At 36.3% G+C, this 57,671-nt stretch carries 46 protein-coding genes; 26 read left to right on the top strand and 20 right to left on the bottom strand.

Annotated features, from left to right (window positions below; genetic code table 11):
• The first annotated feature begins 153 nt into the window (after positions 1-153).
• A complete protein-coding gene (locus AC0L3Q_RS16150; protein ID WP_473281000.1) occupies positions 154-342 on the top strand; it encodes a hypothetical protein in 189 nt (62 codons plus the stop codon).
• A 10-nt stretch (positions 343-352) separates the two neighbouring features.
• Here the strand turns inward: AC0L3Q_RS16150 and AC0L3Q_RS16145 are convergent, their stop codons facing one another.
• The 5 genes from AC0L3Q_RS16145 to AC0L3Q_RS16125 form a co-directional block, all read right to left on the bottom strand.
• A complete protein-coding gene (locus AC0L3Q_RS16145) occupies positions 353-1,813 on the bottom strand; it encodes a S41 family peptidase (protein ID WP_473280998.1) in 1,461 nt (486 codons plus the stop codon).
• A gap of 193 nt (positions 1,814-2,006) precedes the next feature.
• Entirely contained in the window at positions 2,007-2,759 is a 753-nt protein-coding gene (locus tag AC0L3Q_RS16140) for a hypothetical protein (protein WP_473280997.1), read from the bottom strand.
• Positions 2,760-2,761: 2 nt separating this feature from the next.
• The gene (locus tag AC0L3Q_RS16135; RefSeq protein WP_473280996.1) at positions 2,762-3,292 is read right to left on the bottom strand and encodes a carboxypeptidase-like regulatory domain-containing protein; all 531 of its coding nucleotides are present in this window, start codon (positions 3,290-3,292) and stop codon (positions 2,762-2,764) included.
• A 127-nt stretch (positions 3,293-3,419) separates the two neighbouring features.
• Positions 3,420-4,820, bottom strand: coding sequence for an ATP-binding protein (locus AC0L3Q_RS16130; RefSeq protein ID WP_473280994.1), 1,401 nt, complete (start codon positions 4,818-4,820; stop codon positions 3,420-3,422).
• Between the two features lie 218 nt (positions 4,821-5,038).
• Positions 5,039-5,572: a hypothetical protein gene (locus AC0L3Q_RS16125; protein ID WP_473280992.1), complete on the bottom strand. Its 534-nt coding sequence runs from the start codon at positions 5,570-5,572 to the stop codon at positions 5,039-5,041.
• Positions 5,573-6,100: 528 nt separating this feature from the next.
• Between AC0L3Q_RS16125 and AC0L3Q_RS16120 the strand changes: the two genes are divergently transcribed.
• On the top strand, positions 6,101-8,158 hold the full coding sequence (locus tag AC0L3Q_RS16120; RefSeq protein WP_473280990.1) for a M13 family metallopeptidase: 2,058 nt from the start codon (positions 6,101-6,103) through the stop codon (positions 8,156-8,158).
• 50 nt (positions 8,159-8,208) lie between these two features.
• On the opposite strand, the gene AC0L3Q_RS16115 is transcribed toward AC0L3Q_RS16120, so the two are convergent.
• Positions 8,209-8,853 carry a hypothetical protein gene (locus AC0L3Q_RS16115; RefSeq protein WP_473280988.1) on the bottom strand — a complete coding sequence of 215 codons (645 nt, stop codon included), beginning with the start codon at positions 8,851-8,853 and terminating at the stop codon, positions 8,209-8,211.
• Positions 8,854-8,966: 113 nt separating this feature from the next.
• On the opposite strand from AC0L3Q_RS16115, the gene AC0L3Q_RS16110 reads away from it, so the two are divergent.
• The 24 genes from AC0L3Q_RS16110 to AC0L3Q_RS15995 all read left to right on the top strand — a co-directional run bounded on the left by AC0L3Q_RS16110 (position 8,967) and on the right by AC0L3Q_RS15995 (position 38,258).
• The gene (locus AC0L3Q_RS16110; protein ID WP_473280986.1) at positions 8,967-10,301 is read left to right on the top strand and encodes an aspartate kinase; all 1,335 of its coding nucleotides are present in this window, start codon (positions 8,967-8,969) and stop codon (positions 10,299-10,301) included.
• A gap of 542 nt (positions 10,302-10,843) precedes the next feature.
• Positions 10,844-11,599, top strand: a complete 756-nt coding sequence (locus AC0L3Q_RS16105; protein ID WP_473280984.1) for a hypothetical protein — start codon at positions 10,844-10,846, stop codon at positions 11,597-11,599.
• A gap of 3 nt (positions 11,600-11,602) precedes the next feature.
• Entirely contained in the window at positions 11,603-14,359 is a 2,757-nt protein-coding gene (locus AC0L3Q_RS16100) for a carboxypeptidase-like regulatory domain-containing protein (RefSeq protein WP_473280982.1), read from the top strand.
• 12 nt (positions 14,360-14,371) lie between these two features.
• On the top strand, positions 14,372-15,556 hold the full coding sequence (locus tag AC0L3Q_RS16095; RefSeq protein WP_473280980.1) for a DUF4249 domain-containing protein: 1,185 nt from the start codon (positions 14,372-14,374) through the stop codon (positions 15,554-15,556).
• Between the two features lie 64 nt (positions 15,557-15,620).
• Positions 15,621-16,592, top strand: a complete 972-nt coding sequence (locus AC0L3Q_RS16090) for a DUF4249 domain-containing protein (protein ID WP_473280978.1) — start codon at positions 15,621-15,623, stop codon at positions 16,590-16,592.
• 142 nt (positions 16,593-16,734) lie between these two features.
• Positions 16,735-17,952 carry a DUF4249 domain-containing protein gene (locus AC0L3Q_RS16085; RefSeq protein ID WP_473280976.1) on the top strand — a complete coding sequence of 406 codons (1,218 nt, stop codon included), beginning with the start codon at positions 16,735-16,737 and terminating at the stop codon, positions 17,950-17,952.
• A gap of 46 nt (positions 17,953-17,998) precedes the next feature.
• Positions 17,999-19,141 (top strand): DUF4249 domain-containing protein, encoded by a 1,143-nt coding sequence (locus AC0L3Q_RS16080; RefSeq protein ID WP_473280974.1) that lies wholly within the window; start codon positions 17,999-18,001, stop codon positions 19,139-19,141.
• 12 nt (positions 19,142-19,153) lie between these two features.
• Positions 19,154-20,899 carry a hypothetical protein gene (locus AC0L3Q_RS16075; protein WP_473280972.1) on the top strand — a complete coding sequence of 582 codons (1,746 nt, stop codon included), beginning with the start codon at positions 19,154-19,156 and terminating at the stop codon, positions 20,897-20,899.
• Positions 20,900-20,973: 74 nt separating this feature from the next.
• Complete coding sequence (locus AC0L3Q_RS16070) at positions 20,974-22,512, top strand: YifB family Mg chelatase-like AAA ATPase (protein ID WP_473280970.1); 1,539 nt, start codon at positions 20,974-20,976, stop codon at positions 22,510-22,512.
• A gap of 85 nt (positions 22,513-22,597) precedes the next feature.
• Positions 22,598-23,749, top strand: coding sequence for a DUF2891 domain-containing protein (locus AC0L3Q_RS16065; RefSeq protein ID WP_473280969.1), 1,152 nt, complete (start codon positions 22,598-22,600; stop codon positions 23,747-23,749).
• Positions 23,750-24,973 (top strand): Nramp family divalent metal transporter, encoded by a 1,224-nt coding sequence (locus AC0L3Q_RS16060; RefSeq protein WP_473280967.1) that lies wholly within the window; start codon positions 23,750-23,752, stop codon positions 24,971-24,973.
• A 23-nt stretch (positions 24,974-24,996) separates the two neighbouring features.
• Positions 24,997-25,728, top strand: coding sequence for a 5-oxoprolinase subunit PxpA (pxpA, locus tag AC0L3Q_RS16055; protein ID WP_473280965.1), 732 nt, complete (start codon positions 24,997-24,999; stop codon positions 25,726-25,728).
• Between the two features lie 5 nt (positions 25,729-25,733).
• Positions 25,734-26,459 carry a 5-oxoprolinase subunit PxpB gene (gene pxpB / locus AC0L3Q_RS16050; protein WP_473280963.1) on the top strand — a complete coding sequence of 242 codons (726 nt, stop codon included), beginning with the start codon at positions 25,734-25,736 and terminating at the stop codon, positions 26,457-26,459.
• On the top strand, positions 26,456-27,313 hold the full coding sequence (locus tag AC0L3Q_RS16045) for a 5-oxoprolinase subunit C family protein (RefSeq protein ID WP_473280961.1): 858 nt from the start codon (positions 26,456-26,458) through the stop codon (positions 27,311-27,313). The genes pxpB and AC0L3Q_RS16045 overlap by 4 nt, the downstream gene beginning before the upstream one ends.
• Positions 27,314-27,531: 218 nt before the next feature.
• On the top strand, positions 27,532-27,921 hold the full coding sequence (locus AC0L3Q_RS16040) for a hypothetical protein (protein ID WP_473280959.1): 390 nt from the start codon (positions 27,532-27,534) through the stop codon (positions 27,919-27,921).
• Positions 27,922-28,583: 662 nt separating this feature from the next.
• Positions 28,584-29,150: a sensor histidine kinase gene (locus AC0L3Q_RS16035; protein WP_473280957.1), complete on the top strand. Its 567-nt coding sequence runs from the start codon at positions 28,584-28,586 to the stop codon at positions 29,148-29,150.
• Positions 29,151-29,170: 20 nt separating this feature from the next.
• Complete coding sequence (locus tag AC0L3Q_RS16030) at positions 29,171-29,383, top strand: hypothetical protein (RefSeq protein ID WP_473280955.1); 213 nt, start codon at positions 29,171-29,173, stop codon at positions 29,381-29,383.
• 17 nt (positions 29,384-29,400) lie between these two features.
• Positions 29,401-30,048 carry a response regulator gene (locus AC0L3Q_RS16025; RefSeq protein ID WP_073316372.1) on the top strand — a complete coding sequence of 216 codons (648 nt, stop codon included), beginning with the start codon at positions 29,401-29,403 and terminating at the stop codon, positions 30,046-30,048.
• 551 nt (positions 30,049-30,599) lie between these two features.
• Positions 30,600-32,276, top strand: a complete 1,677-nt coding sequence (gene ilvD / locus AC0L3Q_RS16020) for a dihydroxy-acid dehydratase (protein WP_473280953.1) — start codon at positions 30,600-30,602, stop codon at positions 32,274-32,276.
• A 13-nt stretch (positions 32,277-32,289) separates the two neighbouring features.
• Positions 32,290-34,023: a biosynthetic-type acetolactate synthase large subunit gene (ilvB, locus tag AC0L3Q_RS16015; RefSeq protein ID WP_473280951.1), complete on the top strand. Its 1,734-nt coding sequence runs from the start codon at positions 32,290-32,292 to the stop codon at positions 34,021-34,023.
• 2 nt (positions 34,024-34,025) lie between these two features.
• Positions 34,026-34,568, top strand: coding sequence for an acetolactate synthase small subunit (gene ilvN / locus AC0L3Q_RS16010; protein ID WP_473280949.1), 543 nt, complete (start codon positions 34,026-34,028; stop codon positions 34,566-34,568).
• Between the two features lie 65 nt (positions 34,569-34,633).
• Positions 34,634-36,118 (top strand): ketol-acid reductoisomerase, encoded by a 1,485-nt coding sequence (gene ilvC, locus AC0L3Q_RS16005; RefSeq protein ID WP_473280947.1) that lies wholly within the window; start codon positions 34,634-34,636, stop codon positions 36,116-36,118.
• Positions 36,119-36,236: 118 nt separating this feature from the next.
• Positions 36,237-37,502: a threonine ammonia-lyase gene (gene ilvA / locus AC0L3Q_RS16000; RefSeq protein WP_073316377.1), complete on the top strand. Its 1,266-nt coding sequence runs from the start codon at positions 36,237-36,239 to the stop codon at positions 37,500-37,502.
• 198 nt (positions 37,503-37,700) lie between these two features.
• Positions 37,701-38,258, top strand: coding sequence for a hypothetical protein (locus AC0L3Q_RS15995; protein ID WP_473280945.1), 558 nt, complete (start codon positions 37,701-37,703; stop codon positions 38,256-38,258).
• Between the two features lie 186 nt (positions 38,259-38,444).
• Here the strand turns inward: AC0L3Q_RS15995 and AC0L3Q_RS15990 are convergent, their stop codons facing one another.
• From AC0L3Q_RS15990 to AC0L3Q_RS15925, 14 genes are all read right to left on the bottom strand, one after another.
• Positions 38,445-39,131: a bifunctional 4-hydroxy-2-oxoglutarate aldolase/2-dehydro-3-deoxy-phosphogluconate aldolase gene (locus AC0L3Q_RS15990; RefSeq protein WP_473280943.1), complete on the bottom strand. Its 687-nt coding sequence runs from the start codon at positions 39,129-39,131 to the stop codon at positions 38,445-38,447.
• Positions 39,132-40,136, bottom strand: coding sequence for a sugar kinase (locus tag AC0L3Q_RS15985; protein ID WP_473280941.1), 1,005 nt, complete (start codon positions 40,134-40,136; stop codon positions 39,132-39,134).
• A gap of 36 nt (positions 40,137-40,172) precedes the next feature.
• Positions 40,173-40,934, bottom strand: a complete 762-nt coding sequence (locus AC0L3Q_RS15980) for an SDR family NAD(P)-dependent oxidoreductase (RefSeq protein WP_073316381.1) — start codon at positions 40,932-40,934, stop codon at positions 40,173-40,175.
• Positions 40,935-40,958: 24 nt separating this feature from the next.
• Positions 40,959-42,227, bottom strand: a complete 1,269-nt coding sequence (locus tag AC0L3Q_RS15975; protein WP_473280939.1) for an MFS transporter — start codon at positions 42,225-42,227, stop codon at positions 40,959-40,961.
• A 166-nt stretch (positions 42,228-42,393) separates the two neighbouring features.
• Positions 42,394-43,092 (bottom strand): FadR/GntR family transcriptional regulator, encoded by a 699-nt coding sequence (locus AC0L3Q_RS15970; protein ID WP_473280937.1) that lies wholly within the window; start codon positions 43,090-43,092, stop codon positions 42,394-42,396.
• Positions 43,093-43,311: 219 nt separating this feature from the next.
• Entirely contained in the window at positions 43,312-44,211 is a 900-nt protein-coding gene (locus tag AC0L3Q_RS15965) for a polysaccharide lyase family 7 protein (protein ID WP_473280936.1), read from the bottom strand.
• An 8-nt stretch (positions 44,212-44,219) separates the two neighbouring features.
• Entirely contained in the window at positions 44,220-45,227 is a 1,008-nt protein-coding gene (locus tag AC0L3Q_RS15960; protein WP_473280934.1) for a PKD domain-containing protein, read from the bottom strand.
• Between the two features lie 17 nt (positions 45,228-45,244).
• The gene (locus tag AC0L3Q_RS15955) at positions 45,245-46,678 is read right to left on the bottom strand and encodes a RagB/SusD family nutrient uptake outer membrane protein (RefSeq protein ID WP_473280932.1); all 1,434 of its coding nucleotides are present in this window, start codon (positions 46,676-46,678) and stop codon (positions 45,245-45,247) included.
• A 19-nt stretch (positions 46,679-46,697) separates the two neighbouring features.
• Positions 46,698-49,814 carry a SusC/RagA family TonB-linked outer membrane protein gene (locus tag AC0L3Q_RS15950; protein ID WP_473280930.1) on the bottom strand — a complete coding sequence of 1,039 codons (3,117 nt, stop codon included), beginning with the start codon at positions 49,812-49,814 and terminating at the stop codon, positions 46,698-46,700.
• A 492-nt stretch (positions 49,815-50,306) separates the two neighbouring features.
• Positions 50,307-50,654: a cupin domain-containing protein gene (locus tag AC0L3Q_RS15945; RefSeq protein WP_473280928.1), complete on the bottom strand. Its 348-nt coding sequence runs from the start codon at positions 50,652-50,654 to the stop codon at positions 50,307-50,309.
• Positions 50,655-50,671: 17 nt separating this feature from the next.
• Positions 50,672-52,939 carry a heparinase II/III domain-containing protein gene (locus AC0L3Q_RS15940; protein WP_473280926.1) on the bottom strand — a complete coding sequence of 756 codons (2,268 nt, stop codon included), beginning with the start codon at positions 52,937-52,939 and terminating at the stop codon, positions 50,672-50,674.
• An 18-nt stretch (positions 52,940-52,957) separates the two neighbouring features.
• On the bottom strand, positions 52,958-55,291 hold the full coding sequence (locus tag AC0L3Q_RS15935) for a polysaccharide lyase 6 family protein (protein WP_473280924.1): 2,334 nt from the start codon (positions 55,289-55,291) through the stop codon (positions 52,958-52,960).
• A gap of 172 nt (positions 55,292-55,463) precedes the next feature.
• Positions 55,464-56,177 (bottom strand): FadR/GntR family transcriptional regulator, encoded by a 714-nt coding sequence (locus tag AC0L3Q_RS15930; RefSeq protein WP_473280922.1) that lies wholly within the window; start codon positions 56,175-56,177, stop codon positions 55,464-55,466.
• Positions 56,178-56,352: 175 nt separating this feature from the next.
• Entirely contained in the window at positions 56,353-57,639 is a 1,287-nt protein-coding gene (locus tag AC0L3Q_RS15925) for a polysaccharide lyase family 7 protein (RefSeq protein ID WP_473280920.1), read from the bottom strand.
• Positions 57,640-57,671 lie beyond the last annotated feature (32 nt).

Here is a 57,671-nt window from a genome sequence, read left to right as displayed (position 1 = left end):
TTTTTTTCATAAAGGACAACTAGATTACGTTATGTAATGATCAGATAGGTGTTTTGATATACGAATTGTTAATACTTCTGTGTAAAAGTATTCTTCATTTACCAAAAATCAAATCGGTAATACTTTATTTTAGCAATGAAAAAATGATCTCATATGACAGAATATGTGCTTTTGACCGAGGATCAAAATTATTTTGTAGAATATTTAATCGGAGAATTAGTACTATCTAGCAGTATTAGTGAAGCTATGAAATTTGACGATGAACATCTAGCCTTACGCTTTAAGCAAATGTTACATTCGTCTTGTGAATTGGTAACCAGTGTAAATACCTATATTGGGTAAATCATCCTTTTCAATATCCTCTTACCAAGCGACAGATATAGTCCAAAATACGATCTTTGCCTTCTATAAGGTCTTCCAAAGTAACACCGACATATTTATCCGGTGGTGTGCCAGAACCTTTAGGAACGGTTTTATCGATTACATAATTATCGATTTTTTCCATAAAGAGCATAAAACTGATTTTAGAATTAGGAAGCTCATAGTATACCGGAAATTCTCCGTTATGTGAATAGTAACCACCTCCCATTTCTTCTCCTATTACGGTAATATCTGGGTCGTTTTTTGCATTTAGCGCAAATGCGGCTGCACTAGAAAAGGTGCTCCCGCTGGTGGTTACATATACTTTTCCTTTAAAGCGATTTTCGCTAGGAACCATAATGGTTTCTAAATCGTCAAAATCAATTTTCCAGCCGTCATAAATAGGATGATTTTTGAATTTGTAGGTTAGAAACGGCTTTTCATCCAAAAACCTTCTACTTACGTATTCCTTCTCTGGAATAGTGATCGAAGTAACATATTCACTAGTAATTTGTTTGAAAGGCTTATCCGTAATAAAAGAAAATAGATGAATCGCATTCGGCCTGAAACCTCCTTCATTTTGACGGATATCGATCACTAAATGTTTAATTTTTTTCTTGTTGATTTCTTTAAATATTGCAGTAAGATCTGATTTGAATTTTTGAATTTCTCTTCCAAAGGAATTAACTACCAATACAGCCAATTGTAGGTCATCTTTGTAATACACAAAAGGAGCTTTGCTGCCAATGTATTGATCAAAAAAGTCAAACCCGTTTTCTCTATTATGGTAGTTGGCAAAATACGATTGACGTTTAGTATTCCTTAATTTTACTTTTACAAAAGACTCTGCATCTACCGTTTTTGTATGATGAGCCCCATTGGGTTCGATATATTCAATTTCAAATTTTCGGGTAATTCCATATTCATAGATATAATACAACCCAAATTTTAATTCGATATCTCTGTATTTTTTGGTGAGATTAAATCCATCTGTAGCAGGGTACTTTTTAAAATCTTCGAGAATTCTGGTGATGTTTTGATTGTTTATTGCAATGATTTTTGATCCAACCGGAATATCAAAATCATCAGTATCGATATAGAACTCGGTGTTTATAATTTTAAGAATTAAGGGGAAGTAGTATTGGTCACTCTTCAATGTATTAGGAGGGAAAAGAAAGAGGTGTCCATCTTTAATTCTATCGGTTATCCCCAACATGTTCTTGAACAAGTCAATATCTGTAATCGAGTCCCCAAGATGCTCCTTAGTATCCTCAAACACAACTTGTAAAGAATCTTCAGAAACGTAATCATAAAGGCTAGGGTGTCCTTTTTTCAAAATTCTTTCAAAGATATTGAGATCTTCTTTTACATGAGCAGGGTCCAGTTGTTTCTGAGCAAATAAGGTATGCGCAGAGATCCAAAAAAATACAATAAACCATGTCTTTGGCATCATTAAATTCTGAAATCGAAAATGTATTCTCGTACTAATGACTAATTCTAAATAAATATTGTTGCAATACCTTTGTTTTCCCTAAAGTAAAAGTAGCAAAATTACAACGTTCATCAGTAAATGAATATTATAAATTATCGCATAAAAAAAGAATGCACATCGTGCATTCTTTTTCATTATTCTATAAAAAGATGTATTAGTTTAGTTTTCTAAGTTGTTTCTGAATTTTCTTGATCGCCGATTCTATTGATTTTTCGGGTTCTATTACATTGTATTCTCCCCAAAACCTTGGGTCAGAAAATCCAGAAGCCTCATCATTAATTACCACTGATGATTTTAATCGATCTTTCACTCGTATAGTTTCATTATTGTTGTTCTTCTTCCAGTCTGTAATGGCCATCTCAACATTCAATTTATAAACTGAGTTAAACAGTTTCTTTTTCCAGTTGATTTTGATAGCAAGATCAATTCGACCGTATCCATAGTACCACTTTCCATCTTTTTCTCGATAGTCTATGTTATACGAAGCCTCTGTAGGTTGTACCCTAGCATTTCTTGGCTTCTTTCGTACAAACATTCTACGTACTTCTTCTTTATTATCCATATTAAGACTGAAAACAGCTTTGGTCATCGCTAGAGTCTCGGCATCGATATATAATTTTCCACGATAAAGCGGCTCCACAATGTGAGGTCGTTGCTTGAATTTTAGGACATAAATATATTTGTCATTAATCTTGGTCGATTTGTCGAAACTAAACTCATAAGTTTCGATCATATTATCTGTAAAAAGAATTTCAGGATTCTTCATGACATCGATATACAATGTACTGGTTGGGCCTCCTTGCAGTTTTACAGTAAGTGTATCCAGTTTCTTATAGTCTGCACTTTTTCTCGCTTTATACAATTTTATAGCATCTGTTCTGGCAGATTTATAAGGGTTTTTGTACACATCTACAACAGCTTCAGAAAGAGAGACATAAGTTCTTCTTTTTTGATGGTTTCCCGATAAAAGGCAGTCATTATGGTGTTGTCACTTAGGTAATTGGTGCCTTTCTTTTTCATCACGGCCCGTATCAAAGCCTCTGGATCTCTGGGATCAATGTTAACTTCAGATAACTCGGTAATGGTTGGGTCCAATTCGATGGTTAGCAATTGACCATTAAAGGCTGATAATTGAACACTTTGGTCATTATATCCCAAATGAGAAATGGTGATTTTACCATCAGCTTTGTCTTTAGGTACTTTTAAAAGAAAATCTCCTTCGTCATTGGTAATTGTCGAAATGTTGGTGCCTTGCAAAGATATCGTTGCAGAAGAAATGGGTTTGTTGGTATTTTTGTCAACAACCAATCCTTCGTACTCATTGTAATTTGCTTGATCAACTTGATAGGCTTGTATATTTGTTGAATATCCAATAATCAAAAATATAAACAAGGAAAAGGTCAGGTAATTTTTACGTATAAGCATACTTTTTTTGTTCATAGCTCCAGTTTTTAGGTTCTACATACTCGATCATGATTGAGATGACTCTCCAAGATACGCATTTTTGAGGACCTAAAGTTTTATAAAATAGTTAAAAAATACCTTAAAAGGAATGCTATTACTGGGATTAATGGATGTTATGGTGATTGCCAAACCAGTTTTTTAGCTTGATATTCAGAATTTCGGTGGTAAAAGGCTTGGTAATATAATCATCCAACCCTTTTGCTATAAACCGCTCGGCATCACCAGGAAGTGCATTGGAGGTAAGTGCAATGATCGGAGGGACTTTTTTGTAATTTTTTCGAAGCTGCTCGCAAGTTTGTACCCCATCCAAATCGGGTAGGTTGATATCCATCAGAATTAAGTCGTATTCATCCTCTTCAAACATTTCTACTGCCTTTTTTCCACTTTTGGCAACATCTGCGGTACACCCTAAATACTTCAATATCTGGTTGGAGACCAAAATACTGGTTTCAGAATCTTCTACTAATAATACATGAAGATCATATTTTTGATCCTCGTTATTTATGGAGGTCTTGTTAAGCTTCTCGGGGTCAACATCAGAAATTTTGGTTTTGAAAGTGAACCAAAAATTACTTCCTTTGCCGAGCTCACTTTTTACGCCTAACTTGCCATCCATAAGGCTCACCAATTTTTTGCTAATAGTAAGACCAAGACCGCTTCCTTCACCTGCCAAAATAGCCTCATCATGAAATTGACTAAATCGATTAAACAAAGCTTCCTGATCTTTTTTACTAATTCCAATACCAGAGTCAATGACCTCTATCTTAACATGAATTTCTTTTCCCTTTTTTGCGTGTAAAGAGGAAACTATTTGGATAGTGCCTTCGTCGGTAAATTTAATAGCATTGCCTATTAGGTTAGATATAATTTGAGTCAATCGGTTACCGTCGGCAATAATGTGTTGTGGTAACTTTTCAGAATAATCCTGAACGATTTGAATCCCTTTTGCTCTGGATGTGGCAAGAAACAGATCAGAGTTTTGTTGGATAAGTTGTTGTAGGTCGATATCCTTTGGAAGTAATTTAAGTTTACCTTCTTCTATTTTGGATAAATCTAAAATTTGGTTAAGAATTTCAAGTAGATTTAAAGAAGATTGGTGTATGGTATTTACGTATTCCTTTTGCAAATTATCCAATTGGGTGTTTTTAAATAGAAGATCGATCATTCCAACAACGCCAACCATAGGAGTTCTGATTTCATGACTCATATTGGCTAGAAAATCCTGTTTGAATTTTGAAGCTTTTAAAATTTGATTATTCTTTTCTTTTAGTCTATCAAGATTTCTCCCTCCAAACATGGCAAACAAACCGAGGAAAAAGGGAGCAGTATCAATGATGTAATGAATTGGGTAATTTTTTTGAACAAAGACTGCAGATTCCCAAGAAAATTCTAAGCCTAATTTCACAATATCAAGACAAGTGGCTAGTACCGGGAATAGACATCCAAAGAATATCCCGTATAATGTATATTTAGTGGTTTCAGTTTTCAACCAAGAGGTTTGCATAGTACAACTTTTTGGTTTAGTTCTTTACTTTAATGACTCTAAAAGTAATACAGGTGTCAGGGGGTATCAATAGAGGATTATGGGCTAAATATAAGTTTTTTTTTGAAACCTGATCGTTTGTCTCATTTTGAGAACCTTTTGAGCGAGAGGAAAGAACAAGAAAAATCCGTGGTAACGCATTACCACGGACTTGTATTACCTTACTTTTAATGATTGTGTTATCCTTTGAAAACGTATTTTTTAAGTTTGTATCCCTCCACTTTGATTAAATAAGTTTTAGGATCTACCAAGTAGTGAATGTAATCATCTACCTGACCCTTATCAAGAAGTCTTCCATCCAAAGTATATAGAGAATATTTCAAACCCTGAGGTACCTCTATAATGTGTCTGAACGTTTTTTGATCTGTACTTTGTTGACAAGTATTGTCAGCCAAAAATCTGTTGATAAAAGTTATTCTTCCTTCTTCGTTTCCTTCGAGGGTAACTGTAGCAGAACTGTCTACATCAATAACTCCATTACCGGTTAGGTCTCCAAGAATTATCAAACAAGCATTTCTAATTTTAATTCGTGCTCCATCTTCAATATGTAGACTCTCTGTGATGAAAATTACACCTTCGTCAGTGTTTTCATCCAAACCATCAATTACAGTGTTTTCTGTAACAGACATCAACTTGTAGGAGATGTCAATTTTTGTATTCGCGAATACAACGCTTGTTAAGAACAAGGCAATTAGGGGTAAAAGTGTTTTCATAAAGTTTTGTTTTAGGGTTAAACCACTTTTTTAAGTAAGTAAAAACTTACAAATAATGATTTTTTTTCGTTGTAAAACACAAAATCAACGACAATATACAACATTTTGTGTTAAAAACATACTTTTGGGCATATTAAAATTGAGTTTTTTAAAGGTGCTTGAGATGTGACTACGGGAAAACCGCATTGCTACTAGGGTTCTCGAAGGTGTAATTTTTTTATTTTTTTTAACTTTTTTTTAATGTTTAAACCTTATTTGGTTGATTTATAAGTGCTAAAGTGCGTTGGAAGACTTTTTCTGGAAAAATGTAAAAAAGTGCATTTTTTTTGCACATTTTTTTTAAAATACTGGTTATGAGAACCAAGACAACATGAGTCAAATCTTATTTTTTCGTTAAAACTTTGAGTGATTCCGTGTACGGTATGGCATTTTGTATAAATTACGCGCCGTAAAAACGTAACGAATTCGCAATTGTTACGTCATATTTTAGATAACTAATCTTAATTTACTAATAGAATGAGTGTAAAAATGAAAAATGTTTATGTTTTGGTAGCTCTTGCCCTTGCTTTTGCGAGTTGTAAAAATGATGCAAAGCAAGAAGAAGAAGTTGCCAAAGTAGAAAAAATCCCAGGTATCGTACTTGAAAATATGGATACCGCCGTAAACCCCAAAGATGATTTCTACAACTATGTAAACGGAAACTGGATGAAAAATACCGAAATCCCTGAAGACAGAACTCGTTGGGGAGGTTTTGGTGTACTTCGTAAAAAGACAGATGATGATGTTTTAGGTATCATTAAAGAAGCTAAAGAAAGTGGAAAATATGCAGCCGGAACAGATCAAAACAAAGCGATCCTGATTTTTGAAGCCATAATGGATACAGTAGCTAGAGATAAAGCGGGTGTAGAACCGTTAAAGCCTGTTTTAGCAAAAATTGATGCAATCAAGAATGTAGCAGAGCTGATTGATGTGCTAACAAGTGAACCAGCAGCTTCTTCTCCTTATGTAGGATTTACTTCTTTTCCTGATTTAAATAATAGTGAGATCAATGCACCTTATGTAGCTACAGGTGGGTTAGGGTTGCCAGACCGTGATTACTATTTGGATCAGGACGATAAGTCCAAAGAAATAAGAGGACAATACGTAGATCATATCACACGTATGTTGCAATATTTAGGGGATTCTGAGGAAGATGCTCGTAAAGCTGCAGAAACTGTACTAGCTATTGAAACTAAGTTGGCAGAACCAAGATTGGACAAGGTACAGAGTCGTGACGCAAGAAACTTTAACAACCCAAGAAGTATTGCTCAACTTACCGAAATGACTCCTGCCGTAGATTGGAACAAATTTATAAAGGATCTAGGGGTTACTAAACAGTTAGATACCGTTATGGTATTACAGCCTAAGTATATGACAGCATTGCAAGAAGTGCTTACCGGAACTGATATTGAAGACCTAAAAACAGTAATGAGATGGTCTACTCTTAACAGTGCTGCAGGAGCGCTTTCTACAGAATTGGAAAAGGCAAATTGGGATTTCTACAGTAAAACCCTGAGAGGAGCTTTGAAGCAAAGACCACTTAACGAACGTGCCTTGGCTAGAGTAAATGGTTCTGTTGGAGAAGCAATAGGACAGCTTTATGTAGATGCTAAATTTCCGCCAGAAGCAAAAGCTAAAGCTGAAAAAATGATTGCAAACGTAATCAAAGCATACCAGAAGAGAATTGAAAAATTAGACTGGATGAGCGATAGCACCAAATTGAAAGCTATCGAGAAACTAGATAAATTTACGGTTAAGATTGGATACCCTGATGAGTGGGAAGACTATTCAAAATTAGATATCAAAGAAGGAAATTCGAATTTTGATAATATGATCGCCGTAAACAACTGGAATTTCAAAAAGAGCATGGAAGAGATCGGAGAGCCAGTTGATAAAACAGAGTGGGGAATGTCTCCACAAACGGTAAATGCATATTTCAACCCATTATTTAACGAAATTGTATTCCCTGCAGCAATTCTTCAACCTCCATTCTATAATTATACTGCCGACGAAGCTGTGAACTACGGTGGTATTGGAGCAGTAATTGGTCATGAAATTTCTCACGCTTTTGATGATTCTGGAGCTCGTTTTGATGCAGAAGGAAATCTTAAGAACTGGTGGTCTGATGAAGATTTAAAAGCTTTTACCGAAAGAGGAAATGCACTTGCAGAACAATATGATAATATTGAAGTATTAGATAGTGTATTCATCAACGGAAAATTCACTTTAGGAGAAAACATAGGTGATCTAGGTGGAGTTCTGGGAGCATATGATGGACTTCAGTTGCATTTTGCAGAAAATGGAAAGCCAGAGCCAATAGATGGATTTACTGCAGAACAACGTTTCTTCATGTCGTGGACAACAGTATGGAGAACTAAGATACGTGAAGATGCATTAAGAACGCAGATTAAAACAGATCCACATTCTCCAGGAGATGTAAGAGCGATCCAACCTTTATTAAATGTACAGGCATTTTACGATGCATTTGAGATTAAAGAAGGAGATCAAATGTATCTTGCGCCAGAGAAAAGAGTTAGTATCTGGTAATAAAGAACAGCAGAAATATATACAAAACCCCGTCATTTTGACGGGGTTTTTTAGTTTTCTTTAATTTCATTCATGAGTAAGAAGGCCTTGTTTACATAATCCTTCTCCAGGAAAAGTGTAAAGTAATTTGAAGTCGAGATGACTTCGAATACAGGAATGCCTTCATAAGCCAATAGTTTGAATAAGTAAAAATAGAGTCCTATCACTTTGGAGTTGTCCTCGGGTAGCGCAATTGACATCGAAGACAAATTATCGGCAATAGAAATACAGGTTTCTTTTTTAAAATGTTTTTCTACAGTCTCTTTCAAAGAAGAGGAAACTAGAATATTGCTTTCTTGAAAATTACTTGAATAGGTAAAATATGCTTTGGTTTCATCTTTTACACTATTTAGTAGATTAGATTGACTGGTTAAAATGGTATTCGAATTTAGAAAAGTATATTCGGTAATTCCGGATCTTACGACAATATCTCCTAGATTCCTCAAGTTGTCAATATGTTTGATACGCCTTGGGTGATAACGGCGTAAAGCCATTACTATCGATCCCGGTTTTACAGGTTTTCTCATTATTTTTTCTACTTGAGGAAGAAGATCAACCGCAAGAGAACTGAAGTTGATGATATCCCTTGATAACGCATCCTCCAAAAAAGGTTGATGTCGTAGTATGTTATGAACGCAATCTGTAATAGTCTTCATTGTTATATATTTAACATAATGTACAAATTTATGTTTTTTCTTTTAAATTATTTACACTCTGTGCGGAATTAACTAACTATGCACTGTTAAATAATTCGCAAAAAGAATAGTCGATGAAAATTTTAAAGTTTGGCGGAACTTCTGTAGGATCTGTTGAAAATTTACATAAGATCAAAAACATCCTTACTTCAGATGAAGATGAAAAAATTGTGGTATGCTCTGCAATGTCTGGTGTAACCGATCATTTGGTACGCCTGGTAGAAAGCGTGAAGTTGAAGGATACTGAAGCGATCACCAGAAGTTTGCACCGACTTGAAAGTAAACATAGCGATGTTATTGATGAGTTGATCCAAAACCAAGAGGTTAAAGATCAATTAAAAGAAGGTTTATCTTCTATGATCACTGAACTTTTTGAAATCGCTAATCAGGATTATTCTGAAATTGTGAACTCTCAGATCATTACCTACGGAGAAACAATACTTACGTTTATATTTTCTGGTTTTTTAAACGAAATTGGAGTTTCCAACGTGCTGTTAGATGCAAAGCAATTTATGCAAGTAGGTGCCGTAGAGAATCCTGATATAGCTGTAGTAAGCAAGAAAATTAACAAAGTGCTGGCAGATAATCTTCAGTCCACGATTTATATTACCCAAGGATTCGTTTGTATCAACGAAGAAGGTAACCTAAGTCACCTGAAAAGAGGAGGTAGTGACTATACGGCGACTATTATAGGAGCTGCCATAAATGCTTCAGAAGTTCAGATCTGGACGGATATTGATGGATTACACAACAATGATCCTAGGTATGTTGACGAAACACATCCGATATCTCATCTTACGTATAACGAAGCTGCAGAGCTGGCTTATTTTGGGGCTAAAATTTTGCATCCACAAACGGTTTCTCCTGTCGTGAATAAGGATATTCCGGTTTTACTAAAAAATACTTTTGATCCTGAAGCTCCTGGAACTATTATTTCTAATAAAACATATAGAAAAGGACTGAAAGCCATATCTGCAAAAGATGGTATTACTGCCATCAAAATTAAATCTAACAGAATGCTAATGGCTCATGGGTATTTAAGAAGGATTTTTGAGGTTTTTGATAACTATAAGACTTCTATAGATATGATTACTACCTCTGAAATTGCAATTTCTTTAACGATCGATGATACCACTAATCTAGATAAAATTGTAAAGGAAATTGAGAGTTATGCAGAAATAACGGTAGAACAAAATCATAGTATTATATGTATTGTTGGAGAGTCGGTAATTAATGATAAGAATTCCTATAAACTATTCGAAATATTAAACTATATACCTGTTCGTATGGTTTCTTATGGAGGTAGTAATAACAATATTTCAATTTTGGTAGATACCAAGGACAAAATACCAACCTTAAGATTTTTGAACGAAAAACTATTTCAGGTTCAACATGAAATAGTTGTATAATTGTTTGTTATGTAATTTGTATAAAAGCAAGGCAAAGGTTTTGATATCCATACGTAATATAAAACTCAAAACTTGACCCTTGCTTTTTTATGCTTTCCTTTTTTATTGTACGATTACCATATTTTATAGCTTGACAACAAAGGTGAATATTTATAAATCTGTACTACCTTTTGTTGTATCTTCTCCCAAACAGCACTTCCTTTGTTATCGAATGTAGTACTCTATTGTTTACCCAAAAGTATTTAGTGTATTGAAAAGACAAAGCGCTTTTTTTGATTTTCTTAAGAAAATTGTAGGCAACCTTTTTCATTTATAGGGTCTTAAGGGTAATAAAAGCGTTAAAACCAACTCTAGATTACAAATTTTACTTGTTAAGGTTATGTTATTTTAATGTAGGGGAGGTTTTAATAAAACTTTATTAAACTATATTTAAAATTCAAATAGTCAGGGAACAACCATAGTCATAACATTTCATTCTTCTTACATCCATGCAAAGAGGATGCTTAGTGATGAATCATGTTTGACTACACCAAATCAATTATATGTGCGTGAATAATACTTACTCTTTTCTTATCGGGCTACTTTTTTTCATTTTTAACTCCTGGGCTTACCACTTTGCAAGCACAGACAGATTCAGAAAAAAGTCTTATTACAAATGGTTTGATAATTCTGTCGGAAATCAAAACACAGATCTGTACAACGGTACTGTTTTTATTAATAGATATCGTACCAATGGAGAGAAACATAGATTTTTTGAAGTTGAGGACTTTTTAGAAGGAAGTGTTACTTATGATGGAAACAATTACTACGATTTACAGATGCAGTATGACGTGTATCAAGACCAACTTATCGTAAAGTTAAAACAAGGATACGCAGATATTGCCTTACAATTAATAAAGGATAAAGTAGATGCTTTTGAAATCGGTAAAACTCCGTTTGTTCGAGTTGCTAACGATAGTATGAAACAGATTGGATCAGATGGGTTTTACGAAGTGTTATTGCAAGATCCTAAAATTGCCTTATTAAAAAAACATAGTAAAGGTCGACAAAAGCGGGTAAGAAATGGACAATCTTATTACGATTTTGTAAGTAAAGTAAATTATGTGGTTTACTACAAAGAGAAGTACTATCCTGCAAAAAGCAAAAGTGATGTTTTGGATGTTTTTCCTGAACTCAAGGAAGATATAAATGATTATTATTCTTCTTCAAGAAAACTTCTTAAAACAAATCCAGATGCCTTTAGATCGGCATTATTCAAAAAATTGATAAGTCTAATTTCCAACACAAATAATTCTTAATTTATGAGAAAGTTACTATACACTTTAATTCTTCTTTCATTTCAAGTAACCTTCTCACAAAATCAAACTACAATTTCGGTAAACTTTACCGATGCTAGTATAGGAGAGGTGATTCAACAGATTGAAGCCAATAGCGATTATCATTTTTACTTCGTAGATGAATGGCTTGGAGATAAAAGAGTAACCGGAAACTATAATAACGTATCTGTACAGGAAGTGTTAGATGCCGTTTTCAAGGATACTGTACTCAATTATTATCTTCTGGAAAACAATGAGATTGTACTGATTAGAAACAATGTCATTTATGATGAATTGCCGGAAAACTTTTTTGGCAGAGAAAGAGTAGTAGAGAATACAGTTACCACAAGAAAAAAGAATATCAATCCATCGTTTTATGTAGAGCAAAAATCTTCAACCAGAACAGAGACTTTTAGAATAGGTAAGGAAGATATCAATAGCACAAGAGAACGATATTCATTAAGTGGATATGTTACCAATTTTAGAACAGGTAGACCTATTGGTAATTTGGCAATAGTTGTTTCTGGTACAAGTATCGGTACACAAACAGATAAGAATGGTTTTTACCAGATTGATTTGCCTCCGGGACAAAGTATTTTAGAAACGAGTTCTGTGGGTATACAAGACTCCAGAAAACGTGTCATTATCTATAATGATGGGGAACTGGATTTCGAACTGGATGAAAGCTTAGAACAATTGGATGAGGTTATTCTTGAAGGAAAGGTAAGCAAGAATGTTACCGAAACTATTACAGGAGCAGAAAAAATAGACGTCGAGGAGTCCAAAAATATCCCTTTAGTTTTGGGAGAGCGAGATGTATTCAAGGTTGCTACAGCATTACCTGGAATTACGACAGCAGGAGAAGGCTCTGCTGGATTTAATGTACGAGGAGGTAAGTCTGATCAAAACTTGATTTTGGTAGATGATGCTGTAATTTATAGTCCACAACACTTTTTTGGGATTTTCTCTGCACTTAATCCTTTTTCTATTGAGGATGTAACGGTGTATAAAGGAAGTATTCCAGCTGAGTATGGAGGGCGATTGTCTTCGGTTTTTGATATTAAATTAAAAGATGGAGATACCAAAAAGTTTGGGGGAGAAGCATCTGTAGGACCTGTTACGGGAAATGTGGTTCTTGATATTCCTGTGATTAAAGATAAGTCTGCGTTACAAATCGGAGGTAGAGGAGCATATGCAAATTATATTCTGAGATCCCTGGATGATGAATCGTTAAAAGATAGTGAAGCGTCTTTCTACGATGCAAACGTTAAATATACCCATCGATTTAATGATAATAATAAAGTAAGTGCTACAGGATACATCAGTAGAGATGATTTCAGTATTACTTCAGATTCATTGTATATCTATAATAATAGATTACTATCATTGAAATGGGATCATACTTTTAATGATAATAATAAAGGAAGCCTAATTCTGTACAATAGCCAATACAAGTTCAATATAGAATTTGATGGAGGCGCGAATAACAATTTCGATTTAGGGTTCTCTGTAGAAGAAACAGAAGCCAAACTCAAAATGAATCACGCCTTTAATGACAAGTATAGCTTGGATTACGGTGTTTCTAGTAAATTATATGCTATCGAACCAGGAAGAATAGATCCTTTTGATGAACAATCGATTGTTACTCCATTGGCCATTCCCGAAGAACGCGCGCTAGAATCTGCAGCATTTATTTCTGGTAAGTTAGATTTCTCTGAAAAGTTTTCAGTAGATGCTGGATTCCGATTCTCTGTCTTTAACGCGCTGGGAGAAGGAGTGCAACGTATATATGAAGATGGCAGGCCTAGAAGTGAAGCCACTTTGTTAGAAACGCAGGAGTTTGATAAAAATGAAGTTATTGAGACCTATACCGGACCCGAAGCCAGATTGTCTTTGCGGTATTTGTTACGACCAGACTTGTCAATAAAAGCTAGTTTTAACAATACGTATCAATACATACACCGTTTGTCCAACAACACAACTGTATCTCCTATAGACACCTGGAAGCTTTCAGATCTCAATATAGAACCGCAACAAGCAAATCAGTATTCTTTAGGACTCTACAAGAATTTTAAAGACGATCTATACGAGTTAAGTGTCGAAGGGTTTTATAAAGAGTCAGAAAACATTCTGGACTTCAAAACAGGAGCACAAATCTTGCTTAACGAGACCATAGAAGCAGAAGTATTGCAAGGAGAAGGAGAAGCATATGGGGTAGAGTTCCTGTTGAAAAAAACTAAAGGAAAATTAAATGGTTGGTTAGGGTACACCTATTCTCGTTCGTTTATCAAGTTGGATAGCCCATTCCCAGAAGAAAGGGTGAATAATGGAGAATTTTTTCCTTCTAATTTTGATAAGCCTCATGACTTTAGTATGGTGGCCAATTATAAGTTTACCAAACGATTTAGTCTTTCTGCCAATTTTGTATATCAAACGGGAAGACCGGTTACATTTCCAGTAGGAAATTTCTTTTTTAATGGATCAGAAACCGTAGTGTTTAGTGATCGTAACCGATTCAGAATACCGGATTTTTATCGTTTGGATTTAGGATTTAATATTGAAGGAAATCATAAAAAGAAAAAATTAGCGCATAGTTTCTGGACCATATCGATTTATAATGTGCTAGGGCGTAACAATCCATTCTCGGTATTTTTTGTAACCGAAGATGGAGAAGTAAAATCCCTACAAAGTTCAATATTCTCGATACCGGTACCATCGATAACCTACAACTTCAAATTCTGATATTTTTTTGATATGATGGTTAAAAAAATATATCGATTGCTATTGCTGTCCGGGCTTGCCTTGGTATGCAATAACTGTGTCGAAGAATTTGATTTTGGAACACAAAACTTTGAGGATATCTTGGTGGTTGATGCCAGGATAACTGATGAGTTGAAGTTCCAGGAGGTTACTCTCTCCAGAACTTTTCGATTGGAGAATGAGGGGCCTGCACCCGAGATCGGCGCTTCGGTTAGTGTTACCGATGATCAGCAAAACGTGTTTCAATTCTCCGAAACAACAGAGGGGCAATATGTTTCAAATGTAGCTTTTGCGGCCGAACCAGGAGTGAGTTATCAACTTCAAATTACGACGCAAGGCGGTAAATCGTATGCGTCTCGATCTGTTATTTTGCCTCAGGCTACACCGATCGATGATTTGTATGCAGAGCGTATCATCAATGATGATGGAGAAGAAGGTATAGGTTTTTTTGTAGATAGCTTTGATCCTACGGGGAATGCATTCTTTTATCGATACGAATATGAAGAAACCTATCAAACTATTCCACCGCATTGGTTTGACCTGGATATAAAGGTGATTTCTAGAAATCCTCCTCAAATAGAGTTGGTAGCTAGAGAAAGAGAAGAAAGAGTTTGTTACAAAGCTGAACGTTCTAATCAGTTTATACTTAATACAACAAGTGATTTGATGGAGAACAGAGTTGAACGTTTTATGGTACATTTTTTAACACCGTCAGATGTCAAAGTAAGAGATCGGTATAGTATTCTGGTACGGCAGTTTGTTCAAACACCAGAGGCGCATGAGTTTTTTGATACATTAAGTAATTTTTCGGATTTAGAAAGCTTGTTTTCTCAACTGCAACCGGGTTTTGTAACCGGTAATATTCTGGCAGTGGAAGATCCTAATGAGAACGTTTTAGGTTTTTTTGAAGCCACTCCAATTTCAGAAAAAAGAATATTTGTCAATAGGTTGGATTTGTTTCCAGAATCATTACGTCCAGAGTTTCCGGCTACGTGTTCCTTTTTTCAGGAGTCAGACAGGGATGTAGCAAGAGTCATTGATGCTGTTGAGCGGAGGGGACTAAAGCTAATCGCAGTTATGGGATCGTTTAGTTCTGATTCATATGAATTTACTAACAAAATATGCAGTGATTGTAATGTTTTAGGAAGTAATATTAGACCAGATTTTTGGGTGGATTAATGTTTTATGTTTTAAAGTGATATCGAAACAATTTACATATCGTTTATTAATTCTTACTGTAATTATGCAAGTGAGCTATAGTTGCGTAGAAGAATTTGAATTCGGTACCCAGAATTTTGAAGATATTTTGGTGGTGGATTCCAGAATCACAGACGAGCTAAAACCTCAAGAAGTAGGTCTTTCTCGTACCTTCCGATTAGAAAATGAAGGTCCTAAACCCGAGATAGGAGCTACAGTAAGTATTTTGGATGATCAACAAAATGTCTATTCCTTTTCAGAAACAGAAGCAGGAAACTATGTGTCTGATGTTGCGTTTAGAGCAATGTCTGGTATAAATTATCAGCTTCAAATCACTACAGAAGGAGGAGAGTCTTATACTTCTAAAGAAGTTAGTCTCCCACAAGTAGCACAAATTGATGATTTGTATGCCGAGCGCATTATTAATGATGATGGAGAAGAAGGAATAGGAATTTTTGTAGATAGCTTTGATGATTCAGGTAATGCGGATTTTTATCGGTACGAATATGAAGAAACTTTTCAAATCATAGCTCCATTTTGGAATGACCAAGACATTAGAGTGATTTCCAGAACCCCTCCGGTATTCGAAGTTGTGCAACGGGAGAGAGAAGAACGAGTATGCTATAAAACAGAATTTTCGAAAAGAATTGTTTTAAACGAAACTACAGGATTAAATGAAAATAGTGTAGAGCGTTTTATGGTGAATTTTGTAGCGCCATCCGATTTTAAAGTTAGAGAAAGGTATAGTATTTTAGTGAAGCAGTTTGTACAGTCTCAGGAAGCATATGAATTCTTTGAATTATTAAGTGATTTTTCAGATTTAGAAAGTTTGCTATCGCAAATTCAGCCTGGTTTCGTGACGGGAAATGTAACTTCAGTAAACAACCCAGATGATAAAGTATTAGGCTTTTTTGAAGTGACCTCTGTTTCAGAAAAAGAATCTTTATCAATCGAAGAGATTTGTTTCCAAGAACGGATCGTCCTGCGTTTCCGGCAAATTGTACGCTTACACGAATAGATAATGATAATGTTCAACGCATTGTAGATGCTGTGGCCCTTAGGGGATTGAAATTGGTTCAGATAGGAACAAGTGGTGTTGTATTGGTTTTTAAAAGCTGTAGTGATTGTACCGCTTTGGGGAGTAATATAAGACCCGATTTTTGGGAAGATTAAATGTTTTGTCTTTAAAAGTGATATTAAAAAAATATACATATCGATTATTGGTTCTTACTGGGATTGCTCAAGTGAGCAATGGCTGTGTGGAGGAGTTTGAGTTCGGTACACAAAATTTTGAAGACATTTTGGTGGTAGAATCCACGATTACAAACGAATTGAAATTACAAGAAGTGTCAATTTCCAGAACCTTTCGTTTAGAAAATGAAGGTCCAGCACCAGAACAAAACGCCACTGTACTTATCCTGGACGATCAGGGGACCACATTTTCATTTGTAGAGGAGAGTCCAGGGTTGTATTTGTCTTCGAGCACTTTTGCGGCAGAACCGGGGAGATCCTACCAATTGCAAATTACTACCCAAGACGGGAAATCCTATGCATCAAGTTCTGTTATTCTGCCACAAGTAACACAAATAGATGATATCAAGGCAGAGCGTATTATCAATGATCAGGGAATTGCAGGAGTAGGAATCCTGGTAGATAGTTTTGATCCAACAGGCAATGCAAATTTCTATCGTTATGAGTTTGAGGAAACGTATCAAATTATACCTCCTTTCTTTTCCTGTATACAATTGGCAATTATATCAAACGATCCTCCAGTGATTGATGTAGCACCTCGAACAAGACAGGAGCGTGTTTGCTACAGGACTGATATTTCCAATTCCATTATTTTGAATACAACAGGTGCTCTAGCAGAGAGTAATGTGAAGGATTTTGTGGTTCGTTTTATACCTCCAGATGATGCAGTGCTTCGTAACCGATATAGTATTTTGGTAAAACAGTTCGTACAATCTGCAGAGGCGTATGAGTTTTATGAAACTTTGAGCAATTTTTCGGATTCTGAAAGTTTATTTACTCAAATTCAACCCGGTTTTATCGAAGGTAATTTGCAATCCGTGGATAATCCAGATGATAGTGTGTTAGGTTTTTTTGAAGCCGCTTCGGTATCTACAGCAAGAGTTTTTGTGAATCTCAAAGATGTATTACCGGGAGTGTTTCGTCCGGATTTTCAGGTAAGATGTACTTTATTAAATCAACGAGGGGTAACAGATAACGAAATAAGAGAAATAATTAGATTGGTCGAAGGAGGATTTAGGTTGTTCACTTTTGATGCTACGACAAACGTATATTCTTTAACGACACCTATATGTACAGATTGTAATGTATTAGGTACAAATATTCGTCCCGATTTTTGGGAGGATTAATTTTATGTAGACGATAATGATATTAAAAAGAAAAATAACTTGGTTTTTGATCGTCATAAGTTTTGGTCTTATGATTGGTAGTTGTGTTGAAGAGTTTGAATTTGGGACTCAGAATTTTGAAGATATCTTGGTGATCGAGTCGACGATCACTAACGAACTCAAAGCTCAAGAAGTGTTCTTGTCCAGAACTTTTCGCTTAGAAAATAATGAACCAGTTCCAGAACAAAATGCTACGGTAACCGTGACCGATGATCAACAGACTACCTATTCTTTTGTAGAGACCAGTCCAGGAAGATATGTGTCTTCTACAACATTTGCAGCAACGGCAGGTCGTAGCTACCAACTGCAAATCACCACAGCAGACGGAAGATCCTATGCTTCTCGTTCTGCTACTTTGCCACAAACCTCGCAAATTGATAATTTGTTTGCAGAACGTGTGGTTAATGACCAAGGAGTAGAAGGGATAGGGATTCTTGTAGATAGTTTTGATCCTACCGGGAATGCCAATTTTTATCGTTATGAATTCGAAGAGACGTATCAGACAGTACCTCCATTCTGGTCAGAGATAGAGTTAGATATTATTTCTTCAAATCCTCCAGAAGCAGAACTGGTGCCTAGATCAAGAGAAGAACGTGTTTGTTATCGCACACAATTTTCTAATAATATTATTTTAACCACAACAAGTACATTGGCCGAAAATAGAGTAAGCGGTTTTAGAGTACATTTTATAGAGCCCGATAATACAGTATTAAGAGATCGATACAGTATTTTGGTGAGGCAATTTGTGCAGTCTGCAGAGGCGAATCAATTTTTTAATACGCTTAAGGAGTTTTCGGATTCCGAAAGTTTGTTTTCTCAGGTGCAGCCTGGCTTTGTTAGTGGTAATATACTTTCAGTAAACGATCCCGATGAGAATGTACTTGGCTTTTTTGATGTAGCATCGGTGTCATCGGCAAGGATATTTGTCGAGTTGAAAGATTTTTTTCCGGATGCATTTCGCCCGGATTTTCCAATAGAGTGTATTTCAAATACTGAAACTGATTTAGGAGAGGTTATTCGTAGAGTAGAAGGCGGGTTTAGAGTTTTTGCTTTTGATCCTAATTCAGGTGAATACTTTTTGACTACACAGATTTGTACAGATTGTAATGTTTTAGGAACCAACGTTCGTCCAGATTTTTGGGTGGATTAAAAATTATATTAAATGACTAGAGTTATTGTTTTATTAATTTTCATGGCGTCTTTGTTTGTTCAGCAAACAATGTATAGCCAATCTTCGGATAATGCTTATCAATCGATCCCAGAAGAACGAGTGTTTGTCCATCATAATACAGCATTTCTTTTTACTGGAGAGTATTTGTATTACAAGGTGTATTGCCTGGATTCGAAATCCAAAAAACTGAGTAGCCTAAGTAAGATGGGATATGTTGAATTGGTAAATGAAAAGAAAGAGGTCATTTTTAGACATAAAATCAAACTAGAAAAAGGACAAGGGCAAGGAGATTTCTTTATTCCAGTTTCTTTGCCATCTGGTAACTATAAGTTGATTGGATATACACAATGGATGAAAAACTTTGGAGTGAGTGTATTCTATCAAGGGGATATAGCTATCGTTAATCCGTATCAAGGGGATCAAAAGGCAGTTTTGGCAGATTCTATTTCTGGTTCTGGAATGTCATTAAACAAAGAAGCTTTGGTGTCCAAAAATACTTCGGGTTTAGACCTTATCACCAATAAAGAAGAGTTTGATAAAAGGGAGCAAGTAAGTTTACTGATAAAAAGAAAAAATGGAATGTTATCTAGTGGTAGCTACTCACTTTCTGTTAGAAAACTGGATACGATTGCCATTCCAAAAAAGAATACGGCTTTGGATACTTATCAAGGGTTGTCCAAGAGTGTACCCTTTAAGGAAAACGCAGATGCAGTTGTTCTTCCTGAGCTAAGAGGGGAATTAATATGTGGTAATATTACATCAAAAGAAGCGAATCACACTGTAGAAAATCAAAAAATAGGGTTTTCTGTTCCTGGACAGGATTATGATGTCAAGGTAACTACAACAGATAAAGATGGAAATTTTTGTTTCAATTTGGATAAACAATATGCAGAGGATAACGGGTACATCCAGGTGTTGGGGAACGAAAATCAGTATGATATTACACTGCAACCTGCTACTTCTTTGGATTATAAGGATTTGAAGTTTGATCGTTTTCAAATCACCAAAGCGATGAAAGATATGATTGTAAAACGTAGCGTTTATAATCAAATCCGAAATAGATATTTCAGTGTGAAACCTGATACATTATACCCTGCCAAAGAAATTGCTCCATTTTATGGTAGTGATGTAGATATTTATGATCTTGACGCCTACACCCGTTTCCCAACGATCAGAGAAACATTTGTTGAAGTTGTAGAAAATGTATGGATAAAGAAGGTTAATGATGAGAAGTATGTATTTCAGGTGAGATACAAACACCCTCCATATAACGAACCAGAACACTTGCCTTTGGTAATTATGGATGGAATGTTAATACAGGATCATACAGATTTAGTAGAGTTAGATGCTAGAAGAGTGAAAAGAATTTCTGTTTCAAGGGATAAGCACTATCTAGGATCATTACTTTTTCAAGGAATTGTAGATATAGAAACCGAGAAGGGGGATTATTATCAATCCATGGCCAAAAGTTATATACAAGAGGTACCTCTTTTTAAACCGTTACAAAAGAAAAAATACTTTCAGCAAGCCTATAAAAATGGTGTTCAGGATAGTCGTACTCGTATTCCGGATTTTAGGAATCAACTCTTATGGCATCCAGAAATAGCACTCCAGGAAGAAGAAACTAAGATTGATTTCTTTACTTCCAACAATACCGGGACTTTCGAAATTGTTTTAGAAGGGTATTCTGATCAGGGGACGCCAGTTTCTGTTAGAGAACGATTTACGGTTAAATAACGGTAACGGATTTCTCAGTTCCATTTTTTGAAACTGTTGCATACTAGCTTTGCTGAAAAGCAAACTGGGTATATATGTTGATTAAAGTTTTTGGAAGCGCCGTTTTTGGGGTAGAAGCTACTACGGTTACCGTTGAGGTAAATATTGATAAAGGTATTGGCTATCATTTGGTGGGGTTACCGGATAATGCCATTCGAGAAAGTAGTTATCGTATTGCTGCAGCACTTCAGAATACAGGTTTTAAACTTCCAGGTAAAAAAATCACCATCAATATGGCTCCGGCAGACCTTAGAAAAGAAGGATCTGCTTATGATTTAACTTTAGCCATAGGGATTTTAGCTGCAAGTGATCAGATCAAAGGTAGTCGTGTTGCGGATTACATGATTATGGGGGAGCTCTCGTTAGATGGAAATTTGCAACCCATCAAAGGCGCTTTGCCCATCGCTATCAAAGCTAGAGAAGAAGGTTTTAAAGGCTTTATTTTACCTAAACAAAACGCAAAGGAAGCGGCCGTAGTAGATAATTTAATGGTCTACGGTGTAAAAAACATAAAGGATGTTATCCGTTTTTTTAATGAAGAAGAAGAATTAGAGCCAACTCAACTCGATACAAGAGATGAGTTTTATGCTGCTTTAGACAATCCAGAATACGATTTTGCCGATGTAAAAGGCCAGGAGAGTATCAAACGATGTATGGAAATTGCTGCGGCAGGGGGGCATAATATTATTTTGGTAGGTCCTCCGGGAAGTGGAAAAACTATGCTGAGTAAACGATTGCCCAGTATTTTACCTCCAATGTCATTACAAGAAGCACTCGAAACTACCAAAATCCATAGTGTAGCGGGCCGTATAAAAGATAATATCGGATTAATGGCGCAACGACCATTTAGGAGTCCTCATCACACTATTTCTGACGTTGCACTGGTAGGGGGTGGAGCTTACCCGCAACCTGGTGAAATTTCGCTGTCTCATAATGGTGTTCTTTTTCTCGACGAACTCCCTGAGTTTAAAAGAAGCGTGTTAGAGGTCATGCGCCAACCTTTAGAAGATCGTGAAGTAACTATATCCAGAGCAAAATTTACGGTTACTTATCCGTCCAGTTTTATGTTGGTCGCTAGTATGAATCCGAGTCCAGGAGGGTATTTTAATGACCCTGATTCTCCAGTGACTTCTTCTCCTGCAGAAATGCAACGTTATCTTAGTAAGATTTCTGGTCCGTTATTGGATCGAATAGATATACATATAGAAGTAACTCCTGTTCCTTTTGATAAATTAAGCGAAGATAGAAGGGGAGAGCGCAGTATAGAGATACGGAAAAGAGTTATTGTTGCTCGAGAAATGCAAAGTCAGCGATTTTCCGAGATGAAAGGAATCCATTACAATGCGCAAATGGGAGTACAACAAATTAGAGCGTTTTGCAAGTTAAATGCTTCTTCGAAAGACTTGCTGAAAACTGCTATGGAGAAACTAAATCTTTCAGCCAGAGCCTATGATCGAATCTTAAAAGTATCCAGAACCATTGCAGATTTAGAAACTGCCAAGGACATCCAGGAGCATCATATTTCTGAAGCTATCCAATATAGGAGCCTGGACCGCGATGGTTGGTTAGGATAGATTTTATGAACTATTTAGGGTTGTTATTAACAATCTGATTCGTAACCTTTTCAAAAATGATATTTTTAGAAATAAATGTTCTCCTATGTTACGAATTTCAAAATGGTATCCAATGCTTTTTGTCATTTTAATACTTGCGTCTACGAGTTGCAAAAATGAAAACACACCAAACAATGAATCATCCGATAAAACAGAAGCTATTCCAAAAGAAGATGTAAATCCAATTCAAGCACCATTAGAGCTTACCTTGGATCAAGCAAATACCCTGGCCAATTTGCCACTGGATTGCATACAGGTAGAGTATCCAAATAAACTAAATCAAACCCTGGGTGGTAAAGAAAATTTAGGCGAGCCTAAAGCATTACATCCAGCTTTCTATGGTTGTTTCGATTGGCATTCTTCGGTTCATGGACATTGGTCTTTGGTGAAATTACTGAAAAAATTTCCTGACCTGGAAAAAAGAGAAGAAGCCATTGCAAAATTGCAACACAATATTTCGAAAGAAAATATTGCTGCGGAAATAACTTATTTCATGGATAAGCATAGCAAATCCTATGAGCGAACATATGGTTGGGCCTGGTTGCTCAAACTAGCAGAAGAATTACACAATTGGGACGATCCTATTGCCAGAGAACTGGAAGCGAATTTACAACCGTTGTCTGATCTTATCGTTCAAAAATATATCGATTTTTTACCAAAGTTAAGATACCCAATACGAGTAGGGGAACACACGAACACTGCATTTGGATTGTCTTTTGCCTGGGATTATGCAAATACTATTAATCACCAAGCACTTAAAAATAGTATAGAAAAGAAAGCTCGTGAGTTTTATTCAAACGATCAGGAATGTCCGATTACCTGGGAACCCAGTGGATATGATTTTTTGTCTCCGTGTTTTGAGGAGATTGATATCATGAGGAGAGTGCTTGGAGTTGAAGAATTTGAACAGTGGATTTCAAGCTTTATGCCTCAGTTAAAGGAAAAAAACTTCAATATTGAAGTGGGACAGGTTTCGGATCGGACAGATGGAAAACTAGTCCATTTGGACGGCCTTAACTTCAGCCGAGCATGGGTGTTGTATGGTTTGGCAAAACAGTATAAAGAATATGAGCATTTGTACTATGTAGCAAACACACACATCAACTATTCGTTACCTAACTTGGTTGGAGATTCGTATGAAGGAGGGCATTGGTTAGGGTCATTTGCTATTTATGCGCTCGATATTAATTCGAACTAAATGAAGAAGTTATTTTCTTTTATTGGACCAGGGACTCTGGTTACGGCTGCTTTTATTGGACCAGGAACCGTTACCGTCTGTACACTGGCAGGAGTACAATTTGGATTTACCTTATTATGGGCACTTGCCCTTTCTGTAATTGCATGTGTGATACTTCAGGAAATGGCGGCTCGACTTGGGGTGGTAACACAGCAAGGATTGAGCGAAGTGGTAAAAAATCAGTTTGAAGGTGCTCCCATCATTAAATGGGTTTTTATCTCTATTATTATTGCCGCTATTTTTGTTGGAAATGCAGCTTACGAAGCTGGGAACATCAGTGGAGGAGTGCTGGGGTTGTCTACCATAATAGAAGAGCCTACGATACAACTGGGAGGCTATGCTTTTAATTACCTCAGTCTTGTGATAGGATTGCTGGCTTTTGTATTGCTGTTTTTAGGGAATTATAAAGTGCTCGAACGTAGTCTAATCGTTTTGGTGTTGTTCATGAGTTTGGCATTTATTATTACTGCTATTGCTACCAAACCTAGCCTATCTTCTATTTTTAAAGGGTTTGTTCCTGATTTTTCTTCAGAAAAATTATTGATGATTATTGGTTTAATCGGTACTACAGTAGTGCCCTATAACCTGTTTTTGCATGCTTCTTTGGTAAAAGAAAAGTGGAAAAGTGCAGATCAGCTTCCAATAGCTAGAAAAGATACCATTACGGCAATCGTTTTGGGAGGGGTTATGTCTATGGCTATAGTGATCTCTGGGGCAGCAATACAAAACACAGAAGTGCAAAGTGCAGCAGACCTTGCCAGAGGATTGGAACCAGTTTTTGGATCGGCTGCAAAATATATTTTATCTCTTGGGCTGTTTGCAGCTGGAATTACTTCGGCTATCACTGCACCATTAGCAGCGGCTTACGTAGTAAAAGGGTGTTTAGGGTGGAAAGATGGAGTGAAAAGTACACGGTTTAGATTGGTATGGATGTTTATCTTGTTTCTGGGAGTGTTGTTTTCGTCTTTAGGGATCAAATCCATCGAAGTTATTCGTTTTGCACAAGTAACAAATGGATTGTTGTTACCTGTGATCGCTATCTTCTTATTATGGGTAATGAACAAAAAGAATATACTGGGTAAATATGTAAATACCACTACCCAAAATTTGATAGGAATAGTTATTGTTATAGTAACCCTCTTTTTGGGAGTACGAAGTATCTGGAAAGTTTTTGAAAACTTGTAGGAAAAATTTATCATTTTGTAAGAATGAAACAAATTGTTTTTAATGCAGACGTTGGAGAAGGAGTGGGTAATGATCATCAAATCATGCCCTATATTTCCTGGTGTAATATTGCCTGTGGGGCACATGCGGGTGATGAGGATGAGATTGTGAAAACAATCCAATTAGCATTACGACATGATGTAAAAATAGGAGCACATCCTTCATATCCGGATCGTGAAAATTTTGGTAGAAAGAGTATGCAAATGGATTTTGAAGATTTGGTAGAATCGATAACCCAACAAATCCAGTTAGTAAAAAATTATGTGGAAGAATTAGGAGGGGAGCTTCATCATGTCAAACCACATGGCGCACTTTATAATGATGCTTTTGTAAAAAAGGAGGTGGGTGAAGCTATTTTAAAATCTGTAAAAAATGTCGATAAAGGTTTAAGTCTTATTACGTTAAAAGATTCTGTTTTGTCTTATCTTTGTAAAGATGATTTTAGAGTTTGTTTTGAAGCATTTGCAGATAGAAATTATAATGATGATATGACATTGGTTTCTCGTGCAGAAAAGAATGCGGTTTTAGAAGATAAATCAGATGTTTTTGAACACGTAAAACGAATGGTGATTAATAACAAAATAAAAACAAAATCTGGGAAGGAGCAGGCTGTTTTTTTTGATACAATTTGTGTGCATGGAGATCATCAAAATGCTGTGGAAATTATTCAGCATTTACACTCCGGTTTTGTAGCGTTGGGATACGATTTGAAGTAAAGTTTATGGAGTATAATTTGAGATACAGGCAATACTCAGAACGAGCAATTTTGATCGAATGGCCTCAAAAAATCGATCAAAATATGCTGCAAAACATACTTTTTTGCAAAAAATCCATAGAAGAACATAGGAATGAAGTAATTGTTGAGGTAATCTCATCATATAACTCGTTATTAATTTTTTATCTATCCACTATAGAAAATGTCTATGATGAGGTTTTGATGCTAAAGTCACTTTGTAGTGTCAATTTTGAATCATCAGAACAGAAACAACGCTTATGGAAAATACCGGTTTGTTACGATCCTGCTCTTGTTCCAGATTTGTTGTCTTTTTCAAAGAAAAAGAAACTGAGTATTGACGATGTAATTGACCTCCATACTACCCCATTATATCAAGTGTATTTTTTAGGGTTTTTGCCTGGCTTTTTTTACTTGGGTGGTTTGAATAAAAAATTGTGTTTGCCAAGAAAAGTAACTCCTTCTAGAAATGTTAAAAAGGGGTCTGTGGCTATTGGTGGAGAACAAACAGGAATCTATCCAAAAGATAGTCCAGGAGGGTGGCATGTGATAGGAGCTTGTCCTGTTGATTTTTTTGATGTAAACGAGATGGAACCGTCAAAGATTTTACCTGGTGATTTGATTCAGTTTATATCGGTATCGGTTTTACAGTATAACGAGATAAGTGCCAATGTGGTTTCTTCCAATTTTGAACTTAAACCTACTTTTTTATGAAAGGGTATGTTACAGTTTTGAAACCAGGATTGTATACAACAATTCAAGATCACGGTAGATTTGGTTTTGCTGAATATGGAGTTCCGCAAAGCGGGGCGATGGATCAGTTTTCTTTTGAGTTTGCAAATTTGTTATTGGGCAATGATAAGAATGATGCTTGTATAGAATGGGTGATTCAACCTCCAACTTTACAATTCAATTCTAATACAAGAATTTGTTTAACAGGTGCGGAAGTGGATGCATTCTTAAATGATCAGAAGGTAGAAATGTATCAACAAATTACGGTTAGTGAAAATGATTTATTGATCTTAAAAAATTGTAGGAATAAGCAATATGGTTATGTAGGAATTGGGAATGGTTTTTTAACTGATGTGATGATAGAAAGCCGATCCTTTTATGATGGAATTACCTCTAAGCAGAAGTTGATAAAGGGTGATAAATTAGAATACAATTCAAACATAAACTCTGTTATTTCTTATGCTCATTTGAGTATACCCAAGAATGAGAATTCAGATTCAAAAATAGAGGTGTTTAAGGGACCAGAATTTGATCAACTTTCAAATAGAGAAAAAGATCTTTTATTTAAGAGTTGGTTTACAATAACTGGGGCATCCAACCGTATGGCAATTCAATTTAAGGAATCTATCTCAAATTCACTTCCTCAAATGTTAACATCTCCTGTATTACCGGGCACAGTTCAACTAACTCCTTCTGGTAAATTAATGGTGTTGATGCGAGATTGCCAAACTACTGGAGGATATCCTAGAGTTTTACAACTTACGGAAACAGCGATCAATACACTAGCACAAACTAGGATTAATGAACAAATTCAATTTCAATTGGTTGATTTTTAGTGATATGCCTGGCAGGGGGTAACACCCCTTAGGTGGTAGGGGGAAAATCCCCTGGTCTATCTTTTTTTAAGATTTTTTAGTATATCTAATGTGCTTATTATCAGCTATGTGATGTTACGGTTTTCCCGTACTTACTTGTACGTTATGGTGCCGTGTACTTGCTTTGCATCTTGATTTTTGGATATATTAGCGATTATAACCTAAAATAATCTATTGTTATGGGAAAACCTAAAAAATGTATTAGTGTCGAAGAGGCCAGAGAATTACAAAAAGTCTGGTGTGATACCCGAACTCCAGAAATTGATAAGTGTCTTGGATTTGAAGACGCGAGAGAATTTTGGTGGAGTGTGGAAGATTTGATGGAGTATCTCAAATATGTAAAGAAAAAATCAAGAAAAATGGGTATTAATGATCCTGGAATTCGAATGTATTTTGGTGCTTATCCAGAAACCAAGTGTAAAATGCACAAAGGGTATGCGACTTTATTTTTAGCACCTACCGGCTCACCTGTAGGGGGGTTAGGTAAAGACGGTGATTCAGCACTTAATAATTATGAAATAGAGCCAATGAATTTTGGTCAAACAGGACGTCCTCCTTCTAATTATTAAATGAGATTCATAGATTACTTATTCCATTTTATGGAGCTTTTAGCTGCTATTTTCGGAACAATATATGTGTTAAAATACCGAGAGGATTATCCTACTCGGTATTTTGTTATGTTTTTATGGATAACAGTATTTGTTGAGGTCTTTGGGGCAATAACTGGTTATATAGATAGGTGGGAAAGCCTTTCTTTTCTCAGAGGTACATTTTTGGAAAAGAACGCATGGTTATATAATATATATTCAATTGTTAACTATTGTGTTTATTTTTTGTTTTTTAGATATAATATCTCTGGTCGTCGAAATCATCTTATGATCAATTTTATTATTGCTGTTTTTATTATTTCTAGTGTTTTCAATCTTATTTATTCCGAAATCTTTTTTGAAGTTCATTCATCTTTTACAATGATTTTGGGAACTCTATTGTTGTTTATAACAATAGTTATGTACTTTTATCAGCTATTACAAAGCGATAAAATTTTAAATATTGGTCATTCCATTGTATTTTACGTTGCGACTGGAGCTCTGATTATGCATTTGTGCATAACTCCGCTTATCATATTCATTCAATTTATGAACAAAAGCCCCGAGTTTGTTGAAGTTTTTACAATCATCATTCCATGTACTATCATTTTTACATATACGTGTTACTCTATTGGTTTTTTAATATGCTTATCACACAAGAAGTTATATCAAAAGAGCAGATCTTACTAATAATATACTTTATTGCTATTATTCTCTTCTTTGCTGCCTTTGGTATAATCTTTATGATTGCTTTCCAAAGACGAAAAAACAAACTGCTTTTAGAAAAGTTAAAAGCCGAACAACGTTTCGAGGATGAGATTTTTAAATCTCGAATAGAAATCCAAGAGCAAGCGCTTAAAAATGTAAGTTGGGAGCTACACGATAATATCGGTCAATTACTTTCCACAGCGGTTATGCAAATTAATATCTTGGGATCTTCACTTAATGAGAAAACTACCGAGTCTTTACAAGATGTTCGTAAATTAGTAGGGGATAGTTTGCAAGAGATCCGAAATCTTTCCAAAACCTTAAATCACGAAGTCATCCAAAATATTGGATTGATAAAATCCATCGAAGCCGAACTAAAAAGATTCGAAAAATTAAATTTCCTGGATACGCATTTTGATATCCAGGGAGAAGAGGTACACATCAACCCAAAAGACGAAATTATTTTATATCGGATCATTCAGGAATTTTTTCAAACACCATAAAACACGCCGAAGCATCCAATATGTACGTTACCCTAATTTATGCTCCTGAACTGCTCAAAATTACGATCAAAGATGATGGGGTAGGGTTTGATATGAATTCGGTAGAAGCCAACTCGGGATTGTTAAATATGAAAAGCCGAGCTGGATTGGTTAATGCAACATTTGAGTACGATTCTGCTCCAAATAAAGGAGTTTTGCTTACCTTGGCGTATCTAATCAAGCCAATGGATTGATTTAATGCACAGATCATATGAAAAAGAAGACTATAGTAATTGTTGATGACCATCTGTTATTTGCACAGTCTCTGGAGAGCTTAGTTTCTCAATTAGAAGATTACGAAGTATTAGCTATACTTAAAAACGGTAAAGAGCTTACTCAGTATTACCTACACAAAAGAAAAACACCAGATCTCATTTTATTAGATGTAAAGATGCCCGTTATGGATGGGATACAAACCATGCAATGGCTCAAAGAAAATAAACCGGATCAAAAAGTACTGGCCTTAACCATGGAAGATGATGAAGAAACCATTATCAAAATGTTGAGAGCTGGAGCCAAGGGTTATTTATTAAAAGACATTCACCCAGAGAATTTTGAATTTGCCATGAAAATGGTAATCGAACAAGGGTTTTATTATTCTGGTAAAATTGAAAGTGCTTTACGACACTCTGGGAATTATGAGGATAAGAACTTTCATGAGAAGCTTACCGAAAGAGAATGGGAGTTTTTGAAGTTAGCATGTTCTGAATTAACTTATAGGGATATCGCTAAGGAAATGAATCTGAGTCCAAAAACTATAGAAAATTACAGAGAAACGGTTTTCAAGAAATTGCAAGTAAAAACAAGAGTTGGACTGGTAATTTACTGTATGAAAAATAAACTTTTTAAAGTAGAGTAGTAAAACTGAAATTATTTTCTATATATTTGATCCTAGAAATGAACATAGTAACAAAAAATATCATTGTGGTCTCTATTATTGAAGGTATTATTACACTTCGATAAGGGATCTAATGTATATAACCATATAAATTCAAATCTCTTTTCTCAAGAAAAGGGATTTTTTTGTTTGTAACATGAAAAGATTAAACAATAGTATTATTAACGTCATTAGTATCGTTGTGGTGATTTACTCACCATAGGGGAGCACTATTGATGTATTTTGATAAAAAAACTCCCTTCTGGTACCGAAGGGAGTTTTTTTTGGATAATGAGTAATAAAAATAAAAAATTAACAAATAGTGGTTGTAAATGAAAAGTATTTAAAGTATTGAAAATCAAGGCATAAAGATGTTAAAACAACAATTGGATGTTGTAAGGATATTGAATAATGTGTAACAATTTTAGCGTAACGAAATAATTTTATACTAGACACTTTTTATTTGTTGAGAATCTGATAAATAAAAGGTTAAGTTTTTAAATAATTCGCAATAAAATAAGAACTCGGATATAATGAGTATTAATAAATATAGCAAACAAGTCACTCAAGATGACACTCAACCAGCAGCACAAGCGATGTTGCATGCCATTGGTTTAACAGATGAAGATTTTAGTAAACCTTTGGTGGGTATTGCCAGTACAGGTTACGAAGGAAACCCTTGTAATATGCACCTTAATGATCTTGCCAAATTGGTAAAGCAAGGTACGCGTGAAGAAGATGTAGTAGGATTGATATTTAATACGATCGGTGTAAGTGATGGGATTTCTATGGGAACCCCAGGGATGCGTTTTTCACTACCATCCAGAGATGTGATTGCAGATTCGATGGAAACGGTAGTGCAGGCCATGTCGTATGATGGTATGGTAACTGTAGTTGGGTGTGATAAAAATATGCCGGGTGCACTTATGGCGATGCTACGATTAAATCGTCCCGCAATACTGGTGTACGGTGGTACTATTGCTTCTGGATGTCATGAAGGAAAGAAATTGGATGTGGTGTCGGCATTTGAGGCTTGGGGAGAGAAAGTAGCCGGTACGATTACCCAAACCGAATACAAAAATGTTATTGAAAAAGCTTGCCCTGGCGCGGGAGCCTGTGGAGGGATGTATACCGCAAATACCATGGCATCTGCCATAGAAGCTCTTGGGATGTCCTTACCTTATAATTCTTCTAACCCAGCCATAAGTGATGAGAAGAAACAAGAAAGTATTGCCGCAGGACAAGCGATGCGATTGCTTCTGGAAAAAGATATCAAACCAAAAGATATTGTAAACAAGAAAGCATTAGAAAATGCAATTCGTCTCGTTACTGTTCTCGGTGGATCTACCAATGCTGTACTGCACTTTTTGGCCATTGCTCGAGCTGCGGATGTAGAGTTTACACTGGCTGATTTTCAAAGGATCAGTGATGAAACGCCATTCCTGGCGGATTTAAAACCAAGTGGAAAATATTTGATGGAAGATGTGCATGAAGTAGGAGGTATTCCTGCTGTTCTTAAATATCTTCTGAAAAAAGGATTACTGCATGGAGATTGCATGACAGTAACCGGGAAAACATTAGCAGAAAACTTATTAGATGTACCTGATCTTACCGAAGGACAAGATGTGATAAAGCCATTAGAAAGCCCGATTAAGGCTACGGGACATTTACGAATTATGTTTGGTAATCTTGCCGAAGAAGGTTGTGTTGCCAAAATAACCGGAAAAGAAGGATTAAAGTTTACAGGAAAAGCCAAAGTATTTGACAGTGAGTATGATGCAAATGATGGGATCAAAGCTGGAAAAGTAAAATCTGGCGAAGTCGTCGTTATTCGGTATGAAGGGCCGAAAGGAGGACCAGGTATGCCAGAAATGCTAAAGCCAACAGCAGCGATAATGGGTGCAGGTCTAGGAAAAGAGGTAGCCTTGATTACCGATGGCAGATTCTCAGGAGGGACCCATGGTTTTGTTGTGGGACATATAACGCCTGAGGCCCAGGAAGGAGGAATGATTGCTTTGGTAGAAGATGGAGATATTATCACTATCGATGCCGAAACAAACACTATCGAAGTAGCTATAGATGAAAATGAACTAGAGAAAAGAAAAGCTGCTTGGAAACAACCTCCATTGAAGTTTAAGAGAGGAGTATTATACAAATATGCAAATACGGTTTCGTCTGCATCCAGAGGATGCGTTACAGACGAATTTTAAACAATACAAGCGTATGGAAACACAAACGCAAACCAGAACCAAAAAAACCGAAACGGTTACAAAAAGAATGACAGGTGCCGAAGCTGTAATCCGTTGTCTCTTGGCAGAAGACGTAGATCTAATCTATGGATATCCGGGAGGAGCTATTATGCCGGTTTATGATGAATTATACAAATTTCAAGATCAATTGCATCATGTGCTTACTAGACATGAACAGGGAGCAACACATGCAGCTCAAGGATATGCCAGAACCAGTGGTAAGGTAGGGGTGGCCATAGCTACTTCTGGTCCGGGAGCAACTAATTTTGTAACAGGAATTGCCGATGCTCAAATTGATTCGACACCAATGGTATGTATCACCGGACAAGTGGGATCTCATCTTTTGGGGTCAGATGCTTTTCAAGAGACTGATATTATTGGAATTTCTACACCAATCACCAAATGGAACCATCAAGTTACCAAAGCGGAAGATATCCCTACGGTGTTAGCCAAGGCTTTCTATATCGCAAGATCTGGTCGACCTGGACCGGTACTAATCGATATTACCAAGGATGCACAATTTGGAGAGTTGGATTTTGCTTATGAAAAGTGCAAGGGTATACGTAGTTATATGCCAGTTCCCCAGACAGATCCTAAAAGTCTTGAAGAAGCTGCCAAATTGATTAATGAGGCCAAAAAACCAATGGTGGTTTTTGGACAGGGTGTGATTCTGGGAGAAGCCGAAGAAGAGTTAAAGAATTTCATAGAAAAATCCGGTATACCCTCTGCCTGGACTATTTTAGGGTTGTCGGCATTACCGACTGCTCACCCTTTGAATGTTGGGATGGTAGGAATGCATGGAAATTATGGTCCTAATAGATTAACCAACGAATGCGATCTTTTGATTGCCATCGGAATGCGTTTTGATGATCGAGTTACCGGAAATCTGGAGACTTATGCGAAACAAGCAAAAATTATCCATTTTGAAATTGATCCGGCAGAAGTAAATAAAAATGTATTGGTTGATGTTGCCGTAATGGGTGATGTAAAATATACTTTGGATCAAATAGAATCTTTGATTAACCCTAATACCCATGAATCTTGGTTGCAGGAGTTCAAAGACCACGATGCTGTAGAATTTGAAAAAGTCATTAAAGAAGAATTGTACCCGACCAAAGATGGTTTGTCTATGGGAGAGGTATTACGAAGAATTAATAACGAAACCAAAGGGGATGCGGTGATTGTGTCTGACGTAGGACAACACCAGATGATTGCTTGTAGATATGCAGAATTTGCGAAATCAAAGAGTAATATCACTTCTGGTGGATTAGGAACTATGGGATTTGCGCTTCCGGCAGCAATCGGAGCTAAAATGGGTGCACCAGAAAGAGAAGTAGTAGCAATCATTGGAGATGGAGGGTATCAAATGACGATACAAGAGTTAGGTACCATTTTTCAGACCAGAGTACCCGTTAAGATCGTGGTGCTTAATAATGACTTTTTAGGGATGGTACGTCAATGGCAGCAGCTATTTTTTGATAAGCGTTACGCATCTACAGAAATGGTGAATCCTGATTTTGTAAAAATTGCAGAAGGATATCATATCCAATCCAAAAGAGTTACCAAAAGAGAGGATTTACAAGAAGCAATTGCCGAAATGATTGCGAGTAAAGATCCATACTTCTTAGAAGTGTGTGTAGAAAAAGAAAATAACGTGTTCCCGATGATTCCAACAGGAGCTTCGGTTTCAGATATAAGATTAGAGTAGTTATGGAGAAGGAGAATTTTACAATTTCGGTATATACCGAAAACAATATCGGTTTATTAAATAGGATATCTGCGATTTTTTTAAAGCGTCATATCAATTTGGACAGTATGACGGCTTCACAGTCTGAGATCAAAGATGTGTTTCGCTTTACGATTGCTGTAAAGGTTACCGAAGAGCAGGTAAAAAAGATCGTAGGACAAATCGAAAAGCAGATCGAAGTCATCAAAGCCTTTTATCACAAAGAGGAACAGATTATTTATCAGGAAACTGCACTTTTCAAGGTGTCTTCAAAATTACTCTTTGAAGAACGTTCGATTCAGAACGTCATCAAGAATAGCAATGCAAATATCGTCACGGTAACTCCCGAGTTTTTTGTTATCGAAAAGACAGGAAGAAGAAGAGAGGTAGAAGCATTATATAGAAAACTAGAACCGTATGGGTTAATGCAGTTCACGAGATCTGGCAGAATAGCGGTTACCAAAGAGAAGATGCATATATCGTCTATTTTGGAAAGCTTTGCTACGGAAGAGACGGTGTCGGTATAGTATAAACAAGAATCAAAATCAAATCAAAATTTCCGAAAGGAACATACAACTAATTACGAAGTAAAATGGCAAATTATTTTAATACGCTATCATTAAGAGATCAACTAACACAGTTAGGAAAATGCAGATTTATGGACGCCTCAGAGTTTGAGGATGGAGTAGCTGCATTAGAAGGAAAAAAAGTGGTCATTGTAGGCTGCGGGGCTCAGGGACTGAATCAGGGGCTAAACATGAGAGATTCCGGATTGGATATCTCATATGCTTTAAGAGCGTCTGCGATAGAGCAGCAAAGACAGTCCTATAAAAATGCTACAGAGAATAATTTTGCTGTAGGAACCTATGAGGAGTTGATTCCTCAAGCGGATATGGTAATCAATCTGACTCCAGACAAACAACATACCCAGGTAGTAAATACTGTAATGCCCTTAATGAAAAAAGGAGCAACATTATCGTATTCTCATGGTTTCAATATTGTAGAAGAAGGGATGAAGGTGCGTGATGACTTAACGGTGATCATGGTAGCGCCAAAATGCCCGGGTTCTGAAGTACGAGAAGAATACAAAAGAGGGTTTGGAGTTCCTACTTTGATAGCAGTACATCCAGAAAATGATCCTCAAGCTCATGGTTTTGAGCAGGCAAAGGCTTATGCTGCTGCTACAGGAGGACATAGAGCAGGAGTTTTGGAATCTTCATTTGTAGCCGAAGTAAAGTCCGATTTAATGGGAGAGCAAACCATTCTTTGTGGGTTGTTACAAACAGGGTCCATTCTGTGCTTCGATAAGATGGTAGAAAAAGGAATTGATCCTGGTTATGCTTCAAAATTGATTCAATACGGTTGGGAAACCATTACCGAAGGAATGAAATACGGGGGTATTACTAATATGATGGATCGATTACCAAATATTTCAAAGCTTAAAGCCTTTGATCTTTCAGAAGAATTAAAAACCATCATGCGTCCACTTTTCCGTAAGCATATGGATGACATCATCACAGGGCATTTCTCCAAAACAATGATGGAAGACTGGGCAAATGATGATCACAATCTATTGTCATGGAGAGCCGCTACAGGAGAAACTGCTTTCGAAAAAACACCAGCGGGAGATGTAGAGATTACAGAGCAGGAGTTTTATGATCATGGGGTGTTAATGGTTGCTTTTGTAAGAGCTGGAGTAGAACTAGCTTTCGAAGCGATGACAGAATCTGGAATTATTGAAGAATCTGCATACTATGAGTCTTTACATGAAACACCGCTGATTGCAAACACGATTGCCAGAAAAAAATTATTCGAAATGAACCGTGTGATTTCGGATACAGCAGAATACGGGTGCTATCTTTTTGACCATGCATGTAAACCATTATTAGCTGATTTTATGAAAAACATCGATACCGATGTAATTGGTAAAGCATATCATGCAGGAAAGGTGAATGGAGTACATAACTCCAAATTAGTAGAAGTAAATGCTACACTAAGAAATCACCCCATAGAGATTGTAGGAGCTAGATTAAGAGCCTCTATGACTGCTATGAAACCAATAGTGGAAACCAACTAAAACTATAACCAACCATTTTTTTGTACGGCCGGATCTGTTGAGGTATTTTGAGATGTGTATTGTGTGACCTTTGATAGGTCCTGGCTGACAAAATGTTTAAGAACGTACAAAAGGAATTATGAGTACAATAACCACCACATATTTTCCTGAATTAGAAGATATTCAAAAAGCAGCGACAGTTATTAAAGAAGTGGCTATGGTCACACCTTTAATGAATAGTATACGCTATTCTAAAAGATATGATGCTAATATTCTACTGAAACGAGAAGATCTTCAGCGTGTACGTTCCTATAAAATTAGAGGGGCTTTCAATAAAATCAGCTCACTTTCTAAAGAAGAGTTAGATAGAGGAGTAGTTTGCGCAAGTGCAGGCAATCATGCTCAAGGAGTCGCTTTTGCTTGCAACCATTTGGGAATAAATGGTACTATTTACATGCCTGCGGTTACTCCAAAACAAAAAGTAGAGCAAACACAAATGTTTGGTGGCGAACATGTAAAAATTGTACTGGAAGGAGATACCTTTGATGATTCTTCCAAAGCCGCAAAAGCCATTTGTAAATCCGAGGGTAAAACATTTGTTCACCCCTTTGAGGATCCTAAAACTATCGAAGGACAAGGAACTATAGGACTCGAGATTTTTAAACAAAGTGATGTGCCTATAGATTATATTTTTGTTGCGATAGGAGGGGGAGGGCTCGCATCAGGATTATGTGGTGCCATGAAATCCTTATCTCCAAAAACAAAAATCATAGGAGTAGAACCACAAGGAGCTCCTTCGATGTTAACTTCGATACGGAATAATAAAAATACCGAGATTTTTGATATCGATAAATTTATCGATGGAGCTGCGGTTCAAAAAGTAGGTGATCTTAATTTTAATATTTGCAAAGAATACCTTTCAGATATGTACACCGTGCACGAAGGCCAGGTATGTCAAACAATCTTAGATTTATATAATAGAGATGCTATCGTAGTAGAACCTGCGGGCGCATTAACGTTGGCGGCGCTAGAGGCATACAAAGAACAAATCAAAGGTAAAAATGTGGTTTGTATTGTGAGTGGTAGTAACAACGATATCACAAGAACGGCCGAAATCAAAGAAAGAGCATTGCTATATGCAGATTTGAAGCATTACTTCATTATTCGTTTTCCACAAAGAGCAGGGGCATTAAAACAATTTTTGGGAGAAGTTTTGGGACCAAATGATGATATTACCCATTTTGAATACTCTAAAAAATCGAGTAGAGAGAATGGTCCAGCTGTAGTAGGGATCGAACTAAAGAACAAGGAAGATCTACAACCCTTAATTTCCAGAATGAAACAATATAACTTCTTTGGAGACTATCTAAATGATAAACCCCATTTGTTTCAATTTTTAGTTTGAAAAGTACAATTTAGGCTTCTGCAATAGGAATAGTAGATACAAAATTTCCCTATAATTAGTACATCTAATAGTAACCAAATCAATTGATTTGGGTTCGGTATTTTATCAAATGAAATGAAAAAACTTTCAAAATAATTTGTTAAAATCAACTTTTTATCGATATATTGTGCACTTAAACGATAAAAACCTAAATCTATTATGAAAAAAACTCTATTATTTATTGCAGTAGCATTACTTGGATTTACAGCTACAAACGCACAAGTTAAACTTGGTTTTGGTGTTGGTTACGCAGTACCGTCTGGAGATGTTGCAGATTTTACCGATGGAGGTATAGCCGCTCACTTTGAATTAGGATATGGCATTACAGAGAATATCGACGTTTCTTTCCTATATGCCGGAGACTTCTTAGTTGGAGCGGATATCGTAGCTGTAGCGGGACAAACAGCGGCAGAAATTGGAAATGTAGCCGTTGGAAGTTACTTGCTTAATGGTCGTTACTATTTTACCGACACTGCTTTCAAACCTTATGGAGGTCTTGGTATAGGTCTAGCTACTATTGGTGCTATCGAAGTTGATGGAACCTCGGCAGAATTAGCAGCTAGTACTTCTAACTTTGCGATTCGTCCAGCTTTGGGATTCAAGTATGGAGTACTTAATGTGCACGCTGCTTATTTGAGTGCAGGTAAAACAGGAGATGCTTCAGTAGGAGATATTTCTTTTAACCTAGGACTGTTATTTACTTTCGGAGGAAACTAAAATTCCATATATAAAAAATAAGTTTACAAAGTACGATCTTCTGGGTCGTACTTTTTTTATGTTTTCAGGTTTTCTAAAAAGAAAAACCCTTGCACTAACTGTACAAGGGTATTGACAAGCGAAAATTAAGATGTCAATCATAATCTAATTCATGCTTTAAACTTACATAACTACACAACATTAGATTTATCTTTGATTTATGGATGCTTTTGTTTTCTGAATAATAGAAATAGATGTTTTGGTGAGTTCTGTTATTTTTTGATAGTCAAAAGAAGCATCTTTATTTTTTACAATCAATTTGGATCCCATTCCTACACAAAATACACCTGATTGAAACCATTCACTTAGGTTTTTTTCGTCAGGAGCAACTCCACCACTGGCCATAATGCTGGTCCATGGGCATGGAGCTTTCACGCTTTTTACAAACCCAGGTCCACCAACTTGACTAGCTGGAAATATTTTTACAATTTCTGCTCCAAGTTCTTCGGCATAATTGATTTCAGATAAAGTAGCACAACCAGGTAACCAGGATACCTTTTGTCGGTTACATGTTTTTGCAATTTCTGGGTTTAAAATAGGGGAAACGATAAAGTTCGCACCTTTTAAAATATACAGAGATGCTGTGGCCGGATCTACAATAGAACCAATTCCTAATATCATCTCTGGTAATTCTTTTTTTATCCAGGAGGATATCTCAGAAAAAACTTCATAGGCTGCTTCTCCTCTGTTGGTAAATTCGAACACTCTGGCACCGCCATCGTAGCAGGCCTGTATTACCTGTTTTACAGTACCTATGTCCTCATGATAAAATAGAGGAACCAGTCCTGTATTTTCTATGGTTTGTACAACTTCTATTCGGGTATATCTAGCCATTTACCTTAATATTCTTCCGTTTACGTTACCTTTTACTATGTTTTTTATTTCTGTTTCTGAAACTAAATTAGCATCTCCTTCTATAGTATGTTTCAAAGCACAAGCAGCATTTGCAAATTCAAGGGCTTCATAATCATCATAATGAAGCAGTCCATGGATTAGGCCTGCGGCAAAAGCATCTCCTGTACCTATTCGATCCACTACATGGGTGATTTCTAACTCTCTCGTTTCTGCAAATTCTACTCCATTCCATGTTCTGGCTTTTATTTTATGCCAATTCACATTTCGAGAAGATCTTGTTTTGTCAAAAACTTTCTGTAATCCTTTATGACGATCCATTACCGTAGAACTCGCTTCTATAAACTGCTCTATTTCATTAGAATAAGAGGTGTCTAATAGCTCATTAATTTCATTTGGACCTCCGATAAAAATATTGGACAATCCTACTAACTCATTAAGTGTTGCTTTGGCATCTCTACCGTACTTCCATAAATTACTTCGATATGCTGGATCTGCAGATACTGTAATACCTAGTTCATTGGCAACTAGTAGTGCATCCTTTAGTGCTTGATAAGCATTTTCTGATAGGGCAGGAGTGATTCCTGTCCAATGAAACCAATTTGAATTTTCCAGAATAGCGTACCAATCAATAATTTTTGGATCTATATTACAAAAGGCAGAATGTGCGCGATTATAACTTATGGTAGTAGATCTCATTACAGCTCCGGTTTCCATAAAGTATACGCCGAGAGGATGAGAAGAATCCTGAATAGCTGAGGTATTTACTCCATTTTGTTGCAAGTAACCTTTGACAGCTTCTCCCAAAAAATCATTCGATACTGCACCAACGTGTTGTGTACTATTTCCCAATTGCGCAAGAGAAATGGCTACGTTGGCTTCTGTTCCACCAAAGTAATATTCTAATTGGTTAGACTGTTTTAATTTTTTATTTCCCAAAGGAGCAATTCTCATTAAAACTTCTCCAAAGGTTACTATTGTGTTCATTATACTATTATTTCAGCTATAATTTAATCTTTATTTTTAAATTCCTAGTGCTTGCCCTCCACCAATTTGAATAGTTTCTGCAGTGATAAACGCAGAGTCATCACTCGCTAGAAAAGAAACCACTGAAGCAACATCTTCTGGTTGTCCTAGTCTGCCTAATAAAATATTGTTTTTCCATGAGGCAAAAACTTCAGGTTTTGTAGATTTAATTTGTGAGTGAAAAGGAGTGTCAATCGTTCCAGGAGATACTGCATTTACTCGAATTCCGTACTCTGCCAAGTCTTTTGCTAACGCTCTGGTAATAGCATGAACAGCTGCTTTAGAAGTTCCGTAAATTCCCGCGCCAGGTCCACCTGCGGTCCATCCTGCATTAGAAGAATAATTAATAATAGACGCACCTTCAGCTTTCTTTAGGTAAGGAATAGCAGCTCTTGAAGCAAAAAAGGTTGAATCTAGATTCAATGCCATTACGCCTCTATAGAATTCTGTTGTCATTTCTTCAAATCTGGATCTTCCTCCTAATCCACCTGCATTATTTACCAGGACATTAATTTTACCATACTTTTCACCAATGGCTTTAATATTTGTATTTACAGCCTCCTCATCGGTTACATCAAAACCAAAGTATTCTGCAGTGATCCCTTCAGCTTTAAGCTCGGCAACTCTTTCTGCTCCTTTATCATCTTCGATACCGTTTAGAATAACAGTAAATCCATCTTTACCTAGTCTTTTTGCTACGCCGAAACCGATACCACCGGTAGCTCCGGTTACGATAGCAACTTTTCCGTTTAAGTTCATTTTTATAGTTTTATTTTAGTTGTTTTATTTTTCTTCTTTTAAGGGTTTTATCTCTTTGATTAGCACAAAAATTGATAAAACAGATAGTGGTGCTAAAACTGCCAGAATGATAAATGCAGGCGTATATGACACCGTTGTTATTTTGGGAATTACAAAATTCATGATGGCTACCGAAATGGCTCCGATAGTACCAGCAAGTCCTGCAAGCGCTCCTACAGACTTACTCTTTAAAAGATCACTGGATAAGGTTTGAATATTACTAATCGAAAATTGGAAACCGAATAACACAATAAATACAAAAGACACAAACTTGATGGGTGTATCTGCAAATAAAATAGCTCCTAGTATGGCTAAGAATATAATTGCACCTCCTAATGCGATTACTCGTTTTCTTGCCTTGTCTAGACTTAGTGATTTCATAAGTCGTTGAACATACCATCCTCCTGCAATACTGCCTATGGCGGCACCTACGTAAGGGAACCATGCGTAAAGACCAATTTCTTTTACATTGAAACCATATTCCTTATTAAGATAAATAGGCATCCAGAATACAAACAACCACCAAATGGGTTCGATAAAAAAACGGGAAGCCAATATACCCCATGCTTCTTTGAAGCTTAGTATTTTTAATAGCGGTAACCCTTTTTCTTGTTTACCATCTTCTTTAGTTGTTTCCTGATCAGATAGGATATATTCTTTTTCCTGATCAGTAATCCAAGGATGTTTTTTTGGTTGTTTCTTGTTGAAAATTAACCATGGAATGATCCATATAAAACCGATAACTCCTATAATGATAAATGTCCATCTCCACCCATAAGCGCCAAACAACTCAGCAATCGTTGGGGCAGCTACTATCGAACCAATAGCAGCACCGGCATTAAAAATACCTTGAGCTACAGCTCGCTCTTTGATAGGGAACCATTCTGCATTGTTTTTTACTGCTCCGGGCCAATTTCCAGCTTCAGAGACCCCTAGAATTCCTCGATATAAACCTAAAGAGGCTAGACCCCTGGCAAAGAAATGAAGTAAGGAAGCCAATGACCAGAAAAAGATAGATAATACAAATCCGATTTTAGTTCCTACTTTATCATAAACCCAACCAGAAATAAACTTACCTACAGCATAGGTGATCGTAAAAATGTTGATGATCCAGGCATAGTCTTCTTCAGTTAACCCCAGATCTTTTTTCATTTCGGGCCACATGATACCTAATGCAGATCGATCTATATAATTGATAATTGTGGCTAGGCAAACAAGGCCAATAATCCACCATCGTAATCCTTTAATTTTCATAGTCTATTTTGGTTCTATATAGGGTGAAAGAAGCTCTTAATGATACTCCGATTACCGTAACAGTTTGTAAAACCATTGTTGATATTGAATATTTGGTTGTAGTAACCAACACATTCGGTTGAATGATTTTAAGAGTGTTATGTTTGTTAATTAGTGCTTTACGTTTTTATTGATTATAGCAGTATTGATATAAAATTTTAAAATGTGCTTTCATCTTTTCTTTCGCCAGCTTAGGGTCCTGAGAGCGAATAGCTGCATAAATATCCGTGTGCTCCTGTATACCTAAAAATGCTTGGTTTTTATCACAGACGTGATACTTCTCAAAATTGGTGATGATTCCTGGGGTTATAATAAGCATGAACGTATTCATCGAACTGTTTCTACTGGCTTTTGCAATAGCAAGATGAAATAGTAAATCTTCTTGTACGGCATCTTCACCATTGATTACCTTTTCAGAATAGGCATCCAGAGCTTCCTTAATCGCTTGTAGATCTTCATCAGTTCTTCGTATGGCTGCTAATTGGGCCGTTTTTAGTTCTAAAAGAATTCTGGTTTCTACCAAAGATTTAAAATCAGGTTCTTCTAGCCGCAGAATATCTTCTATCATTCCATTAAGTGCTGTAATACCAATATTGGCTACAAATGTGCCACTTTGTGGAATGGATTCCAGAAGTCCATAAAACTCCAATTTTTGAATCGCTTCACGAATGTTTCCTCTACTTACTTCAAACTTTTCAGATAAAGTTCTTTCTGAAGGAAGTTTATCACCAGGCTCTAAATTTTTGTGGTTAATCAAATCGCGAATTGCAGAAATGATCTTTTTCTGAATGTCGTGATTTTCATTATTTAAAATTTCTAATTTCATAGTTCAAATGAGTGTTGAGCAAACTGGTTAACCAGATTGGTTATCCAAATTTATAAAATTATCAAATACTACAAAAGCATATCTATCATCAATATTATTTTTTTCTGAAATAACTTTCCGGGCTTATTATCCAGGGGTAGTACTGGGTAATAAACCCGGTGTTATGGCTATCTCAAAAAACTGTTCTCATACGGTTGTGGTTTCTAGTTGGTTTACTGGTTAATGAGAAACTTCTAGGTCATAAAATTTAACTTTTGCAAAAGCTTTTGGAGTTTTGGTGGCTAGATAATTTCCTGCCTTGAAATAATTTTCAAAAACTCCCCATCTTTTCATATCGTACCCTCTATACACTTTGCGGTATTTGTCATTAAGGATTACCTCCATCTTACCTTCGGAGGCTATGATTTCGACGGTAAATTTTTCGAAACCAACCTTCTTTGGGAAATTATACCCTTCATCATCTCCCCAGGCATCTTTACGCAGTACTTCCTTATCTGTAGCATCAGGATTTTTTAAGAATTTTGATTTTAATCTAATTCTACCATTATTCCAGTATACTTTCATAATAGGAGGGGCGTCATTATCTTTTTTTCCGATTAATTCTTTCTGTTCATTAGATAATCTGCCGTGAATCTGTAGCACAATTACTTTATCGTGCTTCCCTTTTTTGTTTTTCGAAATCTCATCGATTGCAATAGTAGCTTTCATTCTACCCCCATCCTTAAAACTCCAATTCACATTGTTTTTACCAGGAACAAGCTGTTCTCTGAGTTCACATCGAGAATATTTGGTGTTTGTAGTGGTTGCACCTGGTGTTGCATAAAACACCAGGGAACCATCTTTGGGGTCATCATACATATACTTTTGTAAAGTAGGATGATTTGCATAATCCAAAATTTCTGGCGGAGAAACGTTAATTGGTTTTGGGCTACCTATTGGTAACGTAACTTTCCAATGACTCAAATCTATTTTACCAGATTGTGCTGCCTCATTATTTCCTTCTGATTCTTCTATAGTACTAGCCTCTGCAACGCTGCCATTTTGCGCTTGGCAGGCAGCGCTTACAGATAAACATAGTATTATCAAAAATGAGAATATGTTATTTTGAATGATTTTCATTTTCTCAATTAGTTATTAATTGCTGTAATGGTTACAGAATCTAAACGCACTTCTTCATCACCGCTAGAGTAACCGTATAGAGCAAAGTCAGCAGGGTCTTCCGGACCAGAGTTACCAATACCTCTTATAAATAGTGCTACGCTATCATTGGCTCCTGAGTTAAAGAAGAACGTAAATAAACGATACTCTGAAGTATTAGGGTTATCTACAGTTTCCAATAATAAGTTGTTACCTGCTTCTTCGATTTGAGCAATAGAAGTATAACCAAAACCGTCCTGTGGGATCTCTACGGTATCTGCATAAGTTGCAGGAGTATATCCATCTACATATCCTTCTCCAGCAAGTACTCTTACTTCTAGTTGAGTAGGTAGATCTCCAGTTTGATCAGATTCGAAACGTATAGGGATTTCGATTCTATAATCTGCGTTTGGAGTTACTGCAAATTCTTGATACGCATGATCTGGCTCTGCATTATCTAATTTGATCACGTCAGATCCATTACCACTACTAGACTCACCTTGCTCCCCAACACTTCTGTTAATCCATCCAGAACAGGTACAATCCGATCCTGAAGATTTTGGAAGTCGATCAAACTCTGGGTTAAGTAATACAGGGTCTGGTACATCTGGCACATCTGGCTCGATTAACTCTATAGTTTCAGAATAGGTTGAGGTTTGACCCAGTGCGTCAGAAACCGTTAACGTAACTGTAAAAGAGCCTTCTCCTGGGTAAACATTTACAGGGTCTACCTCTGTAGAGGTATTTCCATCGCCCAAATCCCAACTATAAGAGGTAGCATTATCAGATTGATTGGCAAAAGCTACTCGTGTAAAAGTTTCAATTTCAACCCCATTCGTAAATGTGAAAAACGCCGTTGGTGGTGTCTCATCTGCGATAGAGTTTTCTTCAGGTAATTCGTCTATAAACTCACAAGAGGCAAATACCGTTGCAAAAACCAGAAGCAGTGCTATGCTGGCTTTTGAAAGTATTTGATTGTTTAAAATTATTTTTTTCATAACGTTATGTTTTAACTTTAGTATCCTGGGTTTTGTGTTAGCAATCCTTGACTGATAGAAATCTCTGCTCCAGGGATAGGCAGTAGTAGATCTGTAGCTTGAAATTCAAAACTGTTTGCTGCAGAAAAAGCAGACAACACATCTTGCGCCACTCCAAAACGTTTCAAATCCAGAAAACGGTGGTTCTCGAAAGCTAACTCTACACGTCTTTCATCCATTAATGCTTGCTTGGTGATATTGGTTACAGGATCCATGATACCGGCTCTTTGTCGTACTGCCTGGAAAGAAGCAATTGCTGCAGGAGCACTAGTTTCTAGACCACCAGCCATAATCGCTTCAACATGAAGTAATAATACATCTGCATAACGTGTTACAATCCAGTCATTACCTGCAATTCTTGGGTTAGCTGGTGCCGTAGTAACACCTACAGTTTCATCTACAATAGGAAGGAATTTTACGGTTTGAAACAACCCTGGATTTCCTGGGTCTTCTCTAAATGTAAATTGTCCTCTATTTCCTCCAAAATTATTGAAAGCTTCGACTAACTCGGCGGTTGCGTAATTAGAACCTGTACCACGCCCTACAGCATCCAAAAACTCCGCAGAAAACCCTTGGCTATCATTTACAATGGTATCATCAAAACCAATAGAGAATACGGTTTCATCATTAGCTTCGTTATAAAATATATCTAAGAAATTAGGTTCTAGACTATAGTCGCCACTAGCAATCACGTCTTCTAACAAACGTTGCGCTTCCAGATAATTGGTTCCTAGAGTTAGGTATACTTTTGCAAGAAAAGTTTGTGCTGCAGCTTTAGACGCTCTAGTTCTGAAGCTATTATCCAAATCACTAGCAACCGCAAACTGAAGATCACTTACAATTAATTCGTAAACTAAACTTTCGTCCACTCGAGTGAAAGCAATTTCAGTCTCCTGTGGACCAATTACTCTATCCACTAGAGGAACATCTCCATAAAAGCGAACCAGATTAAAGTATGCATATGCTCTAAGAAAACGAGCTTCTGCTTCAAATCTATTTGCATTTTCTTCAGACGCATTTGCCAGGTTTTCTAGTACTAGATTCGCTCTAAAGATGATATTATACATGCTTCGGTAATAGGTGATTACAGCAGCAGTTTCTGGAGTTACGGTAAAAGTTTCGAAGTCGAAACCTTGAGGAGATCCACTTTTAGTTCTAGAATTGTCACTTAGCGTTTCTGCCATTTGATATTCTATCTGTATTGCCAAATGCGGATTGTTAAAACCACCATCACCTTCTAATGGATTACTACCTTGTAAACCATCGTATATATTGATGATTCCTGCCGTTATTTCATCATCATCATTAAAGAAATTATCAACGGTAGTCGCCGATTCTGGCACGGTGTCTAAATCACATGACCATAAACAAGCGGCCAGGCAAAACAATGAATATATTTTTATTAGTTTCATAAGTCTTGTTTTAGAGATGTTAAAATTCAACATTTACACCTAGTGTTATAGTTTGTTGTATTGGCGTACCACCTCTTTGATAACCAAAGGTAAGTGGTGTTAGTTCTCGAACATGTTCCGGATTCCAACCTGTATAATCATCAGCTGTGATGAATAGTAAGTTTTGACCAGTAGCATATAGTCTAAGACTAGATAAGTTCAAGTTATCCAGTACTTGATCTGGAAAATTGAATCCTAAACTTACGGTACGTAAAGCCACATAACCTGCATTTTGTACTAATTGACTAGTGAATATACGTTGTACCAAAAATTCTTGATCTGGTGTGATAGATCGATCAAAATCTACTGTATTACTATTGAAGAAATCAAATATGTATTGATCTCCCAGGTTATACGTTTTTGCTCCGTGGCTACCTTGGAAAAGGAAGCTGAAATCTACATTTCCAATTTGAATATCGTTACCAAAACTCCAAATCAGATCTGGATACGGGTCACCCAAAATGGTTTTATCATCTTCATCGATTAGACCATCGCCGTTCAAATCTTTTGCGTAAGCAAATTGTGTTCTATTCCCCACTTGTCTAAATGGATCATTCAAGAATTCGAAAGGAATGTCTCTATCAAATACATATCCATAGAATGAAGAAATCGGCTGACCTTCAAGGTTGATCCATTCTACCAAACGGCTACCATCATTGGTGTTCACTACCTGCCCGTTTGAATCTCCAAAATCTACTAAAGTATTCTTGTTAAAAGATCCGATTAAAGATGCAGACCATTTGAATTTTTCTCTATTGATAAATCGAGTTCGTAGTTCAACTTCTACACCTTCATTTTCTACTGTTCCCAGGTTAACTAGAGCAGAGGTAAAACCTGTGGTTCCAGAAACCGGGTTATCCAGTAGTAACTCATCACTAGTTCTTTTATAGTAATCTACAGAACCAGAAATAGCATTATTAAAGAAACCAAAGTCAACCCCTGGGTTAATTTCTTCAGATCGTTCCCATTGTAGTAATGCGTTAGGGATGTTAACTGGATTAAAGCCATTGGTTATTGAACCATCAATTACTGCACTGGAAGGCTCTAATAATGCAAGAGAAGGGTAGTTCTCGGTTAAGAAATCTCCATTAAGATCGTTGGTACCTGTAACTCCATAACTTACTCTGAATTTAAGTTGGTTGATCCAATCCACATTTTCCATAAATGCTTCATTAGATACTACCCAACCGGCAGATACTGCAGGGAAGTTACCGTATTTAGTATCTTGTCCAAAAATTGAACTTCCATCGCGACGAATACTTGCATTAAATAAATATTTATCATCATAAGAGTAAATCACACGACCTAAAAAGGCGTTCAAAAAGTTTTCATATTCAAATGCAGTGGCATCGTTAATAATAGATCCTCCACCAACATTTGGAATTAAATCTGAAGTGAATCCACTAGCTTCAATCTGTGATTCTTCAAAAAATCTATTTTCCAAAGAAATACCAGCAATAGCACTAATCTTATGCTTTCCTATAGTTTTATTAAAGCTTAAAATGTTATCCGAAATTAAAGCATATCGACTACGTGTGTCATAAGATGCTGTTGCAGCTGCCGCTCCATTTCTGGTATTGTTTACACCGCGATAATCGGTGTTGATTCTATTCTCATAAGTGGCAGTAAATGTAGATTTAAAGCTTAAATAGTCGGTGAATTTGTAATCCGCATATAAGTTTCCGAAGAAATTATATCGGTTTTCAAAACGCTGACGCTCTAATAGCTTCGCTAAAGGGTTGATATTACTCGTATTACTAATATCTACACCACTAGTTACAGGAACTCCCTGAAAGTTCCCAGCTCCATCAAAAATACTGGTTGCTCCAGCTGGATATTCGAAATCGTCAAACATTCTTTGCAAAACGTAATCTCCAATTTGTGCATCAGCAAATCGACCACCATCACGTACTCTGTTTACAAAGTTAATGTTGGTTTCATCTAGTCGAGAAGGAACCCATGACGGTTGTCTCACTACATCATAAAGTCCGGTGGCACTAAATCTTCTTCGTTTTGAGTAAGAAGGAGAAAAACTAGCTCCTATTTTAAAGTCGTCAGTAACCTTCGTACTCACCTTAAGTTGTGCCTGATATCTCTCGAAACTATCGGTAAGTAATACTCCATCATCCGAAACATAACTCAAGTTTACGTTGTATTTGGTTTTCTTACTACCACCTCTTACACTAAAACTGTGACTTTGAATAACACCTCCGTCTAGGATAATGTCTTGCCAGTCGTTATCGGCGTTGATCAGTTGTCTAAATTGACTTCCTAAAGAAAGTCCGCCTGTAATTCGACGTTCTCTATCCAACTCAGCCTGAAAATCGATATCATAGGCATCACTTCTTCTACCTTCTTTAATCCCGGTAAACGTATTATAGGTAAAGCGTGCTTTACCTTCTTTACCTTGTTTTGTGGTAATCTGAATAACTCCATTAGATCCTCTCGAACCAAATATCGAAGCAGAAGCAGCATCTTTCAGTACCTCAAAAGATTCTACGTTATTCATGTCGATATTGGTCAAAAAATCTGAATCCACCACGGCACCGTCTACTACAACCAGTGGTCCGTTGTTTGATGTGATCGATCCCACACCGCGAATTCTAATGGTAGGAGCAGAACCTGCTTCTCCTTCAGAGTTTCTAATATTTACCCCGGATACTTGACCGATTAATGCTTCGTCGACCCTGGATACTGCAATTTGATCCAGATCTTCATTAACAACTTTGGAAATAGCTCCGGTAAGTAATGATTTCTTTTGTGTTCCATATCCGATTACTACAACCTGTTCGAGTTCTGCCGCATCTTCCTGTAGTACGATATTTAGTGTAGTTTGATCAGAAATGATTACTGTTTGAGTTATATATCCGATATACGAAAATTGTAGTACGTCTTTTTCTTTGACCTGTATCTGATAATTACCATCAAAATCTGTAGAGGCACCCGTATTGGTATTTGTGATGATCACATTTACTCCTGGTACAGGTAATCCCTTTTCATCGCTGACTCTACCAGATAATAAATAGCTCTCCTGGGCCAAGAGTGGTATTTGTGATAAGACCAGGACAATAAAAATTAGTTTGATTTTAAAATTCATTTTAAATATGTTATGTTTCTACAATGAGAGGGATATCGGTAAGGATATCCTAATGAAGAATAATAAAGAAGATGTATTTCCTAATTCCCCTTTGTACTAATCACATAGCCCAAACATAATTGTTAAAATTTTTGTACTTTTGTAGGACATGTGATGACAAGATCATGTGTTTAACTATTACTTCCCTCCAAAAGAAGTAATTGAAGAAAGGATAGGCGCGCACCTGTCCTTTTTTGTTTTAAGTATTTCTGACTGACTTCATAAAATGTATTGAGTTTTTTTCTAGTGATTATTTGATTGTTTTTTTGTGGTAAACCAAACTGGATAACCAATTTGGTTTACCAAATATATGTTATTTTAATGTTAAAAAAAATTATATTGATTTTTATCGTTAAAAAATTGAGTGTTTCTCAATTTGAGATAGGGTGGAGCACATATATTCGCAATACGAGAAAGGATTGCACTATGTTTAGTACAGCTATGAGGGCCCTATTACTCCATAAAATCTTCTCGTATTGGACTGAAAGTGTCTATAAGAAAACCTGACTCCAGACAAATTGCTCCATGCATTACATTTGGAGGAATGTAAAATGAGTCTCCTGCAGTTAATACCTTTTTTTCTTCACCAATAGTTACTTCAAACTTACCGCTCATTACGTAAGTCACTTGAGAATGATAATGTTGATGCATAACACCGATTCCTCCTTTGTCGAATTTTACATTTACCAACATTAATTTATCATCGTATCCCATGATTTGACGATGTACACCTTCTCCTACTTTTTCCCATTCAATTTCCTTTCCTAATACAAATTCTTTACTTGAACCAAAACTTTTCATTATTAAGCTGTTTTAAATTAGTTTGTCTTTTTATATACATATGGGCCTTTCCATTTTATGGTCTTTCCCATAAATTTTACGGTATGTAAAACCTCTTTTTTGTTATTGGTTAGGCATAACAAAAAAGTGTGTTTTCGATCTGTGGTTGTGGTAATTGTCCATCCGATGTAATTTTTATCGAGAAGGTCAATTTTTTCAACACTTTTGATCGTACTAGAAGCATTTTTGGCAAGTTCGGTAACAGGGCTGTAGGATCCGTGAGCTTCAATAATAGAAATGAAAGTATCGGATTGAGAATTTACTTTTCTATGGATAAGTGCGGGATCTTTTCTAAGGTTAAATTTGGGGTCATTGGCTCCAATACGAGTAAACAATAGTTGATCTTCAGCATTAGAGAGCATAGATATCGTGTAAAACTGGCGATTTGATAACCAGGTAAATTGAGCAGTTTTTGTAGATAATGCATCACTTTTTCCTTCTAGCCATAGATGTTGATATCCAAAATCATCACCCAGGGGTTCTAGTTTTTCTGGTTTTTTATACTCAAAATTGGTGGCTATTATTTGTCCGTTATAGTAAAAAGGAAGATCAAATTGATGAGGTAGATCTGATTCGTAATGCATAACATCAATGAGTAGGGGAGCTTTGAAATCTTCGTCCTCTAGCAAGATCATAGTTCTATGCAAAGAGGTATTGGGGTAAGCATTTTTTTCTTGTGCACTTACCCATTGAATTTTAGGGTTTGAAATATCGAATAGGTAAGGTTTAGAATGATGTGTACTTCCGATCTCATATTTTCCACCAAAATGAGATACCTGATCTTGAATGATCGTATTATGAGCAATAGTTTGTTTGGCCCAGGTTTTATTTTCTTTCAAATAACCTCCACCGTTTTTCTGTTCGATATTTACAAATCGAGCTAAACCATAATCTTGTAGAACTTCTTTTCCATCGTTATAAAAGGAATAGGATAATTTGTCATAATGACCGTGGCTTAATCCCTGAGATGTATATTTCATGACCAACTCAAATGGTTGTTCCAATGATCTTAATATGCCAATACCTCCTTGCTCTCCGTTAGCACCATCTTTTAATTCGATTGAGTTTTTAGGAAAAGCTTTTGCTTTATTTTCTTTGATTCGTAAAGCTACATGTAATCCAGCTTCGTCAAGCTGAACTTTATTCTGTTCCTTTGCGATACTTAGTAAAGCGGGATCTTTTTGCCCAAAATAATAGGCAATGTCAACTGCAGAAACCAATTCGTTGGATAGATAAGACATTCCTTTTTGAGCGTCGTTTAACGGAAAAAACTCACCATCGCTATCGGTTAAATTGAGTAAAGCATAGACCGATTTGATCAATACCTGATCTTTGTATTCAAAAATGTTTAACTCAGGTTTTTTGTTTTGTAAAGCCTGGGCGAATATCATAAATGGATACATGGCATATCTTTGGTAATACGGGCCTTCGGTATAATATCCATCAGGAGAAAATGGCGCATCAAGATTAGCAAGAAACCCAGTTTTTTGTCCATCAATCGATATAAAACCTCCATCATTATCTTTAAGGTTTGGATTGGCTTTTACATCCTGTAAACCCTGTAGTGCTCTTTGCACTAGTTCTTCATTATCCATTACTAGTCCAATCATCCCTACAGCGACATTTCCCCAGGTACTGTGATTATGAATTCGATTGAAAAATTGGGGAGTTTCTTTGGATAAAAAATCTGCGTAAGGAATAAAAAGTTGTTGCTCTAGAAACTTTCTATCCTCTTTTGATAAAAAATCATAAATGCAATCATAAGCTTGACTAACATATACCAGCCAGTTAGCATCATTCAAACATTGCCAGAAAATTTTCCCACGCGCATATGATCTTTCTTGAGGGTGAAGTGGCAAAGTAGGATACATTTTGGCATATGCTTTTAATACTTCATGAACGTATAATGCATATTTGTCATCTTGTAATATCTGGTATAATACCCCTGCTTTTTGAAGCGTTTTCCAGTTTTTCTTATGCTGATCATGCGTATATCCTCCAGCCATATCCTTTGGAATTGGTACAAGGACACCTTTTTCCATTTCGATATCAATTTCGGCTTTAACGTTGGCTAGTGTTTGATCAAAAATAGGGACTTGACCAAGATGTTTTCTGATTTCTTGTACTCCTTTTTTTGTTAGGATCAGATTGGGGTGATCTTGAGCATATATAAAGGATATCCCCACAAATAAAATAGGTAGTACGAAGTAATGCCTAATCTTAGTCAAAAATGTTTGTGTGTTCATTTATACGTCCTTTATACCTTATTTAATAAGTCCAAGATGAAGTCCGTCGTCTCCCTTATTTTGCAATTCAGAATCTTCCTGTAGTGCATAACTGGTTTTGTTCAAAAATTTGGGATCCAAAGACCATAATGTATTTACTTCATAGTCCTGATCTCCGGTTACGATCACTTTTTCAGAATCAAAGAAATTGTTATGATGTACTTTGGCAATAGGACCACCTACCACCAAATGCATTTGTATTCCCTTGCTGTTGTTGAATATGCTATTTTTAATCTCTGCATTTTGCACACCTACCATGGTTATGGATTTTTTGTTTTTATTTCTTTTTCCATTTCCAACATTATCCAACACATTATGGTCAAAAGTTAGAAATGGACCAAAAGTACTCTCATCACGACCGTCACGTACCAGATTTAAAACAGCTCCCTGGATGTCTGAAAACACATTGTTTTTAAGAATTACAAATTCTGCATTGAATATCCCATTCTCTCCAATCTCCTTATCCAAAGCCAGTATATCACCAGTAATGTTTTTGAAGGTAGAATTGGTAATACTAATAGTGTCTGCAACTGTATTCTTGTATACCTTGATTGCATTGTAGGAATGATTGATATTCAGGTTTTTGAATTCGCAGGCATTGATCAGCAAGGTGTAGTTCTTGTTCATAGAATATTTGCTGGTTCTGATTACCGAATTTCCAGAGTAATCAGGGGCTTCTTTACCATCAAAAATTAACTTATTAAGTTTAAGATTCCCGCCGTTTTGAATGTCAAAAAGCGAATTTTTCTCAAAAACAATTGTCGATTTTTCAAGAAATGAGGTGATAGTAATCGGATGATTGATATTGATGGTTTTGGTGACCAGATATCCATGAGGGGAGGTGAGTTGTATGATGTCTCCAGGCGCTGAATTTTTTACCGCATCATAAAGTGTATTATTCCCAGGGGCTACTTGAATAGTTTTACCAGCATCAAATTTGATTTTCTTATTGGTTTTAGGGTACCATGAAGGACCTGTGGTTTCTTTGGTAGGTACATTTTCTGCAATAGAGGCTCCAGCTTGGCTGCTTTGAGTAGAAATCAGCAATCCTTGGGCATTTTTCTGAAGAGCTAGTTTTTTGGATACAAATCCCTTTTCTGTGATTGGTTTTGTATTAGGACTGATAATATTATTCTGAAAATCAATACCACTGATATCATCGTATACAGTGAAGGTATCATCTTTTGATTCGTTGTAAAAAATGTTGTTTTGCATTTCAGAATTGATAGGAGTGGCACTGCGCTCACTATCACTTCCTGCGCATAACTGTATATAGTTGCAATTGATAAAAGTGTTATTATTTATTTTGGCATCTTCTACCTGAAAATATCGGTTAAGTGGTGAATTAGGAACTCCATTCATTACCACCAGAGCTCCGCCAAAACGATATCCGGTGAGTCCAATTCCGTAGTTGTTTTCAACAGTTTGTTTCCCGTTGATCACACGGATACCTCCTGTACTAGGTATTCCATTACCTATAAATACATTGTTTTTTACCATGGTTTCATTACCATGTCTCATGGTAAGTGTTCCTCTGCATTCATAAAACACATTGTTACGGAAGGTGTTTTGACAAGATTTGTTGGAAATGATTTCAAGCTCTCCACCACAACGATCAAAATAGTTGTTTTCTACAATGGTGTTTGAATTACTTAACGAATGATGACTTGTTCCTATACGTAAGGTTTCGCCACCGTTAGAACCAAGGGTTTGTCTTGGACCAAAATAATTATGATCGATTTGGTGATGATTTTCTATAAATTTTTTCGAATTTAAACGAACTGCCATGGTTACCCCCAAATTTCCTTTGCCTTCAAAATGGTTGTGGTCGATGCGATTGTTTTTTCCGTAGATACCAATCCAATAATCTTGTTCTCTTCGCTCTGGATTGCTATAGTTGTCAATCACACATTCGGTTAGACGTGAATGAGAAGCGAAGGTATTTTTGTCTTTTTTAAAAGAGATCACTTCTGAAGTAGGAGTGAAGCCATTTTTAAAAACCAGACCGCTCACTACAAGATGTTCGCCCGCTATTCTAAGATTGGAGTTTCCTTCTAATGTAGTTTTCCCTTTTTCTTCGACAGTTAAGGTAATAGGATTGTCTTTTTCCCCTTTGGCTTCAAATAGTAACTCGGTATCTTGCCATACACCAGAAGCTAGGATGATGGAGTCACCAGGTTTTGCTTGTTGAACAGCGTCATTAAAAGCCTGTAAAGTTGCAATGGTACTGTTCTCCTTTGTAGTATTCGAAGATTGACAAGAGGCTAAAAGTAGTACTAAAAGTACTGCGGGATATGTTACTATTTTTGTCATATGAAATCTGGTTAACCAAATTGGTTAACCAAAAATAGTAATATAAATCAATTATCAAAGAAGAAAATTTATTTTTTTATTAAAAAATTAATGAATTCCTTATGTATTGTATAAATAATGAGTGTTATTTCTAATCATTTCTCATTGAGAATTATCATAGTAATAGAGTAGTTTATTGCTCACAATATTTATAAAGTTCTTTAAAATGATCTTTCAAATGTTGTACAGCTTCTTCTGGTTTTTGCTCTTGAATAGCATCCACTATGGCCTGATGCTCTTTAACTAATAAGTAGCTCTCTTCTTTATTACACACTTTATTTGTAATAAAATGAGTAATAATTTCTGGTGTAATAATAAGCATTAAAGAGTTGATCACACTGTTATTGCTTGCTTCAGCAATTTTGATATGAAACATCAAATCCTCTTCAATTGCAGCAATACCTTTCATAGCTTTTTCGCTGTATGCTTTATGCGCCTTTTGGATTTCTTCCATTTGCTGTGCTGTTCTTCGCTTTGCGGCCAGTTGCACAGCATTGGTTTCCAAAATAATCCTGGTTTCAACAAAAGACTTGAAATCAGGTTTTTGTAGTTGTAGAATATCCGACATCATTCCATTTAATGCAGTAACACCAATGTTGGATACCCGTGTTCCGGATTGAGGAAACTTTTGTACAAGACCATAAAACTCAAGTTTTTGGAGTGCCTGTCGAAGCTGATTTCTAGTCACTCCAAATTTCTCAGAAAGTTCGCGTTCGGCAGGAAGTCGATCCCCAGGTTCCAGTTGTTTGGAAAGAATGAGTTCTCTTATTTTGGAAATAATAACTTCTTCTTTGCTTTCTTTTTTGTTTTCTGATTTTTTGGTTTTATCGATCGTGTTTATTTTCATAAGGTTTTGGTACTTGACAATTGGGTAATTCCATTTTGGTTTACCACAAAATATTCTTAAAATTATTAATATAATTTTAAAAAACTTTAAATTTTCTAATAAAAATACGGCTATCCCATAAAAAGAGGAATAGCCGTGTTTTCTTAGATTAATTTATTTCCTTTGTGTCAAGTGTTTAATGAAATACTTCGAGTTTGTCAATACCTACTCTTCCGTAATCCGAACTCTTGTAACTTTTTCCTTTCATTGATTGTAAATAGTTTCCTGCTTTAAAGTAGTTTTCTTTGGCAGCAACCGATTTTGAGGTATATATAGTACGTACTCTATTACCGCTATTATCTAATTCATAAAGTTTTACAATGCTGTTCTTGTAAGTGAGTTCAAGATACATTTCTTCTCCCAAATTAAAGTTCCCTACTGTTTTCCCTCCACCTTCGAGTACTTCAGTAACGTAACCGTTAATTCTCATTTTTACAGATCCACTGGTTTGATTAGCGCTTCCTTGACATTGCACTCGAATTACATCATCAAATTTGTCGGTTTTATCATGAATTTGACCAAAACAAACTTTTCCAGAACTAGGTAATCGATCTACTCGTACTCTCCATTTCATACGGTGTTCTGTATTTGTTGTACCATCCCAGAATATGTTGCTATTTCCATTGGCCGTTAATTCTCTCAATTCCATTCTAGGGTTTCCGGAACCTGAAGAAGTATCACTTCCTGCCCAAACCTGGAATATTGCCCAATTGTTTTGAACAAAGAACCAATCCTCATTCGTATAATTCGATAGGTTAGGAATAGCATCAACATATTGGTTGTTTGATGGAGTTCCGCTCAGACCGTTAAGTTTCCAATTCTGTAAACCAAGAAGAGCATACGGAGTATTGCTAGAAGGTGGTGGAGGTGGCGGATTTACTGATCCATCTTCTCCATAGATTTCTACTTCGGTAACACTATTCCAATCATTGCTGGAGTTTCCAAAACTGGAAATACGAACATATCTTGCAGTGGTTTCCGAGAAATCATACGTTTCTAATTGACGGGTATTCCCACTACTTCCTTCATTCTTCTTATCTATCACTGTTGATAAACTCGAAGTAGAATTACCTACTCGTACTTTAAAAAATGCTTTACGTTGATCTCCTTTGTACCATGCGATTTTAATCCTGGAGATCTTTTTTGAAGAACCTAAATCAAAGGTGATGTATTTTCCTGTTCTTCCAAAAGAAGACCACCTTGTGTTTAAGTTGCCATCCAAAGTGTTGGAAGGAACGTTACCGTCATCCCCGTTAGCAGAAACTGAGGCAACAGATAATTCTACCAAAGATTGTTTCAAATTATCATTTTCTTCGGTGAGGGATACATCATCCGCAAATTCAATATCCGTGGTGCAATTCGTAAATGTAATTAGAGCTAATGCTACACAAGCATAGTAAGCAGCTTTTCTTAAGTTTTTCATGATCGTTTGTTTGTGTTAAATCAATATAATTC

It is taken from the genome of Aquimarina sp. KJ22-3, from assembly GCF_055808215.1.
This window is presented reverse-complemented; position numbering and strand designations above follow the sequence as displayed.

What these genes read in the sequence shown, in the direction of transcription:
- AC0L3Q_RS16150 (WP_473281000.1), top strand. Translation starts at nt 154, where the DNA reads ATGACAGAATATGTGCTTTTGACCGAGGATCAAAATTATTTTGTAGAA.
- AC0L3Q_RS16145 (WP_473280998.1), bottom strand. Translation starts at nt 1,813, where the DNA reads ATGATGCCAAAGACATGGTTTATTGTATTTTTTTGGATCTCTGCGCAT.
- AC0L3Q_RS16135 (WP_473280996.1), bottom strand. Translation starts at nt 3,292, where the DNA reads ATGAACAAAAAAAGTATGCTTATACGTAAAAATTACCTGACCTTTTCC.
- AC0L3Q_RS16130 (WP_473280994.1), bottom strand. Translation starts at nt 4,820, where the DNA reads ATGCAAACCTCTTGGTTGAAAACTGAAACCACTAAATATACATTATAC.
- AC0L3Q_RS16125 (WP_473280992.1), bottom strand. Translation starts at nt 5,572, where the DNA reads ATGAAAACACTTTTACCCCTAATTGCCTTGTTCTTAACAAGCGTTGTA.
- AC0L3Q_RS16120 (WP_473280990.1), top strand. Translation starts at nt 6,101, where the DNA reads ATGAAAAATGTTTATGTTTTGGTAGCTCTTGCCCTTGCTTTTGCGAGT.
- AC0L3Q_RS16115 (WP_473280988.1), bottom strand. Translation starts at nt 8,853, where the DNA reads ATGAAGACTATTACAGATTGCGTTCATAACATACTACGACATCAACCT.
- AC0L3Q_RS16110 (WP_473280986.1), top strand. Translation starts at nt 8,967, where the DNA reads ATGAAAATTTTAAAGTTTGGCGGAACTTCTGTAGGATCTGTTGAAAAT.
- AC0L3Q_RS16105 (WP_473280984.1), top strand. Translation starts at nt 10,844, where the DNA reads ATGTGCGTGAATAATACTTACTCTTTTCTTATCGGGCTACTTTTTTTC.
- AC0L3Q_RS16100 (WP_473280982.1), top strand. Translation starts at nt 11,603, where the DNA reads ATGAGAAAGTTACTATACACTTTAATTCTTCTTTCATTTCAAGTAACC.
- AC0L3Q_RS16095 (WP_473280980.1), top strand. Translation starts at nt 14,372, where the DNA reads ATGATGGTTAAAAAAATATATCGATTGCTATTGCTGTCCGGGCTTGCC.
- AC0L3Q_RS16090 (WP_473280978.1), top strand. Translation starts at nt 15,621, where the DNA reads ATGCAAGTGAGCTATAGTTGCGTAGAAGAATTTGAATTCGGTACCCAG.
- AC0L3Q_RS16075 (WP_473280972.1), top strand. Translation starts at nt 19,154, where the DNA reads ATGACTAGAGTTATTGTTTTATTAATTTTCATGGCGTCTTTGTTTGTT.
- AC0L3Q_RS16070 (WP_473280970.1), top strand. Translation starts at nt 20,974, where the DNA reads ATGTTGATTAAAGTTTTTGGAAGCGCCGTTTTTGGGGTAGAAGCTACT.
- AC0L3Q_RS16065 (WP_473280969.1), top strand. Translation starts at nt 22,598, where the DNA reads ATGTTACGAATTTCAAAATGGTATCCAATGCTTTTTGTCATTTTAATA.
- AC0L3Q_RS16060 (WP_473280967.1), top strand. Translation starts at nt 23,750, where the DNA reads ATGAAGAAGTTATTTTCTTTTATTGGACCAGGGACTCTGGTTACGGCT.
- pxpA (WP_473280965.1), top strand. Translation starts at nt 24,997, where the DNA reads ATGAAACAAATTGTTTTTAATGCAGACGTTGGAGAAGGAGTGGGTAAT.
- pxpB (WP_473280963.1), top strand. Translation starts at nt 25,734, where the DNA reads ATGGAGTATAATTTGAGATACAGGCAATACTCAGAACGAGCAATTTTG.
- AC0L3Q_RS16045 (WP_473280961.1), top strand. Translation starts at nt 26,456, where the DNA reads ATGAAAGGGTATGTTACAGTTTTGAAACCAGGATTGTATACAACAATT.
- AC0L3Q_RS16040 (WP_473280959.1), top strand. Translation starts at nt 27,532, where the DNA reads ATGGGAAAACCTAAAAAATGTATTAGTGTCGAAGAGGCCAGAGAATTA.
- AC0L3Q_RS16035 (WP_473280957.1), top strand. Translation starts at nt 28,584, where the DNA reads ATGCTTATCACACAAGAAGTTATATCAAAAGAGCAGATCTTACTAATA.
- AC0L3Q_RS16030 (WP_473280955.1), top strand. Translation starts at nt 29,171, where the DNA reads ATGTACGTTACCCTAATTTATGCTCCTGAACTGCTCAAAATTACGATC.
- AC0L3Q_RS16025 (WP_073316372.1), top strand. Translation starts at nt 29,401, where the DNA reads ATGAAAAAGAAGACTATAGTAATTGTTGATGACCATCTGTTATTTGCA.
- ilvD (WP_473280953.1), top strand. Translation starts at nt 30,600, where the DNA reads ATGAGTATTAATAAATATAGCAAACAAGTCACTCAAGATGACACTCAA.
- ilvB (WP_473280951.1), top strand. Translation starts at nt 32,290, where the DNA reads ATGGAAACACAAACGCAAACCAGAACCAAAAAAACCGAAACGGTTACA.
- ilvN (WP_473280949.1), top strand. Translation starts at nt 34,026, where the DNA reads ATGGAGAAGGAGAATTTTACAATTTCGGTATATACCGAAAACAATATC.
- ilvC (WP_473280947.1), top strand. Translation starts at nt 34,634, where the DNA reads ATGGCAAATTATTTTAATACGCTATCATTAAGAGATCAACTAACACAG.
- ilvA (WP_073316377.1), top strand. Translation starts at nt 36,237, where the DNA reads ATGAGTACAATAACCACCACATATTTTCCTGAATTAGAAGATATTCAA.
- AC0L3Q_RS15995 (WP_473280945.1), top strand. Translation starts at nt 37,701, where the DNA reads ATGAAAAAAACTCTATTATTTATTGCAGTAGCATTACTTGGATTTACA.
- AC0L3Q_RS15990 (WP_473280943.1), bottom strand. Translation starts at nt 39,131, where the DNA reads ATGGCTAGATATACCCGAATAGAAGTTGTACAAACCATAGAAAATACA.
- AC0L3Q_RS15985 (WP_473280941.1), bottom strand. Translation starts at nt 40,136, where the DNA reads ATGAACACAATAGTAACCTTTGGAGAAGTTTTAATGAGAATTGCTCCT.
- AC0L3Q_RS15980 (WP_073316381.1), bottom strand. Translation starts at nt 40,934, where the DNA reads ATGAACTTAAACGGAAAAGTTGCTATCGTAACCGGAGCTACCGGTGGT.
- AC0L3Q_RS15975 (WP_473280939.1), bottom strand. Translation starts at nt 42,227, where the DNA reads ATGAAAATTAAAGGATTACGATGGTGGATTATTGGCCTTGTTTGCCTA.
- AC0L3Q_RS15970 (WP_473280937.1), bottom strand. Translation starts at nt 43,092, where the DNA reads ATGAAATTAGAAATTTTAAATAATGAAAATCACGACATTCAGAAAAAG.
- AC0L3Q_RS15965 (WP_473280936.1), bottom strand. Translation starts at nt 44,211, where the DNA reads ATGAAAATCATTCAAAATAACATATTCTCATTTTTGATAATACTATGT.
- AC0L3Q_RS15960 (WP_473280934.1), bottom strand. Translation starts at nt 45,227, where the DNA reads ATGAAAAAAATAATTTTAAACAATCAAATACTTTCAAAAGCCAGCATA.
- AC0L3Q_RS15955 (WP_473280932.1), bottom strand. Translation starts at nt 46,678, where the DNA reads ATGAAACTAATAAAAATATATTCATTGTTTTGCCTGGCCGCTTGTTTA.
- AC0L3Q_RS15950 (WP_473280930.1), bottom strand. Translation starts at nt 49,814, where the DNA reads ATGAATTTTAAAATCAAACTAATTTTTATTGTCCTGGTCTTATCACAA.
- AC0L3Q_RS15945 (WP_473280928.1), bottom strand. Translation starts at nt 50,654, where the DNA reads ATGAAAAGTTTTGGTTCAAGTAAAGAATTTGTATTAGGAAAGGAAATT.
- AC0L3Q_RS15940 (WP_473280926.1), bottom strand. Translation starts at nt 52,939, where the DNA reads ATGAACACACAAACATTTTTGACTAAGATTAGGCATTACTTCGTACTA.
- AC0L3Q_RS15935 (WP_473280924.1), bottom strand. Translation starts at nt 55,291, where the DNA reads ATGACAAAAATAGTAACATATCCCGCAGTACTTTTAGTACTACTTTTA.
- AC0L3Q_RS15930 (WP_473280922.1), bottom strand. Translation starts at nt 56,177, where the DNA reads ATGAAAATAAACACGATCGATAAAACCAAAAAATCAGAAAACAAAAAA.
- AC0L3Q_RS15925 (WP_473280920.1), bottom strand. Translation starts at nt 57,639, where the DNA reads ATGAAAAACTTAAGAAAAGCTGCTTACTATGCTTGTGTAGCATTAGCT.